We start from the raw sequence: 57,671 nt of genomic DNA, 5'->3' as shown, positions 1-57,671 counted from the left end.
AAAAAGTTTTCTTTGGTTTTCATACTAGTATCTGCATAATAAATAGCAGATGAAATAACAATAATTGCACTCAATGAAAATGATAACCCTACCCCCATGAAACCACTTTGATAGAGTGCAAAGGCAGGAATTAAAACATAAGTCACGTAATCAATAATATTATCTAACAGCTCTCCAGACCATGTTGGAAGAACGTATTTAACATCAAGTTTACGTGCAATTGGTCCATCTATACCATCAACGAGAAGTGCAAGCCCAAGCCAACAGAACATAGCTGTCCATTCTTTTTGAGAGGCTGATATAAGAGAAAGAAACGCTAAGAATGATCCCGAAGCTGTTAGTAAATGAACAGAAAAAGCCTTTGCTTGTGGCATTGTTACTTTTTTATGGCGTAATAAGTTTGCATTTGTTTTGATTTTCTTTGTTAGTTTACGTTTCAAGGTTTTCTTATCCTCGTTTTTTAAGTCTTCAACCATCTATCAATACGCCATTTCTTACCGATGATATAACTCAGCATTTAAAAAAATCATAAAAAGGTTACTTTTTTATATCGTGTTATTTATTACATACTATAATAGGAGAGGTTCATATAATAAAAAGAGAGTGATTATTTGGAAATATTAAAATATTTTTTCAATGGAGAAAGGTTCAAATCGTTGTGATATTTGAAAAGAAAGAACATAAAGATATTGCTGTTATTGGTGCAGGTCCTGTCGGAATGCTAGCCGCACTGAGTCTTGCACATGAGGGGCTTTCTGTTTTTCTTGTTGGTCCCCCTGCTCATACAGATGAGTTGCGGACAACTGCTCTTATGATGCCTGCAATACGCATGCTTCAAAAACTCAATATTTGGAATAATATTCAAAAACATGCTGCTGCTTTATCATCCATGAGAATTATAGATATAACTTCTAGAATTGTGCATGCTCCTACGGTGCATTTTTCTTCTGCTGAAATTGGTGAAAAAGCTTTTGGCTACAATATACCTAATGTAAAATTGAACAGTGCTTTAGTCGATGCTGTTACACATACCCCTAATATTACAAGATTTTTTTCTGCAGCCAAATCGTTTCATCACACAAAAAATCATGTATGTATTACTCTTGCTGATCGTAGTGTCATTCAAGCACCACTTGTTGTTGCAGCTGATGGGCGTCACTCTCTTACACGTGCAGCAGCAGGGATAAGTGTCAAACAGTGGAATTATCCACAAAAAGCACTTGTTCTCAACTTTTCTCATGAGTTTTCTCATCAAAATACATCAACCGAATTTCATACAGAACATGGTCCATTTACACAGGTTCCTCTACCAGGGCGAAGATCTAGTCTTGTATGGGTTGTTCATCCTTCTCGTGCTGAGGAATTGTTGCATATAGAACAAAATGCAATTGCAAAAATGATCGAAAACAAAATGCAATCAATGCTTGGAAAGCTACGCTTAGAAACATCAATTCAAGCATGGCCGCTTTCAGGACTTCTTTCTCATCATTTTGCTGCTAATCGAACAATTTTAATGGGTGAAGCCGCTCATGTTTTCCCCCCTATTGGGGCACAGGGATTGAATTTAGGATTCCGTGATGTCCAAACTTTGATTGATATTTTACCTAACAAAATATCCAATTCTAACTCTGAAATGATTGTTGCGCATTATAACAAATGCCGCAAACCAGATACATTAATCCGAAGTGGAGCTGTTCATACACTTAACTCTGCTCTACTTTCTCACATGTTGCCTGTTCATATCATACGAAGCGTTGGGCTTGGTTTGTTACATAGTTTCTCACCATTACGTAATTTATTTATGCGCGAAGGAATGTATCCCGGTTACGGATTCAAGGAAATTATGCAAATATTTCCAACAAAATCATCTAAACAGCTCTACTGAGCAATAATAAGCGATATAATCGCTCTATGGTTTAATATTGCATTTTGAATAATATCTATTACTGATGTAAAAAATATTATATATATTTAGCATACTGATATGGAATAGAGAAAATTAATTATAGACTACGGCTAAAATTGTAAAGATATCTTGCTAAATCATATCTGTTAAATTTTGCAATATAAAGCAAATAAAAAATAACACCGTTTTGAGATAGTTATTTTATAACATTAATTTTAACAAGAAAATAAATAATAAAAAACATTTTTATTTAATCAATAGATTTTCAAAAATTTTTATCGTTAAGTATAATATTAAAAATAAAATCATCTTGGGAACTTGTTAGTAACACAGAGGTTAATAAAGTGTTGTTTCAACAAATGGTGACCAGATGAAAATAAATAATTTTTTGAAATTAAGTATTTTTTTTATAATGATTTTATGTTTCTCGTTGACAGTCACTACTTCAATCAGTGAAGTTTTTCATCTTCCTTATTGTCAAACCTTTACCTATACCTCTACTCAAAATGTCACTAAAATAGGTCAGAACTCATTTACTGCTTCACAAGTTAAAAATTGTCTTATGCAAAACGGTTTTGAGAATATTAAACGATTACGTCTAGATGACAAAGGCATCTGGCGTGCTTTAGTAAAATTTAAAAAGTCCCATTTTTTGGTATCCGTTGACTACTCAGGAACAGTTAGCATTCAAAATGAAAGAAAAAAATATGATTGATTTTAAAACTTACAGCAACGTTTCTTTTCATAACTGTAAGAAAAGAAAATTAAAAAAGTACTGCCATTCTATGAAAGAATTTGCTTTCATTGGCGGTTTAAATGGTAGCGTATCTGGAGCTATCGCAGCAACTCTTGCAGCTTATGGTTATATTGCTCTTCCAGGATTTGGTCCAGTTATCGCAATGGGTATAGGAGTAGCACTTTCTGCTGGAATGATAATAGGAGCACTGATAGGATCAGGAATGGGAGGGAGTGTTGGTATATGCTGTATTTTATGGGAAATTTATATGAATCATAATAATTCTTTCTCTTATAAATTTCATAATGAATAGAAATTTTAATCATTTTTTCTATGAAAAACAATTAAATCATCAACAAATTATATGTTCTGTTTTTTGATAAAATAGTTATCTATTATAAATGAAATAATATCTAACTTATTAAAATTGCTTTATTACACCCCAAAAAGTAGATTTTTTAAAGCATCTCTTGAAGAAATGTAAGCGAGATATAATTATCAATCTATGAAAGCTACATTTTTTATAGATCAAAAAATGAGAGTTATGTTCAGAGCACATATATATAATTTAATTTATTTGCTCTTTCTAAGAACTAATATTTCTATGTAAATTATTTTACTTAAATTTCAATTTAAGAAACTTATAAATATTTTTATAGATAAAATTTATTTAAAGATAAGTATAAATGTATTTTATGAAAAAAATATTATTATCATTATTGGTTTTTATGGCATTTTTAATTCATAAAAATTCTGCATTAGCATTATCAACACAAGTAAATATTTATAAACTAGAAGATAATAATTCAAAAAAGGCTATTGGTAGCATTAAAATTGAAGAAACCACATACGGTTTGATTTTCATCCCTAATTTATCTACTTTATCAGAAGGGATGCATGGTTTTCATGTGCATGTAAATCCTTCATGTGATACAAAAGATGGCATCATTGGTGGAAGCGCAGGTGGACATTATGATCCAGAACATACCGGAAAACATTTAGGACCTTATAATGTCAATGGTCATCTTGGTGATTTACCAGCACTTTATGTTGATAAGCAAGGATATGCCACGATGAGCGTTCTTGCTCCACGATTAAAAAAAATCTCTGAAATTAAAGGGCGCTCTTTAGTCATTCATTTAGGGGCAGATAATCAATCAGATAAACCATTACCGCTTGGCGGAGGTGGTGCGCGTTTGGCGTGCGGTATTATTGATAAATAAAGAGAGTATTATGGCAAACTGTGACAGTACACACTCCCTTTACCATAAGATGTGAGAGAAATTTATTTTTTTAAATCTATTGCAAGAAATTGAGTAAACTGTGTGGGTGTTTTATAAAATCAATGTTTTTTTGAATGTCCACTTCGGATAACAAAAAACTTAATAATAATCAAAGCGAACAGCAATGAAAATTAAAAAAATAGTATTATAAATTCTCCATAAAGAAGACTTCAATATGAGGAAGTAATATTTTCAATGCTTGATGTAAAAAAAGAAAAAAAGTTGAATTTCACTCTCTACAATAGAAAATTTGTAATAAATTATAATCATTAAAACTAGTATCTAATGGAATCACGCCCCACGCACAAAATAGAACGGGTCTAAAACAGAATTTTTACTCTTCCCCTACTCAACCCTACTCATGAGATGCACGCAAACAATTTTGATTGATACAATATCAATATAAGATCGTTTGAAAGGATTGAATGCTAGAATATTCCCTCCCTCATTTAAGTTTAAAAAAGACTAATTATCATTACAAATCAATATGTTATATCAATATAATAAGTCAAATAAAATAGTTAGAGTAATTTTTTATCACTCTGAAAAAAGGGCTTTTAAACAATAGAGTCTTTTTAAAACATCCCCTCATGGATACATATGATCCCAATCTAGTGGACGCATCTCGCCAGTTTGATAAAATTGACGAATGAGTTTAATATAATCAAGAAAATCTTTGTTTTCCTCAACTAATCTATTAGCAGTATCCCAGTCAATATCACTACGTTCTTTGGCTGGAATTAAGATCTCACTCTCGGAAGAGTTTTCCTTATTGAGTCTTATAAATCCAATTCCATGCAAACTTGAAAGCATTCGAAGCTCTTTTAATGTGTCAACCCCTTCAATTTCACTAGCAACTAAATAACTCAAATTAGCCCATGAAGAATTACTAACTGTTTGAAAAAATGCTTTTCGTAAATTTGAACGATTGATGAGAATTTTTACTTCAAAAGACCAAAGCTTCGTTTTTTTATCAAAATCTTGCAAAACACAATCTTTGATTTCACGATTCCATTCACTGCTTAAATCTTGCATTCCTACGAGATCTGGATAAAGCCATTTATTTCCGCCTGCACCATGTTTATTACGAGAACATTTCTCATTAATGCGCTTGCTGTAAACTGCAAGCTCTGACCATAAAAATTTAGATAATAACGGATAAAGATCATGCTCTTTAATAGAACCATCTTCTGTTCTACTCTTTGCATTGTCCTCTACTGCATCAATTTCAGCACTATCTGTTTGTTTAGTAAAATAATATTGCCGTGGTCGTCCTTCAGTGGTTTTAATTTCTGAATAACGCTTTTGTAACTGAGGGCGTCTTGCTCCTATTTCAGCAACAATTTGCTGAATAAGGGCTGCATCACTCTTAAGAGGAGTAATTATTGCCGTTGAATGCTTTTGTTTTTGACGGCATTTATCTGGGTAATTTTCAAATACCCATTGAGCAATTTCTCGAGCTGTAAATTTTGTTGTCGGGTTTTTCTTTAAAAAATTAAAAACAGTGTTTATTAAATTCAAAGTCATATGAAAAATTCTCCCCTCTCACCCTCTGGATATTTCATTATATTCAGGCTTTTTAAATGAAAGAACAATAAACTATTTAAGTTTTTTAAAGAAAGCATATTTATAAAATTACCCAATAAAATTAAAATATTTTTTGAATTTGTGACTATAAATTCAAAGATCTTTTCACATAAGGAAAGTAAGATTGTACTTTTATCAAAAATTGTAAATGTGCTAAAAATTCCCATAAAAAATCATAATCTTGTGTAACTTTTCTATACATTTTTCCTTTTATTTTAATGTTGTTAGAAAAAAATATTAATTTTTTGATTTAAAAAATCCCTAATATTTTTAAGTTAATGATGCGATAGTGCAAAAAATTAAAAATAATTATCCAAACATTTGATTGCACCTCACATCCGTCAATTAAAAAACTTATGTGTTTTATTTTTGAAAAAAATAAATTATGAGCTCTCAAGTATAGATTCTGAAATGGTAAACTCTGCACATAAACCTTCAAAACTATTATTTGCTTTAATAGCATCATGGGGAATAAGAACATAATACCATTTTTTACCGACATAAGTAGCTGCGTAGCGCGTTGCATGACAACACCATTGAACTGCAGCTTCTCTTTTTTTTAAAATAATAGGATTTTGCATTTCAGAGGCTTTTTTAGGCTCACAAAGATACTTGGCATCCTCCGTTTCTACAACAAAGTCCGGTTCATAAGTTGATCCTTTATCATATTCTATTCTGAAAAACCCCCGAGCAGGTTTCATCCATTTCAATACTTGTGCATCATCCTCTAATATCTGAGCAAATCGTAACTCCCCTTCTACTGAATCAAACTTTTGTAAAGGATAACAGCATTTTCTAAAGCCGCTGAATACAAGTTTCTTAATATCGCTTTTAATGGCAGGAATATTACGAAAATCAAGATGAGACGTCCCCTGCGGTAATACATAATGGATAGGCGATAAAGTTGTAAAACCCCGTGTCACTTTAACCTCATAATCTTTTTGCGTTTCCCACTGATGTTCTCTTAATTGCGCAACAATAAAACTAATAAGCTTATGCTGATAGTGAATTAATACGTTCTCAACGGCTGCATCATTGGGTAAATAAGATCGGAAATGTTCTACTATCTGACTAGCTAATTTTCGTAATAAGAGCGTATGGTTATCATAATCGACAAAGTCATTATCAATCAAACCACGAATGATGTAATTTTCGAGATAAGGCTCTTTGACATATTCATTCTTAGAAGTGAGAAAAATGCTTTTATGGGTACGCAATTCTCGAATTAAAAGTTCTTTACTAACAGGTTGCAAATTTAAGTTTTCTAAATTTTCCAAATCAAAATCAGAAAAACCATAAGTAACCTCACGCGAAGGAATGAGTACAATATTGGGAATATCTATCATCAATTCTGCTAATTTTTTTGTCAAAATTGTAACCACTTTTGATACAAGAGACTTTTGTGATGAAGGCTTAATATTCATAACTTTATTAGCAATTTTTTCTTGTATCGGTGCAGAATAAAGCATTTGAGAACTTGGCAATTTATCATTCTCTTTGATAAGATCCCACGCGATCGCTGCAATATCTCGCTCTTCAGGCGTTAATGTAGGGGAATCTGGATTACGTAATATGATACCTTGTAAATCAGATGCTTCATTTATATCGGAATTACGTGTTACCATCGTTTGCATCAATAAAGCTTCTACTTGACATGGAACCGTCACAATATCTGACTTTTCAGAGGGTACATCCCCCTCTCTTCCAATCTCAATATGCTTTTTTATAATTGAGTTTGGATCGTTTGCACGATCAATAATATCTTGAAAACGATCATGCGCAATAATTGTTAAACGATCAATAGCTTCCACGCCTGTTCTATACCCATAAGGCAAACGCAATCCACGCCCAATTGTTTGCTCTGTTAAAATTTCTGAAGCCGATGCACGCAACGGTACAATAGTATAGAGATTCGTAACATCCCACCCCTCCTTTAATTTATTAACGTGAATAACAATTTCTGTTGGGTCATGAGAATCTTCAATTGCAATAAGCTTTTGAATATTTTGATCTTCTTCTATATTCGACTGTTTTGTATGAATCTCTATAACTTTTCCCTTATAAGCCCCTGCGAAAAATTCATCTGATTCCAATAAATTCCGTAGTTTTTGTGCATGATTTGTATCTTGAGCAACAACTAAAATAAAAGGCTTAACGAACTTTTTGTTATAATCTTTTGCATAGACAATTAAATCTGCTTTCACATTTTCATGGGCATGAATTGCATCTTGTAATTTGATATGTTCTAATTGCTCAGATGTATAATTTTGAAGTTGAAAATCTTTACGTGTAGCAACAGCAGGTTCTTTTACAAAACCATCCCTCATAGCCTCTGCAAGTGAATAACTATAGACAACATTTTTAAAATCTACGGGTTTTGCACCTATTGTTTTTGGTGTCGCTGTAAGCTCTATTCCTAAAACAGGTTTTAACTCATTAATTGCCGCTGCACCAGCAGAAGCACGATAACGATGAGCTTCATCCATTAACAAAACTAAATCAGGAAGATTTGCGAGATAATCAAAATAACTTTCGCCAATTGTCTCTTGTAAGCGTTTAATCCTCGGCATACTAGATTTTAGTGCGCCTTTTTTATTATCTGTTGTATTAATTTTAGAAATATTAAAAATATTGATAAAGGCCGTGTCTCTATTCTCAAACAAACGCTTTTGTCCTTGAAAATAGTGTTCATCAGTGCGAATACCTTTACCACTTTCATAATCTTCACCTGTAATAATAACAGGTCTATTTGCAATGAATTCACTTATTCCACTAAAGACATACTTTGGGCTTTGGGGACTAAAATCCTGTTTTAACTTTTCATAAATAGTCAAATTTGGCGCTAAAACAAAAAAATGGCGACTGCGACCTGTTAAATAAAGATAGCTAATAAAAGCCCCCATAAGTCGCGTTTTCCCAACACCTGTTGCTAAGGCAAAACAAAAAGAGGGAAAGTTTCGTTCAAAATCTTGCACAGAAGGATAAAGATTTTTTATCACTTCTAACTCTGCAACCAAATCAGCATTTTTAGAAAGCTCTATATTTTCTAAGATTTTTACCAAAATATTTAAAGATTCACGTTGAGGATCACGTAACGATAAGCGAGCAGAAATCCTTTTTTCAACAGTGTTCATGAAAAACTCCGCTTTTTATATATTATTCAAATAGATCTAATTCTGCTTGCGCAATATCTTTATTTTTGTTGTTTTCTTTTACTACAATCACTGGTTCAAGATTGGCTACATTTAAACTGTAATCGTCCCTTCCCCATTCGCATTTTTCTAATATTGCACGGGGGATTTTAGTGAGTGTCAGATTTTCAAAGGATGCTGATTTTGTATCAAAGGCTGTGCCACAAATCAGCAACGTGCGATGAGAGCCTACCTCTTCACTCATTATACGGAGTTGTTCATGGGTCATAGCGCTTGTTGTGACATAAATATAATCTGTTTCGGTTGAATACCCTTGCATCCAATAATGATTTTCATCAGGTGCGTAGGTAAATCCCATATGTTTGCACATTGCTTCTGAAAGCATCGCAGCATTATATTCGCGACTAATAATCCATTGTCCCCATGGATCTTTTTGTAACAGAGAAGGTGCAAGGCGATAATAGCGAAATCCACCGCCACCTTGCCAATTAACACTTTTGGAAATTCCCCCTTGATCAGTTCCATCAATGACTTGTTTTAAACGAGGGATAATGTGGGTATGACAATGTTCACCAAGCTCAACCATAATCCACTTTCTTCCCATTTTATGGGCAACAGCACCGGTTGTGCCAGAACCAGCAAAAGAATCCAGTACAAGATCACCGGGATTAGTGGCAAGTTGAATAATGCGTTCCATTAAACGCTCAGGTTTGGGAGTTGTAAAGACACTATCAGAATTAAAAACTTTGACTTCTCTTTTGGCATCTTGGTTGTGTCCCACTTCTGTGTAGGGCCAAATCGTCATACTGGTTATGCCCTGCTTAACCTCAGAAACAAAACGTTTAATCCTTGGCACTCCACCGTTATCTGTTCCAAACCAAATGCGATTATCTTTTAATAATTCAGAGAATTTGTGTTTGCTAACCCGCCAACTCGTTCCAGCAGGAGGCATCACCTTGCGTCCAGAAGGTGTGATGATTTCGTAAATATCCTTAGGTGTTACTCTTTTTACGGATAAGTCTCCAGATTGCCAAGGACCGCGAGGATCATTATCAGGGTTTTTATAGCGCGCATCCATATCGCTTGAACGAGGAAGCAATTGAGGGCGCCAAACAGTTTTATCTTTAGCATAAACCATTACAAAATCATGGTTGTCTGAAAGCCACTTTGCATCATTTTGTGGAGCATATTTTTTTTGCCAAATGATATTGTTTATAAAATTTTTTCGACCAAAAATTTCATCCATTAACACTTTAAGATAAGCTTGCTCGTCATCATCAATTGATATCCAGATACTTCCATCATCTGCCAGTAAATGATGTAACAATTCTAGCCTGTCTCTCATAAGGCTTAGCCATATAGAATGCTCTAAACCATCTTCATAATGTTCAAAGGCATTGCCTGTATTATAAGGCGGATCGATATAGATACATTTTACCTTCCCCATACATTCTTGTTCAAGTGCTTTGAGTGCGAGCAAATTGTCACCAAAAATAAGTTTATTATCAAAAATGTCCTGAGATGATATTTGATGCGAAGCGTGATAAGATTTTTCAAGATCTTCTAATAAGATACGAGGCTCTAGTTTTGGGCGTTTTTCTTTTCCAATCCAGTTAAGTTCTAATTTTTGTTTATTATAACTCATGCGATCGTCTTTAAATTCAAATGCTTGTGAAAAGTAAACAGCTTATTCATGAATGGCTAAATTAGAGTCTCTTAACAATACTTTTAGTACCATCCGACAGCAATTTGAGCTTCTTCTGACATACAATCAGGTGTCCATGGTGGATCAAAAGTCATAGTGACTTCAACATACGAAACCCCTTCAACTGCACTGACTGCATTTTCTACCCACCCCGGCATTTCACCAGCAACAGGGCATCCCGGTGCTGTAAGAGTCATTTCAATTTTTACTGAACGATCATCTTCAATATCAATACGATAAATCAGTCCAAGCTCATAAATATCAGCAGGAATCTCTGGGTCATAAACTGTTTTGAGAGCAGCAATAATATCATTCGTCATACGATCAATTTCATCTGCTGGAATTGCTGATATATAAGATTTTTTATTTTCGCTTACAGTTTCAACAGATTCTGTAGAATGACGCTCTTCAATTGATTCAGCCATTAAAAAATGTCCTTGTTTCTTTCAATGCTTCTACTAATTGATCTACATCTTCTTGAGTGTTATACATGGCTAATGATGCCCGACAAATAGATGTTAGACCAAAGCGCTGTAATAAAGGCTGTGCACAATGGGTTCCCGCGCGTATTGCAACTCCTTTTCTATCAATAAACATAGCGATATCATGGGCGTGAATCCCTTCAATTGTAAATGATATAATAGCTCCTTTATTGGGAGAATGACCATAAATACGCAATGACTCAACCATTTTAAGTTTTTCCTGCGCATAAGCTAAAAGGGATCTCTCATGGGCATGAATCGTGCTACGACCTTTCTCTTGTATATAATCAATAGCCGCAGTTAATCCAATAGCTTCAACGATAGGAGGAGTGCCTGCTTCAAAACGGTAAGGAGGAGCATTATAGAAAACCTTATCGGTTGTTACCTCCTCGATCATTTCCCCTCCCCCTTGAAAAGGACGCATTTCTTCTAATCTATCTTTCTTACCATACAGAACACCAATACCGGTGGGACCATAAAGCTTATGACCTGTAAAGACATACCAATCACAATCGAGATCTTGCACATCAACGGTTAAATGTACTGCTCCTTGAGAACCATCAACAAGAACCGGAATAGAATCTTGATGAGCTAGTTTAATAATCTCTTTAACAGGAGGCACAGTTCCTAATATATTGGACATATGCGTTATAGCAACAAGCCGCGTTTTTTCGCTTAAAGCCTTTTGGAAATCTTCAATGTGCAGAACACCATTTTCATCGACAGGAACAAAAATAAGTTTAACACCTTTTTGTTCACGGAGAAAATGCCAAGGAATAATATTTGAATGATGTTCCATGATCGTTAGAACAATCTCATCACCTTCTTTGAGTTTGGGCATCGCCCAACCATAAGCAACAGTATTAATAGCTTCTGTTGCATTTTTCGTAAAAACAATTTCTTCAGCTTTTTGAGCATTTAGAAAAACACGAACGGTTTCACGAGAATTTTCATAGGATTGTGTTGCTATATTGGCTAAAAAATACATTCCCCTATGCACATTAGCATAACTATAGTGATAATAATTATTCATTGCATTGAGTACTGACATTGGTTTTTGGGCAGAAGCACTACTATCAAGATATGCTAATCGCTTTCCATAAACTTGATGGTGCAAAATAGGAAAATCACGCCGAATTTCTTCGACATTATAAGTAAATGTTTGTACGTTATTTTCCATTTTTTCTACCTTAAACATTTTTTTCAAGCCATTTACTAATGATATTCTCCAAAACGATTTGAATCTTATCCTGCTTGATGTCATCAATGAGCTCAGAGATAAATCCTTTAATCAAAAGTGCACGAGCCGTTTTAAATGGGATACCACGCGCCATAAGATAAAAAAGATAATCATGATTAATATTAGCAACTGTTGCACCATGACCGCATGCAACATCATCCGCAAAAATCTCAAGTTCAGGCTTTGCATTAAATTCTGCATCATCTGAAAGAATAAGGCTATTACAAGCCATGCGTGCATCTGTTTTTTGCGCTTTTTGAGAAACACGTATTATTCCTTGGAAAACACCAACAGCCTTATCTGTAACTACATTGCGTATAATTTCGGTTGATGTTGACTTTTCTTCCACATGACGAACAGTCATTGTAAGATCACTATGTGTTTGTCCTGATAATAAATTTATGACACGTAATTGAAAATTAGATTCTTCTCCCTGTAATTCAATATCGATTTCTTGGCGATTTAATTGGCTCCCTATATTAATGACATAAAGTGATAACTTCGCTCTTTGAGCAAGAACAGCACAAAATCGACCAAATTGTGTAGAATTAAAATCACGATTGCGAATGAGAATCCACGTAACATCACTATCAGCAGCAATATTTAATGAAAATATTGAACTGACAAAGGTATCTTTATCATTGCCAACCTGATGTTCAATAAATATAACTTGACTATTTTTATCAACTTTTATATCCGAAAAAATATGAGATTGTCCCCCCATTTGTATATTTTGTAATTCAATGGGAATATTTAACTTTGTATTTTCAGGGATGTGAAAAAGCCAACCATCTGTAACAAAAGCTGTATTCAACTGTCCAATAAAATCCTCATCAGAAATGTTTTGATTTACCTGTACAGAATTATCTTTTAATGCGTCTGAAAGGCGTTTTACTGTAATGTTATCTACCTTTGACTCTATTGATGTTTTTCCATTGTTTATAGAAAAAACAGCACTTTCTGAAAGCAAAGCATCAATCAATTGATTGTTTTGAACTTTTGAAAAATTGCTAATAGACTTCAGTAAGGTACGCAGATTGGTATAATGCCAGCTTTCGATTTTACGGGAAGGAAGCTGTGTCGTTTGAAACTGCTCAATAGCTTTCTTGCGAATTTCCCGTATAGCTTTATCACCAGGTAAGTCGTTTACATACTGATTGAAATTACTGAGTATATTTTCTTCAATTGCTAACAAGTTTTGCTGTGTATTCATATTCAATAACCTCAAACTGCTTCCCTGATAAGATCAGCATACCCATTTTGCTCTAAATAAATCGCTAAGGATTTATCTCCGCTTTTGATAATTTGTCCTTTATAAAGAACATGTACAGTATCAGGAATGATATAATTAAGCAGCCGTTGATAATGGGTAATCACCAAAAATGAACGTTTTGAATCCCGAAGTTTATTAACACCATCTGCAACAATTTTTAGTGCATCAATGTCTAAACCAGAATCCGTTTCATCTAAAATGCAAAGTTTAGGTTCAAGAAGTGCCATTTGTAAAATTTCAGCGCGTTTTTTTTCTCCACCTGAAAAACCCACATTTAATGGACGCTTTAGCATATCCATATCTATTTCAAGTTTGGCTGAAACTTCCTTAACACATTTTATAAATTCAGGAATTTTAAGCTCTCTGTCACCGCGTGCTTTGCGTTGAGAATTCATCGCAACTTTTAAAAATTCCATCGTTGCTACCCCTGGTATTTCCATTGGATATTGAAATGCAAGAAAAACACCATATGCAGCACGTTCTGCTGGATCCATTTCTAAAAGTGATTGTCCATTATAGAGAATATCTCCTTCTGTTATTTCATAATCATCACGACCAGCAAGCAAATAAGACAAAGTTGATTTTCCGGCTCCATTTTGTCCCATGATAGCGGCAACTTCTCCATCTTGAACTGTCAAGTTTAAACCACGAATAACTTCTGTATCGGTTCCAGCAATACGGGCGTGCAAATTTTTTATCTCTAACATAATTTAATCCTGTTTTGGCTGTTTTTCAGATACCAATGCATATTATTTTGCCTTAGCATCCATCTACTTTTGTAATTACCATAGAGGTCATTTTTAGCATGATTTGCTACTGTTACAGCCTTTTTACATCAAGTCTTCTATTTATCTAATTCAATAAATTATCCAACACTACCTTCAAGGCTGATACCAATAAGCTTTTGTGCTTCGACAGCAAATTCCATGGGAAGTTTTTGAATGACCTCTTTTACAAAACCATTTACAATTAATGCGATAGCTTCTTCTTCGGGAATTCCTCTCTGCATAACATAAAAAAGTTGGTCATCAGAAATTTTTGATGTTGTGGCTTCATGTTCAAACTGAGCTGTTGCATTTTTTGCTTCAATATAAGGAACTGTATGCGCACCACAATCATTCCCGATTAACAAACTATCACATTGCGTAAAATTACGCGCATTTTGTGCTTTTCGATGTGCTGTAACTTGTCCTCGATAAGTGTTATTTGAAAAACCTGCGGAAATGCCTTTGGAAATAATACGACTGGATGTATTTTTTCCCAAATGAATCATTTTTGTACCGGAATCAATTTGTTGATGACCATTTGCAACAGCAATAGAATAAAATTCTCCACGCGCATTATCACCACGGAGTAAGCAGGATGGATATTTCCAAGTAATCGCAGAACCAGTCTCAACTTGTGTCCATGAAATTTTAGAGTTATCACCTCGACAATCTCCACGCTTCGTCACAAAATTATAAATACCGCCCTTTCCATCTTTATCGCCAGGATACCAGTTTTGTACTGTAGAATATTTAATCTCTGCATTTTTAAGGGCAATAAGCTCAACAACAGCAGCATGAAGTTGGTTTTCATCACGTTGGGGTGCTGTACATCCTTCAAGATAAGAAACATAGGAATCTTCAGCGGCGATAATCAATGTTCGTTCAAATTGGCCAGTGTTGCGTTCATTAATCCTAAAATAAGTTGAAAGCTCCATAGGACAACGAACCCCTTTGGGAATATAAACAAATGAACCATCTGTAAAGACAGCTGCATTTAAGGCTGCATAATAATTATCACTTATAGGTACAACTGTTCCTAAATATTCCTTAATAAGCTCAGAATGTTCAATAATCGCCTCTGAAATAGAACAAAAAATCACACCAGCACGTGCCAGCTCTTTTTTGAATGTTGTTACAACAGAAACAGAATCAAAGACTGCATCAACAGCCACCTGCCCCGATACAGACATACTGTCATCAAAAGTAGAGGGATCAGACTGTTTTCTTACTCCTGCCAAAATCTCTTGTTCTTTAAGGGGAATGCCAAGTTTTTCGTACATTGCTAATAACTCAGGATCCACTTCATCCAAAGATTTTGGTCCTGTATGATTTTTTGGAGCAGCATAATAATAAAGCTCCTGAAAATCAATTTTAGGATATTCAAGACGCGCCCAATGAGGCTCTTGCATTGTCAGCCAACGGCGGTAAGCTTTTAAGCGCCATGTTAGCATCCATTCAGGCTCATGTTTTTTAGCAGAAATGAATTTGATAATATCTTCATTTAAGCCTTTTGGAGCTTTATCTGTTTCAATATTGGTTTCAAAACCATATTTATATTGGTCAACATCTATTTCACGTACTTGGCGTATTGTTTCTTGTACTGCCGGCATAAATTTTCTCCATTTTTTGGCGTCAAAAACCGGTAACTAAAAGTCTTGTTTTTTCCAAGATTAAAGTAAGCAAGTTATTTCCTAGGCTATAGGTAAAGTGCAAAAATTTCAATCAAACTTATCTTATTTTTAAAATAATTCTAATTTTTATAACTTTCTGATGATAAATTTTACCCTTTTTTCTTGCTTGTAATTTGAGAAAAAAACGATAGAAAATCATCAATATCCTCAGAAGTTGTGTCCCGCCCTAGCGAAATGCGAATGGCACCATTTGGAACATGATACCCCATTGCCTCCAACACTTTGCTCTGTTTTACTTTTCCCGAAGAACACGCAGAGCCAGATGATATAGAAAACCCTTCTAAATCAAAAGCTATTTGCATCGTTTCAGCTTTTATATTTTTCACGGTAAAGTAAGTTGTATTTGGCAAACGTTGAACTCTTTTGCCAAAAATTTCAACATTTTTACTTATTTTTTGTAGTCCATCTTCTAATTTATTGCGTAAATATATTAACTGTTTTATTTCCTCCTGTGTGAAACAATCAGCCATTGCTGCCCCAAAAGCAGCAATAAGAGGCAATGCTTCTGTTCCTCCACGGAGACCTTTTTCTTGTCCTCCTCCAATAATAAGAGGGTGTGGCATAAGAAGATTGCCACATGAAACAAAAGCACCGATTCCTTTAGGACCGCCAATTTTATGTGCAGACAGTATAAAAAAATCTCCTCCTAACTGATTAATATCCACGAAATTCTTATCGACATATTGTGTCAAATCAACAATAAGAGTGCCTCCTAAATCCCGAACAATAGCGGCGATTTCTGTTAACGGTTGAATAACACCCGTTTCACTATTTGCAGCTTGAATAGCAACAAGAGGTAAACCTTTTGTTTTATCGTGAACCGTTAAGAGTGCTATTAATTTATCTTGTTGTATGAGCCCATCTTGATTAACAGCAATGACGCTTATCAATTCTTTAGAAAAACGCCCTCCCTCTGCCACAGAGGGATGTTCAGTTGCTCCAAGGTAAAGACGAGAAAATTGAACTTTTGCATTCCCCATATTGTAAAAGGGCGTTAGCAAAGTCATTGCTGCTTCACTCGCACCAGAGGTAAATACCACGTGATCTGGATCTGTTTTAAGATTTTCAGCGATTTGCCGACGAGCCTTTTGCAACAAGGTTTTAGCCGCACGCCCTTCCTTATGAACCGATGATGGATTACCAAATATCTCTAAAGATTCCAGTAACGCCATCCGTGCCACTTTTTTGAGCGGTGTTGTTGCGTTATGATCAAAATATCGGCGTTTTATAACCATTTTACATCGCAATCATTAATCTTATGAATTGATTAAAAAAATAGCGCAATTTTCTTGAAAAGTGCACTAAAAAAAGAATATCTAATGATTATTTAAGAGATTCTATGGTAAAAGTCGACCAAGGTCAATGAGAGCCTTTTATTGCATTTAAGGAGCATTTTATGCCAGAAATTATTTTTAACGGTCCCGCGGGTCGGCTCGAAGGGCGTTATCAACCTTCACAACAAAAAAATGCACCCATTGCGATCATTTTGCATCCTCATCCCCAATTTGGTGGAACTATGAATCATAAAATTGTCTATGACCTCTTTTATATGTTCCAACAACGTGGCTTTACAACTTTACGTTTTAACTTTCGTGGTATTGGTCGTAGTCAGGGTGAATTTGATTATGGAATAGGAGAACTTTCAGATGCTGCTGCTGCTCTCGATTGGGTGCAAACACAACATCCAGACTCTAAAAATTGTTGGGTAGCAGGATATTCATTTGGAGCATGGATTGGTATGCAGCTTTTAATGCGCCGACCGGAAATTGAGGGATTTATCTCTGTTGCCCCTCAGCCTAATGTTTATGACTTTTCATTTCTTGCGCCTTGTCCCTCCTCTGGACTTATCATTCATGGCGGTATCGATAAAGTTGCCCCCCCAAAAGATGTTCAAATACTTGTCGATAAATTGAAAACACAAAAAGGAATCATCATCACACAAGAAATATTGGAAGAGGCTAATCACTTTTTCAGTGGATGTCATGAAGAACTTATTGAACGATGTGCCCACTATTTGGATAACCATATCACCAATGAATTTCTCGCTCCTCCTCCTGAAATACTTTCACTAACTTAGGAAAACACGATAGATTTATAAAAATCAGCAAAAGTCGTCTCCGATCATAAGAAAGTAATTTTTTTAGTCCGTACTTAAAACTTTTCTAAATTTTATTTCAGGATAGAAATGAGAATAACAAAATGCCTTTTTTCTCTCACTGAGAGGTCTCTCTTTTTAGCGTAAAAAGGAAATAATACCTGTATTGTTATCTTTATATTATCAATATGTCTCTTTTTCTTGTGATGTGTGCATCAGTTATGATAGATAACGCTCCGTTATATAATCACTTATTATATGAAATGAATGCACTCTTAAATTAGGAAATTGAATCTGTGTTTGCCTTTAAATCTGATTTTTTACACATTATGAGCGAACGTGGTTTTATCCACCAAATTTCAGATGAAAAAGGCTTAGATGATCTTTTTTCAAAAGAAACCGTAAGCGCTTATACTGGATTTGATCCAACAGCATCGAGTTTACATGCTGGAAGTCTTCTTCAGATTATGATGCTTTATTGGTTACAAAAAACTGGTCATCGCCCCATTGCTTTAATGGGCGGAGGAACCGGATTGATCGGTGATCCTTCCTTCAAAGATGAAGCGCGACGTCTTCTGACACAAGATGATATTGCTGCAAATATTGATGGTATTAAAAAGGTATTTGCTAACTATTTGACATTCGGTGACCGAGAAACTGATGCTTGTATTGTGAATAATGCTGAATGGTTATGCAATTTAAACTACTTAGAATTTTTGCGTGATGTAGGAAAACATTTTTCTGTCAACCGTATGTTATCATTTGATTCTGTCAGACTGAGACTTGAGCGTGAGCACTCTTTGTCATTCTTAGAGTTTAATTATATGATTCTGCAAGCTTATGACTTTGTTGAACTTTATAAACGTTATGGGTTGCGTATGCAAATGGGGGGCTCTGATCAATGGGGTAACATTATTAACGGAATCGAATTAGGGCATCGTTTAGGAACACCACAATTATATGCGTTAACATCACCATTACTGACAACCTCTTCCGGTGCCAAAATGGGTAAATCATTGAATGGAGCTGTATGGCTGAATGCGGATATGCTTTCACCTTATCAATTTTGGCAATATTGGCGCAATACAGAAGATGCTGATGTAATACGATTTCTAAAGCTCTATACCCCATTGCCAATGGATGAGATTCTTAAACTTTCTGTATTACAAGGGACAGAAATTAACGAAGCAAAAAAAATTCTTGCAACAGAAGTTACAGCAATGTTGCATGGACGTGCTCTCGCCAATGCTGCAGCAGAAACTGCTCGCAAAACGTTTGAAGAAAAAACTTTGGGAGAAAATCTTCCAACTGTTGAAATTAATGCCTCAGAATTAAAAAAAGGTGTTGGATTGCTCACCCTTTTAGTACAAGCAGGACTCGCTAAATCTAATAGTGAGGCACGCCGACACGTTCAAGGTGGAGGTGTCCGTGTAAATGATCAAATTATTGAGGATGAAACACATCTTATTATTGAAGGGGATGTCAGTGCAGAAGGAATCATTAAGCTTTCTTTCGGTAAGAAAAAACATGTTGTGATAAAACCAGTATAATCTTTTGTTGTTTTGTTTATGTTGTTCACGCCGATCTTGTTCTTTCAATCCAATCGTTGTGATAGAGCGAGTTTTGTTAAGAAAATAAAGGTCTCTTCAAAATAATAATATTCTAGAGAGTTGAATAGTTCTTTTCTTCTGTGTACTTTGATATCTTATACTTATTACACAAGAAAGATGAAAACAATGACAAGATCAATGAAAGGTGCTCTTGCTCCTGATTTTAATTTGCCTCGCGATGGAGGAGAGACAGTATGTCTTTCTGACTTTAAAGGAAAACCTGTTGTTTTATATTTTTATCCAAAAGATGACACCAGCGGTTGCACAAACGAAGCACTTGATTTCACAAAATTAAAGATGAAATTTGATGAAATCGGTGTTGCTGTTATTGGAATCTCTCCAGATAATGTAAAAAAACATGATAAATTTAAAGTAAAATATGAACTTGATGTCATCTTGGTTTCTGATGAAGAAAAAACAACCCTCGAAGCTTATGGTGTTTGGGTTGAGAAAAGCATGTATGGACGCAAATATATGGGCGTTGAACGGAGCACTTTTTTAATTGATGCAAATGGAATAATAGCAGAAGAATGGCGCAAAGTAAGCGTATCTGGGCATGCTGAAAATGTTTTAGCTACTGCAACACTTTTACATCATAACGGTAACTTATAAATTGAGTGTTTGATTTACCTTAAAAAGCAAAAGTCATCCCCCGAATTGATTTTAGTTTTTCAACGGATTCAATTTTTACAATATATTGATTTATAAGGATAATGAATTGTTTTATATTTATATTAGTCCTCCGAATATCGCAAATTTTTCTTATTTCAGCTTTCTATCACTTGCAATATCATAAGCAGGATTGGTGTGTGAGAAAAAATTGAAGAAAGGAACAAGAAAATCCCTCTTTGAACCTTTAAAGTATCAAGAATATCGTAATATCACAACATCAATAAAACAAACAACTTAAGAAAAAAATCTACATAGCTTGAAGGAAGGATATATAATTAACGAATATCCTCAATTTCTTTGTCTTGTCCATAAATGCGCCGTGCGAGTGCTGCCTCTATAAATGCATCTAAATTACCATTCAGTACGGATTGTGGATCCGTATTTTCAATCCCTGTACGCAAATCTTTGACAAGCTGATAGGGTTGAAGAACATAAGATCTAATTTGATGTCCCCATCCGATTTCTGTTTTAGAAGATTCAGCAGCATTGGTTTCTTCTTCTCTTTTTTTAAGCTCTTCTTCATAAAGCCGTGCACGCAACATCGACCAAGCCGTAGCGCGATTTTTATGTTGAGAACGCTCTGTTTGACATTGAACAACAATACCCGTTTTTATATGTGTGATGCGAACAGCGGAATCTGTCGTGTTAACATGTTGTCCTCCTGCTCCTGATGCACGATATGTATCAATACGCACATCTGCCTCTGAAACATCAACTTCAATATTGTCATCAATAACTGGATAAACCCAAATACTTGCAAAAGAGGTATGGCGCTTTGCATTCGAATCAAATGGAGAAATCCGAACCAAGCGATGAACGCCTGATTCTGTTTTTAACATTCCATAAGCATTATGCCCTTTTACAAGAATAGTTGCTGACTTTATTCCTGCTTCTTCTCCATCATGAATTTCTAAAATTTCAACCTTCATGTCATGCTGCTCAGCCCAGCGCATATACATACGTAAGAGCATAGAAGCCCAATCTTGGCTTTCTGTTCCCCCTGCTCCAGCATGAACTTCTAAATAGGTATCATTCGGATCCGCCTCTCCTGAAAGAAGTACATCAATTTGCCTTTTATCTATCTCATTTTTAAGATTACGTATTGAATTTTCTGCGTCAGCGATAATTTCAACATCACTTTCTTCTTCGCCCATCGCGATAAGCTCAATGCATTCTTCAAGTGTTTTTGTAAATGATAAAAGACCATTGATTGAATCATCAAGACGTTGACGCTCACGCATCATATCCTGTGCTTGTTGTGCATCATCCCATAATGACGGATCTTCCGCTTTTTGATTAAGATATTCGAGACGCTTTAGTGATTGATCCCAGTCAAAGATGCCCCCTTAGCAATTGAATTGCTTTCTGGATTTCATCAACTAATGTTTCTATTTCTGCTCGCATAATTTAACACCGTATTTTTTAACACTCTTTCTGGTTATGTCTCTAGAATTTTATACAAATCTGATAGCTGCTGTGAGGAAATAGCACGGACTTATCATTCTATTTACAGGACCGACACTGTAAAAAAATAAAAACTATAGACTCATGGCGAAAGGAGATTTTGTTGATTAATACAGCCCACCTGTCCCACTTTCAAGGGCTTTATTGACTTGTGGAGAAGTAGTTACTGCAGGAACACCTTCTTGAAAAGAATTTGTACTCCCAATAACTTGATATATATCAGCAGGACCAGTCCCTGGTTTAAATGCTTCTATAATAACATCTTGATCTCCTCTTTCGGCAAGCATTCCTGTTTTCCGATTAATTGGCATTAAAATCATGCCCTTTGGCATCTTAAAGGGAACATCTGGCTTTCCTTTAAGAGCATCTGCCATAAAATCACCAAAAATAGGTGCAGCTAATGAACTTCCTGTTCCATTATATCCTAACGGAGCTGGTTGATCATAACCGACAAAAATACCAACGACAATGTCAGGAGTAAATCCCATAAACCAGACATCCTTAGAGTCATTGGTTGTTCCTGTTTTAGCCGCAATATGTCGATTAAGATAACGTAAACGTGCTGCAGTACCACGCTGAACAACCCCTTCCATCATCGAGGTAATTTGATAAGCCGTCATAGGGTCAAGAACTTGATCTCTTTCATCAATCAATGTGGGTTCACGTTGATTATTCCATGAAGGCGTATTACAATTTTCACAAATACGATCATCATGACGATAAATTGTCTTTCCATAACGATCTTGAATTCTGTCTATCAGAGAAGGCTTAATAGAGCGCCCCCCATTGGCAATAACTGAATAAGCTGTAACCATTCGTAATACTGTTGTTTCACCAGCCCCTAAAGCCATGGGAAGATAAGGCTGCAATTTGTCCACTATGCCAAAGCGTTCTGCATATTCAGCGACAAGAGGCATTCCCATATCATTGGCAAGCCGTATTGTCATAAGATTACGAGAACGCTCAATACCATAACGCAACGTTGAAGGTCCTGCAAAGGTACCACCATAATTTTTGGGTTGCCAAACTTCACCATTATATTGACGAACTTCAATGGGGCCATCTAAAACAACAGATGCTGGTGTATACCCGTTATCAAGGGCTGCTGCATAAACAAAAGGCTTAAAAGCAGACCCCGGTTGGCGATAAGCTTGGGTTGCACGATTGAATTCAGATGCAGCAAAAGAAAATCCTCCCACCATAGCAAGAACGCGCCCTGTATGAGGTTCCATAGCAACAATCGCACCTTCAACCTTTGGAATTTGTTGTAAACGATAAGTGTTGTTTGCATTGGATAGTTTTTCAACAAAAATCACATCTCCAACTTGCAGAACATGAGATAAGTTCTGAACAGTTTTTCGATAACCGTTTTCTTTTACAACATGGAGGGCCCATTTTGAATCAGATTCAGATAAAACAGCAATTTCCCGTTTTTTTGATAATATACCCGAAGCTTCACGCTGTGGCTGTAAACCAATCTCTACTTTATTGGGATTAGTAGAAAGAACAACAGCTAAACGCCATTCAGGAACATCACTGAGCCCCGTGATATTTGCAAGTTCTATCCCCCAATCACCTTTTTCATCGATATGCGCATAAGCTCCACGCCATCCTTGCAAATGATCAAATTTAATTAATCCAGCGTGCAAAGCACGTCGCGCAATAAGTTGTAAATGCGGATCAAGCGTTGTACGAATGGAAAGCCCACCTTCATAAAGTGTCTTAGCCCCATAGCGATGTATTAAACGACGTCGCACTTCTTCAGTAAAATAATCAGCTGCAAAAACATAGCTATCACTCCCACGTATTGTCGCTCCTAAAGGTTTAGCTTTCGCTTTTTCACCTTGTTCACGCGTTACATATCCATTTGCAATCATCCGATCTATAACCCAATTGCGCCGATCAATAGCACGTTGTGTATTCTTAAATGGATCATAATTTGCTGGCCCTTTTGGAAGAGCAGCCAAATAAGCACATTGTTCTAGCGTCAGATCATTGACGGATTTATTGAAATAGGTCAAAGAAGCAGCTGCTATACCATAAGTACCACGACCCAGATAAATTTCATTGAGATAAAGTTCGAGAATATGATCCTTTGAATAAGTTTTCTCAATACGCATTGCTAAAATAGCTTCCTTAAATTTACGCTCTAACGTTGTTTCTGAACTTAAAAGAAAGTTTTTAGCGACTTGTTGCGTTATAGTTGATGCACCCTCTGGACGTCTTCCAGAACCAATATTACGAATATTATTGATCAAAGCTCGAGAAAGTCCTTCGGGATCTAAACCAAAATGATGATAAAAGTTTTTGTCTTCAGCCGAAATAAAAGCATTTATAACAAGCTTTGGTATTGATTGAATCGGTAAATAGAGGCGATGTTTTGTTGCAAACTCTGCCATAAGACGGCCATCAGAAGCATGAACGCGGGTCATTACCGGCGGTTCATAAAGTGAAAGAACTTCATAATCAGGGAGTGCATTTGCTTGACCACTGGTCACAACACCCCACGTTATTGCTCCACAAAGTCCAATAGCAACAAAAAAACGAAGAAGATATCTTAAAAAAATCATCATAAAAACGGCTATCGCTTTCTTAAGAATTAATCAAAGAAAAAATACGTTACCTCAAACACACCAAGCGGATATCACCACAAGATTGAGATCAAGAGAAATTGTTTTCTATCTTTTATTTATACTAGGGTATACTAGAACCCCATATTGATACTCTATTTTCTCACAAATTTAAAGAGGCTGTATCATTTTCTGCCTATAATGAGCAAATTGACGAATAGAATGAGCAATAGAGGCTGCCATTTGTTTTCTCCAATGAGGATCATTTAATAACTTTTCGTCCTCTTTATTGGATAAATAACCTATCTCTATCAAGACGGAGGGTATATCTGAAGCTCTTAAAACTTGAAAATTAGCATACCGATGTGGATTATTAATCAAGTTAATATGATTCTTTGATAAACTTGAAATAACACTATTTGCAAAATTAACCGAAAATGTATGTGTTTCACGTCGTGTAAGATCCATCAATATATCTGTAACTTCAAGCGTTTCATCTGCAGGTAAACCATCCAGCAAATCAACTTTATTTTCATTTTCAGCTAAAGATTTTGCAATGGCATCAGAGGCTTTGTCTGATATGGTGTACACTGTGGCACCGCGAAGAGAATGTAGATCAATCGTATCTGCGTGAATAGATATAAAAAGATCAGCATCGAACTCTTGCGCTTTTTTAACTCTTTCACTTAGTCTTAAAAAAATATTGGAATCTCGTGTTAAAGCAACAGTAATATGAGAATCCTTTTGTAATTCGTCTCGCAATGCACGCGCAAAGTCTAAAGTCACATCTTTTTCTAAAATTCCAGTAACACCCCGTGCACCGCCATCAATACCACCATGACCAGGATCAAGAACAACACGGAAATTATATGCTGGCATTAACTGCGTTTTTGTATCAAAATTGGTTTTTTGCTGTTTTTTTAATATTTCATCAAATTTTTCTAGTGTAGTTTTACGAATATCAATCAGCAACTGCCATAAACCATTATTTAATTTTTTTACGACACTTTTTTCAATTACAAAGGCCGTTTTACTTGTCAAAATAATGCGTGAAGTCTGCATGTCAGAAAAAGCATAACGCACATCTGAAAGCATAACGGATAATGTATTCTGTTTCTTTAAAGGCGTATTTTGCATCGAAAAGTCAATTGTAGGTAAATTGATCACCAACCGTGCTGGCCTGTCCAAAATCTGTAAACGAACATTTGGTTTTGAATTGAAAACCGCAATAATACGCGTATGAACACTATCACCAATGGTTCGAAAATTAATAAGTTTCAGAGGATCTGCGGCTTGAACACTGGTTTGGAATAGCAAAAATAATAATAAAAAGTATGTGACAAGCACAATAACATTCCCATAAGCTATTTTCAGCTTTTTGGTAAAGAAAACTCTTATCATAAGCAAAATACTCTACATTACATTTGAATAACTTATCTTGGTTATATAAAAACGATACACCAATTTATTCTCTATTTTTCAATAAAAGCTAAATAAACACCCAAAAACGAAATTAAGGTCATTAAAGACATTATCATTATACATGATTTACATTGTTACTTGCCAAACGCATGATATCAACATAAAAGAATATTTATGCTTCCTAGCTGATAATAGTCATCTAAATTATCTGTAACTCATATTAAGTTGTCTTTAGAGGTTTTTTGCCTATTATGCATTGAGACTTTGTTTATGGATGAAAAAATTCTATGTTATAACATTAGGATTGCATTACTTAAGATTCGTTGGTTCGGATATCCGAACTGTTTTAAAGATTATTTTACCGGAGACTTTTAAGAAATATGAGTCATAAAAAACAGATGGAGATAATGATGAGAAATGGTGTAAATGCAGTCATGCCTTTGCACGTGGTGTTCCGTCCTGTTTTTCTGGTATCTCCCTTTTATGGCAGACAGCCTTTTATATTTACGAATAGTTATAGCGTTCGTTTGAATAAAATTGTGCATGTCGCCTTCAGGATATTAGCTTATGTCAAACAAAATGCTTATAGATGCCTCCCATCCGGAGGAAACACGTGTTGTTGTTGTTCACGGCAACAAAATTGAAGAACTTGATTTTGAATCAGAACATAGAAAACAGCTCAAGGGGAATATTTATCTCGCACGTATTACGCGTGTAGAACCGTCTCTCCAAGCAGCTTTTGTTGAATATGGTGGAAACCGACATGGTTTTTTAACATTTTCTGAAATTCATCCTGATTATTATCAAATTCCTATTGCTGATCGCCTTGCTCTTCTTGAAGAAGAGGAAAAAGCAGCTGTAGGAGAAAATTCTGTAGATTCCTTTACGGAAGAAGCAACTAAAAATAAAAAACGCTCCAGAAGAACAAAAAAAAATGGAAAAAACAATGTCATAGCAGCCGATATTGAAAATGATATCACATCTGAATCAACAATAATTGATAATACAGAAGAAGCATTAAATACCGATATCTCTTATGATGAGATCGAAATGGTTGGTGCTGAGGACATCCGTGAAGAGCTCCCAATTTATCAAAGAAAACAAGGGCGCCAGTATAAAATTCAAGAAGTCATTAAACGACGTCAAATTTTGTTGGTACAAGTCATCAAAGAAGAGCGTGGTAATAAAGGTGCTGCCCTTACAACATATCTGTCTTTAGCAGGTCGTTATTCTGTTCTAATGCCCAACACAGCACGTGGTGGTGGTATTTCACGAAAAATTACGAACGTACAAGACCGTAAGCGTCTTAAAGAAATCGTAAAAGAATTAGCCGTTCCAAAAGGTATGGGCGTTATCTTACGAACAGCTGGTGCCAATAGAACAAAAGCTGAAATTAAACGTGATTATGAATATCTTATGCGGTTATGGGATACTATTCGCACTTTGACACTCGAGTCAACGGCGCCATGCCTTGTCCATGAAGAAAGTAATCTCATCAAGCGTTCTATACGAGATCTTTACAATAAGAACATTAGTGAAATTCTTGTCTCTGGAGAGCAAGGATATCGTGAAGCGAAAGACTTTATGCGTATGCTCATGCCAAGTCATGCAAAAGTTGTGCAACCTTACCGTGATCCTACACCCATTTTTGCAAGAAATAATATTGAAATTCAACTTGATAAAATGTTGCAACCACAGGTTTCTTTAAAATCTGGTGGTTATCTTGTTATTAATCAAACAGAAGCACTCGTTGCTATTGACGTGAATTCTGGCCGCTCTACGAAAGAATTCTCTGTCGAAAAGACAGCTTTACAAACTAACCTTGAAGCTGCTGAAGAAGTAGCGCGTCAATTACGCTTGCGTGACCTTGCTGGTTTAATTGTGATTGATTTTATTGATATGCTTGAAGAACGCAATGTAAAGCTGATCGAAAAAAAATTAAAAGATTGTTTAAAAAATGATCGTGCTCGTATTCAAGTAGGTCATATTTCACACTTCGGCCTTTTAGAAATGAGTCGTCAACGTATTCGCATATCGGTTTTAGAAAGTACAACACAGCCCTGCCCGCATTGCGCAGGAACAGGAAATATACGTTCTGAATCATCAATTGCATTACATGTCATGCGCTCAATTGAAGAATATCTTCTTCATAATTCGCAATATAATATTATCGTACGCACACCTGTAGCAACAGCGCTTTATGTATTAAATCATAAACGCAACATTCTTGTTAATTTAGAAACTCGCTTTAAGCTTAATATTAGTATTGAAGCAGATGATAGTATTGGAACGCAACATCTTGTTATTTCTAAAGGCTCAATAGCAGAGAGAATTTCTCGATCTTCATTGGAAGATGTTAATAAGCAAGAAATTGAAGATTCTGTTTTCATAGAAAGTGAATCTATTGAAAATCCTTCTCCCATTGAAACAAACCAAAAGCGTCGGCGCAAAAATCGTCACGATGAAATTACTGATCATTCTCTTTCCAACGTTCATAAAAAAGAAGATACCTTGAGTGATGATTCTTATCGTCGAGGACGTCGTCGAGGACGTCGTGGTGGTCGACGCAATCAAGATAATAATTTTCATCAGATTCGCATTCCTTACGCAGAACCAGTGGGAGATTTTGCTAAGCAGGCTTTAGCAGAAATTAAAGCAGCACACCGCAAACATCGTGTTTCACCTGCTAAATCTTTTGAACTTGAAGAAACAAAAAATAATACGCAAGCTCTAGATATACAACAACAGGGTGAATCTAAAAAAATTGATACAAGTATTAAACCTAAAAAACGTTCTTCAAAAGTAGTAGAAAATCAACTTTCTTTAGAGAATGATCAAAATGTCGTAGAACAAAAATCTCTTGAAGAAAAACCTAAAACTAGTTCAGTACGTAAAGCTAAAACAAAAAAAGCAGACAAATCTATTCATAAAGTAGAAGATAAAACTCTTGAAAATAGTAAAAAGTCAACACGTGGAACACGTAAAAAATCATCTTCTAAAGAGACAACGCAAATACAAAAAATATTAGAGAAAGAAACTATAATCGAGATGGAGGAAGTTGTCCAAACTTCTCCTTCCAAAATTGAAGAAACAATTAATCAACCCGTTGTTGTTTCATCAACGCCTAACAATTCTTCCAAAACTGAACGTATTGGTTGGTGGAAACGTAGAATTCTTTCGAAAAATTAAAGATTTAAAAAAAACCGCCACAGAAAACTGTGGCGGTTTAAATAAAAAATTATAGAAAACGTTTCAACCAATTCTATGGTGTGGGTTTATCAATTTTGCTTTGCTTTTTCTTGCTCAGCCCGCATACGATCTTCAATTTCTTTTTGCTTTGATTGAATGGCTTGCTGCATCTTTATTTGTTCTTGTTGGAAATCTTTTTCCTCCATACCAGGACCGGTATAGGCTGCTGTAAACCCATTAAGAGAAAATTCAATAGGATTAGCTGAACCACGGAAATTAACTGTGGTTACAACCATTTTTGTACCACTTTTCATAGCTGCTATAAGCTTATCATCTAAGACATCATTGGCAATACAACTTGGTCCATTACAAATAATATAAGGAATTTTTTTAGAGAAGTCGTCACCAATTTTAATGTGAACACCTTCTGGCAAAAAACGACCTGTAGGTACTTGAATACCTATACGTTTTTCATTTTGCTTCCCTTTTATTTCAACAAGATTAAAAGCCGTCAAAGGTTGTCCCGTATTCGATAATACAGTATTCATTGTATTGCAAATATCAACATCATGCTGCTTACTGCAAACTTTGTACCAACCTTGTGATAAAGTTTGCGCATTTGCAGAAATACCAGCTATAAGAAAAAGGGCAGCGGCTCCAACTAATACTGAAACAGCAGAATAAACATTTTTATGCGACATGATTAAGTTAATCCTTTCAACGCGCTCTTAAGTAACTTCAAAAAAATATTAAATATAATTCCAACTTAAATTTATTAAATTATAATGAAATAACACTTAATTTTACTATTTTTACTTCAATATAAAAAAAAAAGTCAAATTTAGAGAAAAAATACGACGAGCTATTCTAATTTTTATACACCCATATAATTCCCCTCTTTATCATATTGGTGTTTGATGCAATCTATCCATAAAACACCTCTGTGCATTTAAGCTAAGATTACACAAACGAATCAATATTGCAATATTAATTAGAATAAACTCCTATGCTACTCTAAAAATCTTACTAATTAAACTTTTTACATTTGTTACTCTTCATGTTAAGTTCGTGGAGCCTTAGCAACAGCTGTTGTAATGCATGAAGCTCCGAAATATCAGATAAATTTTACTTTTTTCCTTATGTGATTCGTATGATACGAAAAAATAAAATCATTTACTGTATTATTGAAACATTTCATAAATTAAAACCACTGATTGTCTAAAATTTCTGCATAATTGTAAGAGAACTTTTTCCTAATGGACAATTTTCTGCCCTTGTTTACAAAACAATGGCGATACATTTTTGTAATAAAAGTTTTATATTTTACAGCTCCTAACCAAAAAGTTTAATTTAAAAATACGCTACTAAAGAAGTGCTTTTTTCTTAATTAAAAAACATATTTTCTTAGAGAGAAAATTTATAACTGTTGAAAATATTTTATTTATAATAAACTTCCTTAAAATATAACAACATATTAATTTATAATAATAATTTATCTTTTACATCATCAAATGTTTGTTTTTCATAGCTATTAAGAGCCTTCTGTTAGCAATTCTTTTATATTGCTAGAAACTGGGGCTTATCGAATTAATTGCGTCTTTTACTCAATAAAAATCTTTATCTTTCCAATCAAAATCTTTGCGTAAAATAGCACCTATATCACTCTGCAATATATCCACTAAAACTTTGCAACTAATAATAAATATGAGGATAATTTTCCATTTATTAAATAATTCAGCTTTTCTTCGTATTCTCCTACTTCGTACTCTCTCGCTATATCTACCCTAGAGATAAATTTTTATTTTTTCAAATAGATCCTGTAATTTTGAACCAAGATTATAATATTTATTCTTCAGATTTTTCAGTTCTTTTAAAAACTTATTTCGTTCCTGCAAACGCTTATAGTATTCTGCTTTAGAAAATTTTTTCCCAAAATATCTAAATGATAAATACTTATCTTCAATAAATTATATGCTATCTTTAGTATTCTTTCTTTTGTTTTTTAATGTTGGTATTGTTCCTTAGAAGATAAATCAGCGTGAGCGTTTTTATGCCATATATTACAGGGAGTAAAAACTATCGTTAGTAACTTTTGTAATGAAGAAAGCATGTTATCTTGGCTTAAGTTTTTGCTTTTTAGAGAAGATACTTATATGCACGTTCTATTTATTGCGGTTACACCGTCTAAGCTATTTTCTTCATTATATCAATATGTCTTATGATGAAGAACGCAAAATGAATATGTAAGAAGTTCTTTTATTATAAACTTAAATTTTATTCTTATAAAAAATTAATAACTATTTGTTTTTATATAATAATTTTATAAAAACGAGTAACAATTCTGAAACAACAAAGAAGTTTTTAACCAGAATGTTGTTCTGCCATTTCGACAAGCTGTGTCATAATATTCGCTGCTCCAACAAGCCTTTCATCCGCTGTGGACCAATCACGAATAAGAGCGATACTTTGATCTGGTCGAATTTTTGCCATCGAACCTTGTTTTCCAACCCACTGAACAAGAGCAACACTATTTGCAAAATAATTATTGCGAAACTGTATAACAATCCCCTTTGGTCCAGTATCCAATTTTTCTACATGCGCTTTTCGACACAATGTTTTGATATAAAAGACTTTAAGAAGGTGTTGAACTTCAAGCGGTAAAGGACCAAAGCGATCAATTAACTCCGCTGCAAATTCATCAATTTGTTCTAAATCATCAAGTTCTGTTAAACGACGATAAAGCCCCATACGTAATGGCAAGTCAGGCACGAAACTTTCTGGTATCATCACTGTTGTACCAAGTGAAATTTGAGGAGACCATTGCTTATCTTCATTTAGCTCTCCATCTTTTAATTCAGCAACAGCTTCTTCAAGCATTTTTTGATAGAGTTCAAATCCAACTTCTTTAATATGCCCCGATTGCTCTTCACCTAAAAAATTGCCTGAACCACGGATATCCATGTCATGGCTTGCCAATTGAAAACCAGCCCCCAAGGTGTCAAGAGATTGTAAAACTTTAAGACGACGATCAGCAGCAGCTGTTAAAACTTTACCAGCAGGAAATGTAAAGAGTGCATAAGCACGTTGTTTTGAGCGCCCTACCCTCCCTCGTAACTGATAGAGTGCAGAAAGACCAAACATCTCAGCGCGATGCACAATTAGGGTATTGGCTGTTGGAATATCAAGACCAGATTCAATAATGGTTGTTGATAGCAAAACATCATATTGCCCATCATAAAATGCATTCATGATATCATCAAGTTGTCCAGCCGGCATTTGTCCATGAGCCACAACGAATTTCAGTTCTGGCACATGTGTTTTGAGATATTCTTCTACAAAAGTCAGATCAGAAATACGAGGACAAATATAGAAACTTTGTCCGCCACGATAATATTCTCGAAGCAGGGTCTCTCGTATAACAAGTGCATCAAAGGGTGAAATAAAAGTACGAACGGCCATTCTATCAATGGGGGGCGTTGTTATCAATGAAAGTTCACGTACACCCGATAATGCTAACCCTAAAGTGCGTGGTATGGGAGTTGCTGAAAGTGTGAGAACATGAATATCACTTTTAAGCTCTTTTAAACGCTCTTTGTGTTTGACACCAAAATGCTGCTCCTCATCAATGATGAGAAGGCCTAATCGTAAAAAATTAACTGCACCACTTAACAATGCATGGGTTCCAATGACAATATCGATTGTACCATCTGAAACACCTTTTTTTACTTGTGCAAGTTCTTTTGCTTTTACAAGCCTTGAAGCATGTCCAATTTTAACCGGTAATCCTTGAAACCGCGAAATAAATGTCTTGTAATGTTGACGTGAAAGCAAAGTTGTCGGTACAACAACAGCAACCTGATATCCATTTAATGCTGCGACAAAAGCACTTCGAATGGCTACTTCGGTTTTTCCAAAACCAACATCACCGCATATCAAGCGATCCATAGGCTTTCCTGAGGCTAAATCGTCTAAAACAGCATCAATTGCATTCATTTGATCTTCCGTTTCTTCATAGGGAAAGCAAGCAACAAACTCATCAAATGGTCCAACTGGTGGAAGTAAAGCAGGCGCAGCACGAGTTATACGTTCTGCAGCTATACGAATTAATTGCCCTGCCATTTCCAATAAATGTTTTTTAAGCCGAGCTTTACGTGCTTGCCAAGCAACACCCCCTAATTTATCTAAAGTTACCTCTGTTCCTTCTGAGCCATAACGTGAGAGAAGCTCAATATTTTCAACAGGTAAAAAGAGTAAATCACCTCCAGCATATCTAATTTCAAGGCAATCTCGTAAAATTCCAGTGGTTTTGATGGTTTTAAGACCAACAAATTGGCCAATACCGTGGTCGATATGCACAATAATATCACCAGAATTTAAAGCAGAAATTTCAGAAATAAAATTTGTATTATTTTTACGCCGCTTTGGCGATCTTATAAAACGATCGCCAAGGATATCTTGCTCTGCTATAACAGCCAAATCTTCAGCCTCAAAACCATGTTCTATCATGATAACAGCTGCTAATATGCGATCTCGTGGTGTTGCTTTGACAGTTTGCAAGGATTTTGCAACATCTATTTTTTTCAATCCATGCTCATCGAGAACTTGTAACAAACGATTGAGAGATCCTTCACTCCAACACGCTAAAAGCACTTTTTTACCAGCAGTGCGTAAAGATGCGATATGATCAATAACACTTGAAAAAACATTTTTTTCCTGCGCATTACGCTCTTTTACAAAATCATATCCCTGTTTAACATTGGTGTGAATAACAGTTTTTTCCGAACTTTGTGGAATATTAAAAGGCGAAAAATCAATACGCTGTGAAGATTGTTGCACACTTTCCAAAACACGCTCTGGCGTTAAATAAAAAAGACTAGGATCTATTGGATGATAAGAAGTAGAATTTTTTTCATCATTTTCGCGCTCTTTGCGCGCGTTATAATAGTCCTCAATAAGACGATAGCGTTCAATGAAGGCTTCTTCTATGAGATGCTCAAAAACTATCGGTAAGTTGCCACAATGGTCAAAAAAACTATCAAGGTTTTCATAAAAAAATGGAAGCCAATGTTCCATACCGGCAAAACGCCGACCTTGAGCAATTGCTTCATAAAGCATGTTATTTTTTTGTGATAAACCAAATGTACGGGTATAATTGCTCTTAAAACGGCTTATGCGTTCTGGTGTGAGAACAACCTCACTCATTGCCTGTAATAAAAGTTCAGTTTTTTGGCCTGTTGTCCTTTGACTTTCTGGATCAAATATGCGGATACTTTCTAGGGTATCTCCAAAAAAATCAAGACGTAAAGGTTCAACATCCATGGGAGAAAAGATATCAAGTATTCCTCCTCTTACAGCAAACTCACCAACATCACGGACAACCGTAACGCGTTCAAAACCATTGGTTTCTAAAAACTGAATAAGATTTCCCATGTTATTGCGCTGGCCAACACGTGCGTGAATAAGCTGAGCTTCTATCATTTCACGAGGAGGTAACTTTTGCATAATCGCATTTGCTGTTGTTAATATAATTGCAGGATGCGGATCTTTACGTAAATTTGCTATGTGTGCCAATGCTGATAATCGACGTGCCATAACAGAAATTCCTGGTGACACACGATCATAAGGCAAACAATCCCATGCAGGAAATTGAAGTATGGGTAAATTGGGCTCAATAAAATTTAAAACTTGTTGTAAATGAACAATTTTTGTTCCGTCGCGGACAACATAGATGAACGGTTTACCTTGTGCAATTTCTGAACTTAATTTCGCAAGCGCAAAGGCTTCAAATCCATCAGGAACTCCATCAAAAATCATACGAACAGAATTATTTTTTGGAATAACAATTTTTTTAAATATAGGCATCGGGATTAATAACTTAAGCAAGTACGATAATTGGCAATATCACGAAAAAGTGGACTATCAACTTCAGAGGGTGGCGAAACTTCTCCAGTAATCCATGTGAGTAAATCACGATCATCAAAAGACATAATATATTCAAGTTCAGAGAGCGTTTTATCATTCATTTCAGTAATATGAGTATCGACATAATGTCCAAAAATGAGATCCATTTCACGAATACCGCGATGCCATGCACGAAAAATCAATCGACGACGACGCACATCTAATTGATTTTTGTCAACGACAAAAACTGTCATAAAAAATCTCCTTGAATAAAGTAATATAAACTATTCAATTAGTCGTATAAAATTTGTACCTTGCTTTTAAGGAAGTTCTATAATCTTTTGTTCTTTAAGTGTAATTCGACGATGCATTTGCTTAGCCAAAGCGTAATTATGTGTTGCAATAAGAGCAGAAAGACCCGACTGGCGAACAAGGATAGATAAAGCTTGAAAAACATAAGCTGAAGTTACGGGATCAAGATTTCCTGTAGGTTCATCAGCCAAAAGAACCGAAGGGCCATTTGCTACTGCACGTGCAATAGCAACACGTTGTTGTTCTCCTCCCGATAACTCTAAGGGACGATGGTTAGCACGATGAGAAACACGCAGATACGTCAATAATTTGCGCGCACGATCTTCTGCTATGGATTTTTTTAATCCTGCTATCATTTGCGGTATCATAACATTTTCTAACGCCGTAAACTCTGGAAGTAAATGATGAAATTGATAAACAAAACCAATATCATTTCGTCTTATAGCTGTTCGCTCACTATCAGAGCGCTTTGCACAAGAAATACCCCGTAACATCACATCACCAGCTGTTGGTTTTTCTAATAATCCAGCAATATGAAGAAGTGTTGATTTTCCAGCACCAGATGGTGCAACAAGTGCAACAAGCTCTCCACGATTAAGAATAAAATTCGCTTTATCTAAAACAATAAGCGGCTTATGACTCTCGAAAAAGTGTCTTTCAATCTCTACAAGCTCTAAAATAGCTGTCATTATTCATACCTCAAAGCTTGTACGGGATCTAGCTTAGCAGCACGCCATGCCGGAATGAGAGCAGCAAGAAACGACAAAAATAAAGCCATCATAGCAACCAAGATGGTCTGTTTCCACTCAATTTGTGCAGGCAATTTTGTTAAAAAATAAAGTTGAGGATTAAAAACGTCGACATTAAATAACCAAGATATAAAGTCTTGGATATGATTAATATTAGCGGTCGCGATAACACCTAAAACTAAACCCAATATAGTTCCAATAAAACCAATCATCATTCCTGTAATGATAAATATACGCAAAATCGCACTCTGTTGAGCCCCCATCGTGCGTAAAATCGCAATATCATGACTTTTATCTTTTACAAGCATAATCAGCCCTGAAATAATATTTAAAGCAGCAACAAGAACGATCAGAGAAAGAATGAAAAACATAACATTTCGTTCAATCTGTAAGGCTGAAAAAAAAGCCTGATTGCGTGTACGCCAATCAATTAAATAGACCTGTTGATCAACTGTTTTTTCTAAAATAGGTTTTATTTGATCAACAGCATCAGGATCATTTAGAAATAATTCTAAAGACTGAACCTTATCTCCCAAATTAAAAAATATTTGTGCTTCATGGAGAGGCATAAAGATAAATATTGAATCATATTCAGACATACCAACTTCAAAAATAGCAACGACTTTATAAGCTTTCACACGTGGGGTAACGCCAAAAGGAGTCTCATCACCATCTGGAGTAATAATACGAATATCTCTTCCAACTGTCAGTCCCAATTTTTCTGCTAAGCCACTTCCAATTGCAACACCTTCTTCTTCATCAAACCGAGAAATCGATCCTAATTTAATGTTTTGAGAGACTGTTTTAAGCTTTTCTAGATCTTGTTTGCGCATACCACGAACTAATGCGCCAGAGCCACCTTGAACTTCACCTTGAACAAGCGCTTGACCTTCAATAACAGGCAAAGCAAACTTCACACCATTTGTAGATTCTAAAGAAGAAATAAGAGTCTTATAATCAGAAAAACCAGAATCAACAGTTTGAACAATAAGATGCCCATTCATACCAAGAATACGATTGAGAAGTTCTGTACGAAAGCCATTCATCACCGCCATAACAACAACCAGAGCAAATACGCCCAACATAATCCCAATAAGAGAAATAATTGAAATAACAGATGCAACGACATGTTTTTTATTGGGAATCATATAACGAAAAGCGATCATCCACTCATAAGATGAAAACCATTTGTCTTTCAGCCTCTTCATAACATTTCCTATTAATTTATAGAAAGTTGGCTGAGTACATCTTCAACCTTTAGAGATTTTTTTACACCTGTTTTTCGATCTTTAATTTCAACTTCATTTTGTGCAATGCTGTTAGGACCAACAATGATTTGCGTTGGCAAACCAATCAAATCCATTGTTGCAAATTTTGATCCAGGACGTTCATTTCTATCATCTAATAATGGATCAAAACCAGCCTCCTTTAATCCCTGATAGAGAAACTCACAGGTCTTTGTGCATTTTTCATCATCGGATTTCATATTGATAATTCCAAAATCAAACGGTGCCATCGACTTTGGCCAAATAATACCATTTTCATCATGAGAAGCCTCTATAGCGGCCGCAACAAGACGCGAAGGTCCAATACCATAAGATCCCATAGAGACTACATGCTCTTTTCCATCTTGTCCCATAACTTTTGCTCCCATTGGAGCAGAATATTTCGTGCCAAAGTGGAAAATATGCCCGACTTCAATACCACGCGCTGAAAGACGATTATGATCAGAAATTTTAGCCCACTCCTCTTCATTATGCATTTCTTCCGTCGCTGCATAAAAAGATGTCCATTGTTTAACAATATCATCCAAAACAGCTTTATCACTAAAATCGATTGAACTATCAGGAACAGTAAGTTCAAGAAATTGTTTATCACAGAAGATAGCGCTCTCTCCCGTTTCAGCCAAAATGATAAATTCATGACTGAGTTCCCCCCCTATTGGACCTGTATCTGCACGCATAGGAATTGCTTTTAAACCAAGACGAGAAAAAGTGCGTAAATAAGCAACAAACATACGATTATAAGATGTTTTAGAACCTTCATAATCAAGATCAAAAGAATAAGCATCTTTCATTAAAAATTCTCGTGCCCGCATCACACCAAAACGTGGGCGAATTTCATCACGAAATTTCCATTGAATATGATATAAATTAAGTGGAAGATCTTTATAAGAACGAACATATGAGCGAAAAATATCTGTTACCATCTCTTCATTGGTTGGACCATAAAGTAAATCACGCTTTTGGCGATCTTTAATGCGAAGCATTTCCAAACCATAATCATCATAACGACCGCTTTCACGCCAAAGATCAGCAGATTGAATTGTAGGCATCAATATTTCTATTGCACCCGCACGTTCTTGCTCTTCACGAATAATTTTACAAACTTTATCAAGCACTTTTTTTCCTAAGGGAAGCCAAGAATAAATTCCTGATGTTTGTTGGCGAATCATACCGGCACGCAACATGAGCCGATGAGAAACAATCTCTGCTTCCTTAGGATTCTCTTTTAAAAGTGGAAGGAAATATTGAGTAAGACGCATTAAATAACTAACTCCTAATCACACCTATCATATCGGAACAATTTATCACACCCTCTATTCATCTATAGCCGCATTCTGAATACTTGCAAATATAACGATCTTACTATTTAAAAATTTACCAGGCTTTATTCTTTATTTTTCTTATTTAGCAATAAAATAAAAATGCTCTTCTCTTTTTAAATAACGTAATATGAAAGCTCTTTTATTTTGACCGATGTAAAAAAACTGTACAGATAGGTTTTTTTTGCCAAATTTCATGAACAGCCGCCCTCACAGCACGTCGTGTTGCCTCTCGAATAAGTTCATTATTTTTCTGTTTCATGCGTGGGATATTATAAACTGTATTTTCTATAATATCTAAAAGAATATCTTTTAAACTTTCTCCCTTTCCATTACTTTCAGGTAACCCGAATGTTGTTAGACCTATATCCCCTAATAATTCATGCTTACTATTTATATGGAGAGAAATAGTAACATGACCAGCATAACTTAGTTTGCGACGTTCACGAATCCCTAGTTCATTTTCATCTCCAATTAGGCAACCATCCTTATAGATGCGGCCAACAGGAACTTGATCAACAACTTCTACAGGCTCCGGTGCAAAACGTAACATATGTCCATTTCTGATATCTGTAACAATTTTAATACCCGCTTGACGCGCTAAAGTTGCCTGAGCCTTAAGATGCATTGCTTCCCCATGTACAGGAACAAGTATCTGTGGCTTTACCCAATCATACATCTGTAAAAGTTCTGAACGACGGGGATGACCGGAAACATGAACAAGTGCATCTTCATTCGTGATAATTTCAATACCCAAATCAATGAAACGATTTTGTACCTCAATAATCGCTTTTTCGTTTCCTGGAATACTTCGTGATGAATAAATAACGGTATCACCAGCAGAAAGTGTAATATTTCTCATTCCATCACGTGACAGTTTAGCCAAAGCAGCACATGGCTCACCTTGGCTCCCTGTGACAATTAAAACAAGATCTTTTCGCGAAATGTAACCATAATCATCTTCCGTTACAAATGGTGCTAAACCATTCATATAACCAAGCTCTTGTGCAACCATAATACTTCGCTTAAGGGAACGCCCAATGACAAGCACCTTACGTCCAGCAGCTTCAGCTGCAAGAGCAATAGAACGTATCCGACCAATATTAGAAGAAAAAGTTGCTATTGCAACGCGCCCTTCAGCTTTGGAAATAATCTCAGAAAGACTGGCTTGAACCTGCTGCTCTGATGGAGATATACCATCCCGACACGCATTTGTAGAATCACAAAGTAATGCTAAAACACCTTTTTTTCCTAACGCACGAAATCTTTTTTCATCCGTCACAGCCCCAAGTGAAGGAGTATGATCAATTTTCCAATCACCAGTATGAATCACAGTCCCCAAAGAGGTTGTAATTGCTAAAGATACAGATTCTGGTATTGAATGGTTAACAGCTATAGCCTCTACAGTAAAGGAACCTACCTGAAAACAATCACCAGCTTGAAAAATATTGAGTAAATTTTTTTGAGATTCAAAATCTAATTGTTTTTTAGTTTCCAATAATCCTGCTGTAAAAGGCGTACAGTAAATTGGAACTTGTAGCTTTGGCCATAAATCAAGAACGGCCCCATAATGATCTTCATGTGCATGTGTTAAAACAAGACCCCGTATATTATGTTTTTCACTTTTTAGAAAACGAATATCAGGAAAAACAAGGTCGACTCCTGGTAATTCAGAACCAGCAAAACTAATTCCCATATCAACCAGCAGCCATTCACGAAGATGTTGGGGACCAAATCCGTAAGCAGCTAAATTCATCCCTATTTCACCTACCCCCCCCAGAGGTAAAAAAACAAACTCATTCTTATTAGCTGCAACCATAAACATCTCCCAAAATCATTAAGGTATCTGATGGTAAAATAATTTTTTAATAACAACCTGCATTAATAGAAGCAGCCGAACCAAAATGAATATCTCCAGCTGTTATAATGGCTGTCTGACCATTTTTTTGCTTTATGATGCAGTTAAAATCACTATCAAGACCATCAAAAACACCCTCAATGACTTTTTCATCATTCACCACTTTGACATGTTTCCCAAGGTGAGCAGAATATAAAAGCCATTTTTTTCGGATTATTTCACATCCTTTTGGTTGTTTCCAAAGAAGGTAATTTCTAGAAAAACACTCCGTCAAAACCGTAAATAATTGTTCTGCTTCAATATGCAAACCGATATTCTTTAAGCTTGAAGTGGGATAAGGTGCATCTTCATAATTATATTTCACATTTATTCCAATACCAATAACCAATGCATATTGTTGTGATGACAACTTTAAAATCTCAAGCAAAACTCCTGAGCTTTTAGCTCCTTGTAACAAAATATCATTTGGCCATTTTAAACTCACAATATTGTTTGTCTGATTTTCATCTTTTATCAATTGTTTTATTGCCTCTACCACACTTATTCCAGCAACAAAACCAAGTTGAGCTGCAGTTTGATGAACAATATCATCAATTAATAAAAGACTAGAATAAAGGTTCCCTTTGGGACTAGACCAAGTCCTCCCTCTTCTTGCTCTTCCCTGTGATTGTTCTTGTGCAACAATCCAAAGATTACCTTGATGACCAGTTTGCGCTTTTCGTTGCGCAGTGAGATTTGTTGAGTCAACACTATCGTACGCTTCAATAGTGTATCCTTGTTCTTGAGCAAAATCTGATAAAATATAAACCATATTCATTAAAACAATGCAGCTGCTGCTTTTTCTGCTAATTCAGCAAACCAAACTCCAAAAAGTGTATAAAATAAAATAAACAATGCAGAAAGACCAAGACAAAATTGAAGCTCATTCGATAAAACAACAAAATGCGCTTTTGCGTCATCAAACCACATAATTTTAATGACTCGTAAATAGTAAAAAGCTCCAACGACAGACGCTATCATCCCAACGACTGCAAGTGGCGTCAGACCAGCATGGACAGCAGCAGAAAATGTATACCACTTCCCAAAAAAACCAGCCATAGGTGGTACACTGGCTAACGAGAAAAGCTGTATTGTCATAACAATAGCCATAAACGGATTTGTCTTTGCTAACCCTGAAAGATCATAAATATTTTCAACATTGCCATTCTGAGAGCGCATTCCAAGAATAAAAGCAAATGAGCCAATCGTCATTCCAAGATAAATCGTCATATAAAGAATAACACTTTTTATTCCTAGCATATCTCCAGCAGATAAACCAACAAGTGCATAGCCCATATGACTGATCGACGAATAAGCCATTAAGCGCTTAATGTTATTTTGACCAATTGCAGCAAATGCACCAAGTATCATTGATGCAATCGCCATGAAGACCAAAATTTGTTGCCATGCAGGCATCACATTATCAACACGCCCTAGGGGAATAAAGGTCATCACAATAATACGGATGATTAAAGCCATTGCAGCAACTTTAGGGGCACCAGCAAAAAATGCCGTAATCGGTGTTGGCGCTCCTTCATAAACATCAGGTGTCCACATATGAAATGGAACAGCAGAAATTTTGAAAGCCAAACCAGCTAAAATAAAAACAATTCCAAAAATGACCCCCAATTGTAAATTTTTACCTTTTAAAGCAAGAGCAATTTCGTGAAAACCAATTTGACCGGTAAAACCATAAAGTAAAGAAATACCATAAAGCAGCAATCCTGAAGATAATGCTCCTAAAACAAAGTATTTTATACCAGCTTCAGAAGATTTTACATTATTACGATTAATCGCTGCTAAAACATATAAAGCTAAAGATTGCAGTTCTAACCCCATATAAAGCGACAGCATATTACCAGCTGAAATCATAAACATCATTCCAAGGGTTGCTAAAAGAACAAGCACTGGAAATTCAAATATATTAAACTTTTGTGCATTGGCAAAACCAACAGACATGATAAGAGAAAAGAGTGCACCAATAAGCATTAAAATTTTCATATAACGACTAAAGGAATCGATAACGAGCGCATTGGTTTGAAATGAACCATTTTTCGGAAAAACTATAAGAATAATAATAGTTGCCACAAGAAGTGCCATGGCTAAACCTGTCACTGTTAAAGAAGCACGTGTATTGGAATAAACACCAAACATAAGCAACACGACAGCTCCTAATGCGATTAAAAGCTCCGGAAGAATTAAGACTAATTGCGCTATTATTTCAGTTTGCATGTGCATTCTTCCCTTATCTAGTGCAGTTTATTGATGAGGGTTTCTACGGAAAACGCCGTTGCTTTAAGAATAGGCGTTGGATAGATACCAAAGAATATTGTAAGAACAACCATTGGATAAAGGATGAATTTTTCTCTTAAAGAAAGATCTATTAATACTTTTAAATTCTCTTTATCCAAGGAACCAAAAACCACACGCCTATAAAGATAAAGGGCATAGGCTGCCGATAAGATAACACCTGTTGTTGCTAAAACAACAACCAATTTATTTACTTGAAAAACACCTATTAAGGTTAAAAATTCACCCAAAAATCCTGAGCTTCCAGGCAAACCAACATTTGCCATAGTAAAAATTAAGAAAACAACAGCATATTTAGGCATATTATTCACTAAACCACCAAACGCTGAAATTTCACGTGTATGCAAGCGATCATAGATAACCCCAACACAAAGAAACAACGCTGCTGAAACAATTCCATGGGATAGCATCTGATAAATAGCCCCTTGTATCCCTTGTTCATTCGCAGAAAAAATGCCCATTGTCACATACCCCATATGAGCTATTGAAGAATAAGCAATAAGCTTTTTGATGTCATTTTGAACAAGTGCAACCAACGACGTATAAATAATAGCGATAAGTGATAATGTGAAAATCAAAGGTGCAAAATCTGCTGAAGCGATAGGAAACATAGGCAAAGAAAAACGAAGAAAACCATACCCACCTAATTTGAGTAAGACACCAGCTAAAATAACGGAACCCGCTGTCGGTGCTTCCACGTGAGCATCAGGAAGCCATGTATGAACCGGCCACATTGGCATTTTAACTGCGAAAGAAGCAAAAAATGCAAGCCATAACCATATTTGCATATGAGCAGGAAACTGGTAATTGAGTAAAGTTGGTATATCAAGTGTCCCAGCCTCCCAATACATAGCCATAAGAGCAACCAGCATAAGCACTGAACCAAGTAAAGTATATAAGAAAAACTTTATACTTGCATAAACACGACGTGCTCCACCCCATACACCTATGATGATAAACATTGGAATAAGGCTACCTTCAAAAAAAACATAGAATAGCATTGCATCAAGAGCACAAAAAACGCCAATAATCGCAACTTCTAGAAGAAGAAATGCAATCATATAAGCCTTTAATCTCTCTTTAACATTTTCCCAACTTGCTAAAATACAAAAAGGCAAAAGAAAAGCCGAGAGAACAACAAAAAGAATAGAAATACCATCAACCCCCATATGATAGCTAATGCCCCCCCCTAACCAACTGGACTTTTCAACCATTTGAAAATTTGGGTTGCTAGAATCAAATCCTATCCAAATAATTAAAGAAATAATAAAAACAAATAGAGTCGTAAAAAATGCGACATTACGTATATTATGGCGTGCTACTTCACTATCATCTTTGATAAACAAAATCAGAAGCACACCAATAAGTGGCAAAAATGTAACCGTAGAAAGAATAGGCCAATCGGTCATTAGTTTACGCCCCCGATCATCATCCATGTAATGAGTAATGCAACGCCGATAAGCATTGCAAATGCATAGTGGTAAAGATAGCCTGTTTGCAATCGAACAATTCTATTTGTAATATCAACAACACGCGCTGCGATACCATTAGGACCTAAACCATCAATAATTTTACCGTCTCCCACTTTCCAAAGAAAAGAACCAATTCTAAAGGTAGGACGAACAAATAAAAAGTTATATAATTGATCGAAATACCATTTTTGGTAAAGAAAATTATATGCTCTTGGCATAATACGAACCATTTTCTTAGGAAGAGATGGAATAGAAACATAAAATAAATAAGCTAAAATAAACCCAAGAACCATCGCTATAAATGGCAACCATTTTACCCAATTAAAAACATGGTGGGAATCATGAAGAATGTGATTGTGGCTGCTTGTAAATAATGCTCCCTTCCAAAAAGCATTATACAAGTCACCAAAAAAGTAAGGTTGGAAAACGACACCAGAAAATATTGCTCCAATAGATAAAAGAAAGAGTGGAATCAACATAACTGGAGGCGATTCATGAACATGATGCATAACATCAACTGTTGCCCGTGGTTTACCATGGAATGTCATAAAGATAAGCCGCCATGAATAGAAACTTGTTAAAAAGGCAGCAAAAACAAGAAGATAAAAAGCATATCCTGAAGCAATATTATGGGATGCAAAAGCAGACTCTATAATCGCATCTTTCGAGAAAAAACCTGCAGTCCCGAAAAGTGTTCCTGGAATCCCAACACCGGTCAATGCAATGGTCCCGACCATCATCATCCAATAGGTGACCTTTATATGTTTGCGTAACCCACCCATTTTTCGCATATCTTGTTCATCAGATACAGCATGAATCACAGAACCTGCACCAAGAAACAATAAGGCTTTAAAAAAAGCATGCGTAAAAAGATGAAAGACAGCAGCGCCATAAGCTCCAACACCTAATGCCACAAACATATAACCAAGTTGAGAGCATGTAGAATAAGCAATAACACGCTTAATATCATTCTGCACCAACCCCACAGTTGCTGCAAAAAACGCTGTTGTTGCACCAACAATAATAATCACGGTCAAAGCAGTCGAAGAAAGTTCAAAAATTGGCGACATACGCGCAACCATAAAAACACCAGCCGTTACCATTGTAGCGGCATGAATAAGCGCTGATACAGGGGTTGGCCCTTCCATTGCATCAGGCAGCCAAGTATGTAAAAGAAATTGTGCTGATTTTCCCATCGCACCAATAAATAATAAAAGACATGTAATGGTAATTGCCGTCTGCCCATCAAATTGCCAACCTAAAAATGTCATATTTTGTATAAAGCTATTGTTTGCAGCTTTTGCAAAAATAGAGGCAAAATCAACCGATTGGAATAAAACAAAAATACTAAAGATTCCTAAGAGAAAACCAAAGTCTCCAACACGATTGACCACAAAAGCTTTCATTGCAGCCTTATTAGCAGAATCGCGCTGAAACCAAAAACCAATGAGTAAATAAGAAGCAAGTCCTACACCTTCCCATCCAAAAAACATCTGAATCAAATTATTGGAGGTCACCAACATAAGCATCATAAATGTAAACAAAGAAAGATAAGAAAAAAAACGAGACCTTGAAGGATCATGGTGCATATAACCAATTGAATAAATATGCACCAATGCCGAAACACTGTTCACAACAATAAGCATGACAGCTGTTAATGCATCAACATGTAAAGCCCAGTTAAAGCTTAAGTCAGCAACAGTCATCCAATGTAATACCAATACGTCAATCTTTGGAATATGACCAAGTGCAATACTGAAAAATGCTATCCACGATAATATGGCAACAACAACCATAAAGCTACATGTTATCAATTCACTCGCACGATCTCCTATCGTTTTTCCACCCAGTGCAGCAATTAAAAAACCCAAAAGCGGAAGAAAGACAATCGTATAATACATCACTGGTTAGCCTTTCATTACATTAACATCTTCAACCGCAATGGAACCACGATTACGGAAAAAAACGACCAGAATTGCTAAACCAATGGCAGCTTCAGCAGCTGCTACGGTTAAGACAAATAAAGCGAATATCTGACCAACGAGATCATGAAGAAATGCTGAAAACGCAACAAAATTGAGATTAACTGAAAGCAATATAAGCTCAATGGACATCAAGATAATAATCACGTTTTTTCTGTTGAGAAAAATTCCAGCAATACCAATTGTAAACATCAAAGCAGAAACAGTGAGATAATGTGTAATATCAATATACATCTACATAGCCCCCCTTACATACCTTTACCTGATTCAACTTGTTTGATTTCAATGGCACTTTCTACCGTTCTAGAAACTTGCTCCGCAATAGATTGCCGCTTTACTCCTAATTTATGACGAAGTGTTAAAACAATAGCCCCAATCATTGCAACCAATAAAATCATTCCAGCAATTTGAAAATAGAAAACATAATCCGTATAGAGAATATCTCCTAATGCTTGTGTATTTGTTCGCTGCGCTAAATCTGGCATTGGTTGCGTAACATGTGTTCTCAAAACTGGAGAAAAATAGCTACTCACAAAAACAACAATCAATTCTACAGCGATAATAACACCAATAAGAGCTCCAATAGGAGCATACCGAAGAGTTCCACTCTTTAACTCAGCAAAATCAACGTCAAGCATCATAACGACAAACAAAAATAAAACAGCGACAGCTCCTACATACACAACAAGCAGAATAAGCCCTAAAAATTCTGCTCCTGCAAGCAAAAATAAAGCTGCTGCATTAAAAAATGCGAGAATTAAAAACAAAACAGAATGCACTGGATTGCGTGCTGTAATAACAATAACTGCACTTGTTAGCATAATAAAAGCAAACAAATAGAAAAATGCCGCCGCTAGATCTGTTAGCATAGGCTTCTCCTTAATTATTCAAACAATTGGTATAAACTTCATACCAGATTACAATTTATCGGAAAATATCCGACACCTCATTTAACGATACACTTAGCGATAAGGCGCATCCATCAATATATTGCGAGCAATTTCTCGCTCCCAGCGATCTCCATTTAATAAAAGCTTTTCTTTATCATAATAAAGTTCTTCACGTGTTTCCGTCGCAAACTCAAAATTTGGACCTTCGACAATAGCTTCAACCGGACAAGCCTCTTGACAAAAACCGCAGTAGATACATTTAACCATATCGATATCATAACGAACAGTTCTACGCGTACCATCATTGCGCCGTGGTCCAGCTTCAATTGTAATCGCTTGAGCAGGACAAATTGCTTCACATAATTTACAAGCAATACACCTTTCTTCACCATTTGGATAGCGACGCAATGCATGCTCACCGCGAAAACGCTGAGATACAAAGCCTTTTTCATAAGGATAATTAATCGTGGGCTTTGGTGAAAAAAATTGACGCATGGCTAAGAAAAAAGCACTCACAAATTCCAATAGAAGAAGTGACTTTGCCGCCTGAATAAAACCTGACATCGTAAAATCTCCTCTTAAACGAAATCCGTAAACTTTAAAAAAGCAGCAGTTATCACAACCATTGCTAGTGAGAGAGGAAGAAAAACCTTCCAACCAAGCCGCATGAGCTGATCATAGCGATAACGTGGAACAAATGCTTTAACCATAGCAAACCAAAAAAATACAAAACAGACTTTTAAAATAAACCAAATGATACCAGGAACCCAATTAAGCCACCAAACATCTAAAGGTGGCAGCCAACCGCCTAAAAATAGAATAGTTGTTAATGCGCACATTAAAACAATCGCAACATATTCACCAAGAAAGAAAAGCATGTAAGGCGTTGAAGAATATTCTACCATATGACCAGCTACAAGTTCAGATTCTGCTTCCACCAAATCGAATGGAGGACGGTTTGTCTCTGCAAGCGCAGAAATAAAAAATATAATAAACATTGGAAAAAGGACCAACCAATTCCAATCGAGAAAGCTGTTAAAAGGAAGACCAAGAGTTGTACCAATTCCAGAACTTTGTTTATGAACAATTGTTGTGAGATCCAACGAACCACTTATTAAAATGACAGTCACAAGCACAAAACCAATGGAAACTTCATAAGAAACCATTTGTGCCGCCGAACGAAGGGCTCCTAAGAAAGGATATTTTGAATTCGATGCCCATCCCCCCATAATGACACCATAAACCTCAAGAGATGAAATGGCTAAGATATAAAGCAAGCCAACATTAATCTTCGCAACCTCCCAGCCCTCATTGACAGGAATAACAGCCCAAGTTGATAAAGCAAGTGTCGCTGAAACAAAAGGAGCCAAAAGAAAAACACCCTTATTTGCACCTGCAGGGATAATAGGCTCCTTAACAACAAATTTAATTAAATCTGCAAAAGACTGTAACAAACCCCATGGACCAACAACATTTGGTCCACGACGCAATTGCACCGCTGCCCAAATCTTTCTATCTGCGTAAAGAAGATAAGCAACTAAGATCAAAAGAACGACCAAAAGAAGAAGTGTTTTTCCAACTATAATGAGTAATGGCAACAGCCAAGTCATAAAGAAATCATACATCATTATTCCTTTTCCTTTGCCTTACTTTATAGTTTGCGTAGCACGGTTTTTTGCAAGAGATGAACATTCAGCCATAACAGCAGAAGCACGTGCTATCGGATTTGTTAAATAAAAGTCTTTAACCATAGAAGTAAAGGTGTGACTCTCTAGAGAAACCATTTTTGAACCAAGCGCCTTAAGACCACTTATATCAGAAGGTACTATATCATCAACAGCACAAAGGTGTGGATAATCATTAAACAAGCATTGTCTTAATTGAGAAAGAGAATCAAAAGGGAGCCTTTGTCCTAAAATATCCGATAAAGCACGCAAAATAGCCCAATCTTCTTTTGCTTCACCTGGAGCAAAACCAGCCCGATTTGTCATTTGGACACGTCCTTCTGTATTCACATAAAGCCCTGATTTTTCAGTGTAAGCAGATGCAGGCAAAATAACATCAGCAGCATGTGCACCATTATCACCATGGCTACCAATATAAACTGTAAAAGCTTTTGTATTGGCTAATTCTACTTCATCAGCACCAAGTAAAAATAAAACTTCACAGGTTTTAAGAATATTTGCAACCCCAAGCTTAGAAGTAAAGCCTATGTCCAATCCTCCAACAATCGATGCTGCATTATGAAGAATCCCAAACCCATTCCATTCTTCACTAAGAGCACCAATATTGTCAGCTAATTTAGCAAGACTTTTTAAAACAGATAAACCTTCATTTCCTGAAACAGCTCCCTCTCCGATAAGAATAAGGGGCCTCTTCGCTTCTTTTAAGACATTTAAAAAAACATCCTCTCCACGAATAAGTGTCGTTAATGTATCACTCCCAGATCCAAGATAAGAATAAGGATAACGTAAATCGACTTTCTCTCCAATTAATGCAATAGGAAAATTTCCCATCCGTTGGCGCTTTAAAATACGCGCATTTAAAACAGCCGCTTCATGACGTGGATTAGATCCCACAATAAGCAGTGCATCAGCCTGTTCAATACCTGCAATTGTAGGATTAAAAATATAACTCGAACGCCCAAACTCAGGCGATAAAGCCCCCCCTCTTTGGCGACAATCAAAAAGCGTTGAGCCCAAAGAACTCAATAATGCTTTAAGGGCATACATTTCCTCAACAGACGCAAGATCTCCAGCAATCGCTCCAATTTTTTCTGGCAAGGTTTTAGAAACCACCATTTTAATTTTTGCAAAAGCTTCTGTCCAACTGACAGGCTGAAGCTTTCCATCTTTGCGTACATATGGCCTATCAAGCCGCTGAGTGCGCAATCCATCCCAAATAAAACGCGTTTTATCAGAGATCCATTCCTCATTTACATCTTCATTCGTACGCGGCATAATCCGCATAACCTCACGGCCACGGCTATCAATACGGATCGCACTACCAAGCGCATCCATCACATCAATTGATTCCGTTTTTACCAATTCCCACGGACGAGCATGAAACGCATAAGGTTTTGAAGTTAAAGCTCCCACCGGACAAAGATCAATAACGTTTCCCTGTAATTCAGATGTCATAGCTTTTTCAAGATATGTCGTAATTTCAGCATCTTCGCCGCGACCGATCAAACCAAGCTCAGAAATACCTGCGACTTCTGTTGTAAATCGAACACAGCGTGTGCAATGGATACACCGTGTCATAACTGTCTTCACAAGTGGCCCAATATATTTATCTTCTACAGCACGCTTATTTTCACTATAACGAGAACAATCACGCCCATAAAGCATTGCTTGATCTTGAAGATCGCATTCTCCCCCTTGATCACACACAGGACAATCCAAAGGATGATTAATGAGAAGAAATTCCATAACACCTTCACGTGCTTTTTTTACCATCGCCGTATTGGTAAAAATCTCAGGTGCTTCACCGTTAGGCCCCAATCGTAAATCACGAACCCCCATAGCACAAGAAGCCTGAGGTTTCGGAGGACCACCCTTAACCTCAACCAAACACATACGACAATTTCCAGCAATTGACAAAGATTCATGAAAACAAAAACGTGGAATTTCTGCCCCAGCCGCCTCAGCAGCCTGAAGCAACGTGTAGTAATCAGGAACTTCAATCTCTTTGCCATCAACTTTGATATTTATCATCACCCATCCAACCTGCGGATAACCCACTTAAAATTTGCATTCGGCTGCTCTTTAAAAAATCTTCTATCCTACAGCTTCTAAAGCAATATTTTTGCTTTGGACTACATTTCGCGTGTATTCATCAATTCTACGCTCGATTTCCGGACGAAAATTACGTATCAACCCCTGTACAGGCCATGCGGCAGCATCACCAAGCGCACAAATAGTGTGTCCTTCAACCTGTTTCGACACTTCAAACAAAAGATCAATCTCGCGTTTTTGCGCTCTTCCCTCAACCATACGCCCTAAAAGACGCATCATCCACCCCGTCCCCTCACGACACGGTGTACACTGACCACAACTCTCGTGCTTGAAAAAAGCAGCTATACGCCAAATTGCCTTGATAATATCGGTTGATTTATCCATAACAATCATTCCCCCCGTGCCAAAAGAAGACCCAACATCTCGCATCCCATCAAAATCCATGATTGCATCGATCATATCCTCACCACGGACAACTGGACAAGAAGCTCCCCCTGGAATAACTGCTAAAAGATTATTCCATCCACCACGAACACCACCCGTATGTTTTTCAATTAATTCACGGAATGAAACACCAAGAGCGTCTTCAAATGTACAAGGTGCATTAACATGCCCTGAAACCATAAATAATTTCGTTCCAACATTATTTGCTCGTCCGATTGATGAAAACCACGAAGCACCCCGCCGCAAAATCGTTGGAACTACAGCAATGGACTCTACATTATTTACTGTTGTTGGACAGCCATAAATCCCCATATTGGCAGGAAATGGTGGTTTAAGCCGAGGTTGTCCCTTTTTCCCCTCAAGACTTTCAAGAAGAGCTGTTTCTTCACCACAAATATAAGCACCAGCTCCATGATGAATAACAATATCACAAGCATGCCCATATTTCGTTTTTTTGCCAAGTAAACCTGCATCATAGCATTCATCAACGGCAGCTTGAAGCGCTTCACGTTCACGGATATATTCACCACGAATATAAATAAAAGCAACATTGGCTCCCATAGCAAAAGTAGCAATTGCACATCCTTCAATCAAAGTATGGGGGTCATGACGTAAAATATCACGGTCTTTACAAGTTCCAGGTTCAGATTCATCGGCATTGACAACCAAATAATGAGGACGCCCATCATTCTGCTTTGGCATAAAGGACCACTTCATTCCGGTAGGAAAACCAGCACCACCACGACCGCGTAAACCCGATGCCTTCACCTCATCAATGATCCAATCACGACCTTTGTCAATCATCTCTTTCAGACCATTCCAATGCCCACGCAACATCGCAGCCTTTAATGATTTGTCTTTTAAACCATAAATATTGGTGAAGATACGATCTTTATCAGCTAGCATACCCCACCTTTTTTTCTATTACCCATAGCATTTTCCGCTTTTCCTCAAATGCAATTTTTAAATATCTTTTCAAAACTTCTTACTTTTCATTAAATGTTGCCATCATGGGTAGAATAATAAAATATTTTCTCAAGAAAAATACTTAATTATGTTCCCACTCTTTCCTTATCCTTTTTGGGTGAAGACTTAAGAGATCTTTTTTTCCTTCTCATCATCAATAAGAGAAGTTAAACCACTAATCGGTTCCGACGACTTACGGCTACTTTGCGGACCAACCGTTATCTCAGAACCTTTCCCAGCTTCAAATGCATCAATAATTTCTTCAAGACGCTCAGCTGTAAGATCTTCATAAGTATCTTTAAAAATCATAACCATCGGAGCATTCACACAAGCACCAAGACATTCTACCTCTTCCCATGATAAGGTTCCATCCTGATTGGTAACAAAAGGTTCATGATGAATTTTTTTCTGACAAACTTTAATCAATTCACCAGATCCACGTAACATACAAGGGGTTGTACCACAAACTTGAATATGCGCTTTTGTTCCAACAGGCTTAAGCTGAAACTGAGTGTAAAAAGTTGCAACTTCCAGAACACGAATATAAGCCATAGAAAGAATCTGAGCAATATGCTCAATCGCGGCACGTGTCACCCAACCATCTTGCTCTTGAGCACGCATTAATAACGGAATTACAGCAGACTGCTCACGCCCTACAGGATATTTCTCTATAGTATTTTTTACCCATATCTGATTTTCTTTTGTAAAAGAAAACTCAGCGGGCTGATAAAATTCATCTGCAAGACGGCGTACGGACATTAGCGATCAACCTCCCCAAAAACAATATCAATCGAACCCAAAATAGCTGTAGCATCCGCCAGCATATGACCTCTGGTTAAAAAATCCATAGCTTGGAGATGCGCAAACCCAGGAGCACGCAACTTGACACGATAAGGCTTATTGGTTCCATCAGAAACAAGATAAACACCAAACTCACCCTTCGGAGCTTCCACAGCAACATATACTTCTCCAGGAGGCGTATGAAAACCTTCCGTATAAAGCTTGAAATGATGAATTAGTGCTTCCATCGAACTTTTCATTTCACTCCGTTTCGGTGGTACAACTTTGCGATCCAAGCTCGAAACCGGTCCATTTTTTTCAGTACTCAGCAAACGCTCCACACATTGGCGCATAATTTTTGCTGATTGACGCATTTCTTCCATACGAATAAGATAGCGATCATAACAATCGCTATTCTTACCTACAGGAATATCAAATTCCATTTCATCGTAACATTCATAAGGCTGACTTTTACGTAAATCCCATGGAACACCAGCTCCACGAATCATAACCCCAGAAAAACCACGTACCCAAGCTTCATCAATACTTACAACGCCAATATCCACATTACGCTGCTTAAAAATCCGATTCGGGGTTACAAGCGCATCAAGTTTTCCGAGAGAAACAAGAAATGGATCAATAAAATCACCAATATCTTCAACTAAAGATTCTGGTAAATCTTGATGCACGCCACCGGGACGAAAATAATTTGCATGAAGACGAGCGCCACAGGCACGCTCATAAAAAATCATCAATCTTTCACGCTGTTCAAATCCCCAAAGCGGTGGCGTTAAAGCACCAACATCCATTGCCTGTGTCGTTACATTAAGCAAATGATTAAGAATACGCCCAATTTCAGAAAACAAAACACGTATTAATTGCCCTCTTTTAGGAACTTTAATATCCAATAACTTTTCAATAGCAAGAACAAAAGCATGTTCCTGATTCATAGGAGCAACATAATCCAAACGATCTAGATAAGGAGCCGCTTGAAGATAAGTTTTTGTTTCCATTAATTTTTCGGTACCGCGATGCAATAGCCCAATATGTGGATCCACACGCTCAACAACTTCGCCGTCCAACTCCAAAACCATGCGCAAAACCCCATGCGCGGCAGGATGCTGCGGACCAAAATTGATATTAAAGTTTCGAACATTGACCTCAGCCACAATCAACCCCTTGCCTTTTAAAAAACTTCATATCAAATATCAAAAAAATCTATCATACTAAAAAATATTTAATTATTTAAGAAACACAGTACTCTAATATAATGCCTTATCAAAACCAATATTATTTTTTTTCATCCGCTTTTCCATCACATGGCAAAGTATACTGGCCCCCTTCCCAAGGAGAAAGAAAATCAAAATTACGCATCTCTTGACGCAAAACAACAGGCTCATAAATTACCCTCTTTGCTTCATTATCATAACGACATTCAACAAATCCTGTCACAGGAAAGTCTTTGCGTAAAGGATATCCTTCAAACCCATAATCTGTTAAAATTCGTCTCAAATCCGGATGTCCTGAAAATAAAATCCCATACATATCATACGTTTCACGTTCATACCACTCTGCGCCAGGATAAACCGTACAAGCTGAAGCAACAGGAGTATTTTCATCCGTACGAACTTTTACACGTAAGCGTAAATTCTCACGAGGAGATAACAATTGGTAAGAAACATCAAAGCGCTTATCGCGAGAAGGATAATCCACACCACTAATGTCTGTGAGATTAATAAATTGACAGCGCGAATCATCACGAACAAACATTAAGACATCGATAATTGCATCAAGACGTGCCACAATGGTCAATTCACCAAAAGCAATAACAGTCTCTTCAAGCTTATTTTTTAACTTGTTTTCCAAATAAGCAGCAAGTTCAACCAAAGTTTCATCCATCATGACAAGAAAACTCTCTATCGCTCTATAGATCCGGTACGACGGATTTTTTTCTGTAGCAACAATATGCCGTATAATAATGCCTCTGCTGTAGGTGGGCACCCTGGAACATATATATCGACAGGCACGATACGATCACATCCACGCACTACTGAATAGGAATAATGATAATATCCCCCACCGTTTGCACATGATCCCATAGAAATCACATAACGTGGCTCTGGCATCTGATCGTACACTTTTCTTAAAGCAGGAGCCATCTTATTTGTTAGAGTACCTGCCACCACCATCACATCTGACTGACGGGGTGAAGCTCGTGGCGCATAGCCAAAACGCTCATTATCATAATGAGGCATTGAGCATTGCATCATTTCGATAGCACAACAAGCCAAACCAAAACTCATCCACATTAAAGAACCGGTGCGAGCCCAAGTAATCAAAGCATCTGCCGAGGTAACTAAAAAACCCTTATCTGATAATTCAGCATTAATATCACGAAAAAACTTATCATCAGATCCTATCAGCCCACCAGTATTTGGATCAATGATTCCTTTTGGTTTTGGAGCTGCAATCGTTGAATTATTAGATCTTAATTCCATTCCAGGGCTCCTTTTTTCCATTCATATATAAATCCAATAGTCAAAATCGCTAAAAACACAATCATCGACCAAAAGCCAAACATACCTATCGATTCGAATGAAACAGCCCAAGGAAAAAGAAAAGCAACTTCAAGATCAAAAATAATAAATAAAATTGATACCAAATAGAAACGAATATCAAACTTCATGCGTGCATCACTAAATGAATTAAACCCACATTCATAAGCCGATAACTTTTCAGGATCGGGGGAACGATATGCTACAATGTAAGGTGTAATCAACAAAACTCCAGCAATAACCGCTGACACAATAATGAAAATCAAGACTGGCAAATAAGAGCTCAATAAATAAGCCATAACCCTCTTCCATCGTAACGAAACATCTGAGTTTAACACAATGATTCAATATTGCGAAACCAAACAGACAAATTTAACAATCGCTCTATTAACTCTATTCATACTGCTTCAAAGGCATACAGAGCGATACTTTTCTTATCGGCATAGGTAACGCAGAGCAAAGAAAGACGCAAGCCCTATTCTTATAAACCATATAAAAAGGAAGAAAAAACACATTTATCCCCCAATCGAATACTCCACCACCTCACTCATAGCATATGGACATTTTAAAAAGAAAATTTCATAAGGAATCATGAAATGGCGCGAGTGACGGGGCTCGAACCCGCGACCTCCGGCGTGACAGGCCAGCACTCTAACCAACTGAGCTACACCCGCGCATTTTTTTTCGAACCAATTTAATTTGGTACAAGCGGTCGTGTAAGGGGTTCATGCGTTTATGTCAAGAAGGATTATGCATTTTTAAAAAAAATTATCAAATACCATCTTTATTCTTGCGTTTAGAAAAATTTTTCCTTAAAGAGTCTCCATTCAATTGCTGGTCATTGCATTGGGCGATTAGCTCAGCTGGTAGAGCGCCTCGTTTACACCGAGGATGTCGGGAGTTCGAGTCTCTCATCGCCCACCATTTTATTTTGTAAATAAATTTTTGTTCTAAACATACTTATGAATGAATCGGCTTTAAAAACCTTGTCTATTAAAGTTTATGCTTTCTGCCTCTGCATAATTTAACGTTTTTAAGTTCTATTCTTGAAAAACTATGCAATACCTTAACAAGCTATCTATTGATCTAAGCGTATTGTTCAATAATATTTTCTTCCGTTCCAACTAACTTTTTGCTTATCCCACAAAAAAAAGTATTATAAATACACCTAATTTCCAGTCATATCTGGAAGAGATTTTAAACTGTCGATGCAAATCTTACATAAAACTTTTCCAAATAGTGCAAACCAGCCATTCCCTCCAAGATACCCTTTAGACGCACTAGATATCTGAATAGAATAAATATCTGGAAAGATAAAATAATTCAAAAATACACGCCCGCAAAGAATTTAATATAATTTATCAAATATTTTCAACTGAACCTTTCTTATTATTACGAATATCGGTCGTTAAAACTTAAAAAAATATTGCTTTGTGAAAAATTTTTAAACAGAAAAAACGATCATGTTTAAAAATGAAACCGTTAGATAACACACTCAAAGAATTGACTTATGAAGAATTATTTTAATTGAAATTTAAATAGTTTTACAAAGAACGCTTTAAAATGCCCATTAAAATGATTGACCTTTTACAAGAAATTTGTCAAAAAGCATATCCAGTTTGGAGGGGTGGCCGAGCGGTTTAAGGCACCGGTCTTGAAAACCGGCGTGCAGGAGACTGTACCGTGGGTTCGAATCCCACCCCCTCCGCCACAGCACTTTTATGGTGCTTGTAGCTTGCCAGCGGGTTTTGTATATTTTGCCACTGTAGCTTGCCAGCGGGTTTTGTATATTTTGCCACTAGGTTTTGTACCAATTTATTTTTTTTCAAAGAGTTTTAAAGTGGTTCTCAAAGGATCTTCAAAGACCTTTCAAAGATCATTTAAAGCCTCTTTTTCTTTTCTGCTCAAAATCGCAATTTGAGATGATCAATGTAGCTTGCCAGCGGGTTTTGTATATTTTGCCACTAGGTTTTGTACCAATTTATTTTTTTTCAAAGAGTTTTAAAGTGGTTCTCAAAGGATCTTCAAAGACCTTTCAAAGATCATTTAAAGCCTCTTTTTCTTTTCTGCTCAAAATCGCAATTTGAGATGATCAATCAAATTGACTGATAATTTTTCTGTATCCTAAGCACATTATTCAGAACATTATCAAAAAGAGAAGCGTTTAAGGAATTCGGTCAACTTGACCAAATTGCTCTTCAGTCTGCAATTGTGCAATGTTTGCACC

General features: G+C 36.3%; 42 protein-coding genes, 3 tRNA genes and 1 pseudogene (1 of these 46 running past the window's edge). 10 read left to right on the top strand and 36 right to left on the bottom strand.

Annotated features, from left to right (window positions below):
- Positions 1–476, bottom strand: partial view of a phosphatidylcholine synthase gene (gene pcsA / locus ACFIJR_RS04520; RefSeq protein WP_375653718.1) — the 5' portion only. It extends 343 nt beyond the left edge of the window; the window shows 476 of its 819 coding nt (coding positions 1–476); it begins with the start codon at positions 474–476; the stop codon falls past the left edge of the window.
- A 182-nt stretch (positions 477–658) separates the two neighbouring features.
- On the opposite strand from pcsA, the gene ACFIJR_RS04515 reads away from it, so the two are divergent.
- The 4 genes from ACFIJR_RS04515 to sodC all read left to right on the top strand — a co-directional run bounded on the left by ACFIJR_RS04515 (position 659) and on the right by sodC (position 3,865).
- The gene (locus ACFIJR_RS04515; RefSeq protein ID WP_375653717.1) at positions 659–1,885 is read left to right on the top strand and encodes a UbiH/UbiF family hydroxylase; all 1,227 of its coding nucleotides are present in this window, start codon (positions 659–661) and stop codon (positions 1,883–1,885) included.
- Positions 1,886–2,276: 391 nt separating this feature from the next.
- A complete protein-coding gene (locus ACFIJR_RS04510) occupies positions 2,277–2,621 on the top strand; it encodes a hypothetical protein (RefSeq protein WP_375653716.1) in 345 nt (114 codons plus the stop codon).
- Positions 2,599–2,955, top strand: a complete 357-nt coding sequence (locus ACFIJR_RS04505; protein ID WP_375653715.1) for a hypothetical protein — start codon at positions 2,599–2,601, stop codon at positions 2,953–2,955. Before ACFIJR_RS04510 ends, ACFIJR_RS04505 begins: the two co-directional genes overlap by 23 nt.
- A 415-nt stretch (positions 2,956–3,370) precedes the next feature.
- Positions 3,371–3,865: a superoxide dismutase [Cu-Zn] SodC gene (gene sodC / locus ACFIJR_RS04500; protein ID WP_375653713.1), complete on the top strand. Its 495-nt coding sequence runs from the start codon at positions 3,371–3,373 to the stop codon at positions 3,863–3,865.
- Between the two features lie 648 nt (positions 3,866–4,513).
- Here the strand turns inward: sodC and ACFIJR_RS04495 are convergent.
- The 9 genes from ACFIJR_RS04495 to ACFIJR_RS04455 all read right to left on the bottom strand — a co-directional run bounded on the left by ACFIJR_RS04495 (position 4,514) and on the right by ACFIJR_RS04455 (position 17,057).
- Complete coding sequence (locus ACFIJR_RS04495) at positions 4,514–5,452, bottom strand: COG2958 family protein (protein ID WP_375627288.1); 939 nt, start codon at positions 5,450–5,452, stop codon at positions 4,514–4,516.
- Between the two features lie 443 nt (positions 5,453–5,895).
- The gene (locus tag ACFIJR_RS04490; protein WP_375653712.1) at positions 5,896–8,646 is read right to left on the bottom strand and encodes a DEAD/DEAH box helicase; all 2,751 of its coding nucleotides are present in this window, start codon (positions 8,644–8,646) and stop codon (positions 5,896–5,898) included.
- A 22-nt stretch (positions 8,647–8,668) separates the two neighbouring features.
- Positions 8,669–10,309, bottom strand: a complete 1,641-nt coding sequence (locus ACFIJR_RS04485) for a site-specific DNA-methyltransferase (protein ID WP_375653711.1) — start codon at positions 10,307–10,309, stop codon at positions 8,669–8,671.
- A gap of 83 nt (positions 10,310–10,392) precedes the next feature.
- Positions 10,393–10,794 carry an SUF system Fe-S cluster assembly protein gene (locus tag ACFIJR_RS04480; protein ID WP_273787976.1) on the bottom strand — a complete coding sequence of 134 codons (402 nt, stop codon included), beginning with the start codon at positions 10,792–10,794 and terminating at the stop codon, positions 10,393–10,395.
- Entirely contained in the window at positions 10,787–12,031 is a 1,245-nt protein-coding gene (locus ACFIJR_RS04475) for a cysteine desulfurase (RefSeq protein ID WP_375625868.1), read from the bottom strand. Before ACFIJR_RS04475 ends, ACFIJR_RS04480 begins: the two co-directional genes overlap by 8 nt.
- A 10-nt stretch (positions 12,032–12,041) precedes the next feature.
- Positions 12,042–13,304 carry a Fe-S cluster assembly protein SufD gene (gene sufD / locus ACFIJR_RS04470; protein WP_375625870.1) on the bottom strand — a complete coding sequence of 421 codons (1,263 nt, stop codon included), beginning with the start codon at positions 13,302–13,304 and terminating at the stop codon, positions 12,042–12,044.
- A gap of 11 nt (positions 13,305–13,315) precedes the next feature.
- Positions 13,316–14,071, bottom strand: a complete 756-nt coding sequence (gene sufC / locus ACFIJR_RS04465; RefSeq protein WP_375627291.1) for a Fe-S cluster assembly ATPase SufC — start codon at positions 14,069–14,071, stop codon at positions 13,316–13,318.
- Positions 14,072–14,229: 158 nt separating this feature from the next.
- On the bottom strand, positions 14,230–15,741 hold the full coding sequence (sufB, locus tag ACFIJR_RS04460; RefSeq protein ID WP_375625872.1) for a Fe-S cluster assembly protein SufB: 1,512 nt from the start codon (positions 15,739–15,741) through the stop codon (positions 14,230–14,232).
- Between the two features lie 170 nt (positions 15,742–15,911).
- Complete coding sequence (locus tag ACFIJR_RS04455; RefSeq protein WP_375625874.1) at positions 15,912–17,057, bottom strand: cysteine desulfurase family protein; 1,146 nt, start codon at positions 17,055–17,057, stop codon at positions 15,912–15,914.
- A gap of 161 nt (positions 17,058–17,218) precedes the next feature.
- Between ACFIJR_RS04455 and ACFIJR_RS04450 the strand changes: the two genes are divergently transcribed.
- The 3 genes from ACFIJR_RS04450 to ACFIJR_RS04440 all read left to right on the top strand — a co-directional run bounded on the left by ACFIJR_RS04450 (position 17,219) and on the right by ACFIJR_RS04440 (position 20,139).
- Positions 17,219–17,899, top strand: coding sequence for an alpha/beta hydrolase (locus tag ACFIJR_RS04450; protein ID WP_375625875.1), 681 nt, complete (start codon positions 17,219–17,221; stop codon positions 17,897–17,899).
- Positions 17,900–18,213: 314 nt separating this feature from the next.
- Complete coding sequence (tyrS, locus tag ACFIJR_RS04445) at positions 18,214–19,467, top strand: tyrosine--tRNA ligase (protein WP_375627293.1); 1,254 nt, start codon at positions 18,214–18,216, stop codon at positions 19,465–19,467.
- Positions 19,468–19,653: 186 nt separating this feature from the next.
- Positions 19,654–20,139, top strand: a complete 486-nt coding sequence (locus tag ACFIJR_RS04440) for a peroxiredoxin (RefSeq protein WP_375625879.1) — start codon at positions 19,654–19,656, stop codon at positions 20,137–20,139.
- A 335-nt stretch (positions 20,140–20,474) separates the two neighbouring features.
- Here the strand turns inward: ACFIJR_RS04440 and prfB are convergent.
- The 3 genes from prfB to ACFIJR_RS04425 all read right to left on the bottom strand — a co-directional run bounded on the left by prfB (position 20,475) and on the right by ACFIJR_RS04425 (position 25,634).
- A protein-coding gene (gene prfB / locus ACFIJR_RS04435; protein ID WP_375627294.1) for a peptide chain release factor 2 occupies positions 20,475–21,603 on the bottom strand; the annotation gives its coding sequence in 2 pieces (ribosomal slippage) (positions 20,475–21,533 and positions 21,535–21,603; 1,128 coding nt in all).
- Between the two features lie 167 nt (positions 21,604–21,770).
- Positions 21,771–24,236 carry a penicillin-binding protein 1A gene (locus ACFIJR_RS04430; RefSeq protein WP_375627295.1) on the bottom strand — a complete coding sequence of 822 codons (2,466 nt, stop codon included), beginning with the start codon at positions 24,234–24,236 and terminating at the stop codon, positions 21,771–21,773.
- 168 nt (positions 24,237–24,404) lie between these two features.
- Entirely contained in the window at positions 24,405–25,634 is a 1,230-nt protein-coding gene (locus tag ACFIJR_RS04425; protein ID WP_375627296.1) for an N-acetylmuramoyl-L-alanine amidase, read from the bottom strand.
- Positions 25,635–26,222: 588 nt separating this feature from the next.
- Between ACFIJR_RS04425 and ACFIJR_RS04420 the strand changes: the two genes are divergently transcribed.
- Entirely contained in the window at positions 26,223–28,844 is a 2,622-nt protein-coding gene (locus ACFIJR_RS04420; RefSeq protein WP_375653709.1) for a ribonuclease E/G, read from the top strand.
- A gap of 89 nt (positions 28,845–28,933) precedes the next feature.
- Here ACFIJR_RS04420 and ACFIJR_RS04415 read toward each other — a convergent pair whose 3' ends face one another.
- The 23 genes and pseudogenes from ACFIJR_RS04415 to ACFIJR_RS04305 form a co-directional block, all read right to left on the bottom strand.
- Positions 28,934–29,545 (bottom strand): invasion associated locus B family protein, encoded by a 612-nt coding sequence (locus tag ACFIJR_RS04415; RefSeq protein WP_375627298.1) that lies wholly within the window; start codon positions 29,543–29,545, stop codon positions 28,934–28,936.
- A 1,660-nt stretch (positions 29,546–31,205) separates the two neighbouring features.
- Positions 31,206–34,706, bottom strand: coding sequence for a transcription-repair coupling factor (gene mfd / locus ACFIJR_RS04410; protein WP_375653708.1), 3,501 nt, complete (start codon positions 34,704–34,706; stop codon positions 31,206–31,208).
- Between the two features lie 5 nt (positions 34,707–34,711).
- On the bottom strand, positions 34,712–34,999 hold the full coding sequence (locus ACFIJR_RS04405; protein ID WP_375627300.1) for a succinate dehydrogenase assembly factor 2: 288 nt from the start codon (positions 34,997–34,999) through the stop codon (positions 34,712–34,714).
- 66 nt (positions 35,000–35,065) lie between these two features.
- Positions 35,066–35,746, bottom strand: a complete 681-nt coding sequence (locus tag ACFIJR_RS04400) for an ABC transporter ATP-binding protein (protein ID WP_375653707.1) — start codon at positions 35,744–35,746, stop codon at positions 35,066–35,068.
- Positions 35,746–37,014, bottom strand: coding sequence for a lipoprotein-releasing ABC transporter permease subunit (locus tag ACFIJR_RS04395; protein WP_375653706.1), 1,269 nt, complete (start codon positions 37,012–37,014; stop codon positions 35,746–35,748). Before ACFIJR_RS04395 ends, ACFIJR_RS04400 begins: the two co-directional genes overlap by 1 nt.
- A gap of 11 nt (positions 37,015–37,025) precedes the next feature.
- Positions 37,026–38,351, bottom strand: coding sequence for a proline--tRNA ligase (gene proS, locus ACFIJR_RS04390; protein ID WP_375653704.1), 1,326 nt, complete (start codon positions 38,349–38,351; stop codon positions 37,026–37,028).
- 202 nt (positions 38,352–38,553) lie between these two features.
- Positions 38,554–40,230, bottom strand: a complete 1,677-nt coding sequence (locus tag ACFIJR_RS04385) for a ribonuclease J (RefSeq protein WP_375653702.1) — start codon at positions 40,228–40,230, stop codon at positions 38,554–38,556.
- Between the two features lie 46 nt (positions 40,231–40,276).
- Positions 40,277–41,086, bottom strand: a complete 810-nt coding sequence (locus ACFIJR_RS04380; protein ID WP_375627304.1) for a biotin--[acetyl-CoA-carboxylase] ligase — start codon at positions 41,084–41,086, stop codon at positions 40,277–40,279.
- Entirely contained in the window at positions 41,086–42,540 is a 1,455-nt protein-coding gene (gene nuoN, locus ACFIJR_RS04375) for an NADH-quinone oxidoreductase subunit NuoN (protein ID WP_375627305.1), read from the bottom strand. Before nuoN ends, ACFIJR_RS04380 begins: the two co-directional genes overlap by 1 nt.
- A 17-nt stretch (positions 42,541–42,557) precedes the next feature.
- Positions 42,558–44,027 (bottom strand): NADH-quinone oxidoreductase subunit M, encoded by a 1,470-nt coding sequence (locus ACFIJR_RS04370; RefSeq protein WP_375625906.1) that lies wholly within the window; start codon positions 44,025–44,027, stop codon positions 42,558–42,560.
- Positions 44,027–45,991, bottom strand: coding sequence for an NADH-quinone oxidoreductase subunit L (gene nuoL / locus ACFIJR_RS04365; protein WP_375653700.1), 1,965 nt, complete (start codon positions 45,989–45,991; stop codon positions 44,027–44,029). The genes ACFIJR_RS04370 and nuoL overlap by 1 nt, the downstream gene beginning before the upstream one ends.
- Before the next feature lie 6 nt (positions 45,992–45,997).
- Positions 45,998–46,306: an NADH-quinone oxidoreductase subunit NuoK gene (gene nuoK / locus ACFIJR_RS04360; protein WP_015856359.1), complete on the bottom strand. Its 309-nt coding sequence runs from the start codon at positions 46,304–46,306 to the stop codon at positions 45,998–46,000.
- Positions 46,307–46,320: 14 nt separating this feature from the next.
- Positions 46,321–46,941 carry an NADH-quinone oxidoreductase subunit J gene (locus ACFIJR_RS04355; RefSeq protein WP_273723185.1) on the bottom strand — a complete coding sequence of 207 codons (621 nt, stop codon included), beginning with the start codon at positions 46,939–46,941 and terminating at the stop codon, positions 46,321–46,323.
- A gap of 93 nt (positions 46,942–47,034) precedes the next feature.
- A complete protein-coding gene (nuoI, locus tag ACFIJR_RS04350; RefSeq protein ID WP_273723184.1) occupies positions 47,035–47,526 on the bottom strand; it encodes an NADH-quinone oxidoreductase subunit NuoI in 492 nt (163 codons plus the stop codon).
- Positions 47,527–47,540: 14 nt separating this feature from the next.
- Positions 47,541–48,587, bottom strand: coding sequence for an NADH-quinone oxidoreductase subunit NuoH (nuoH, locus tag ACFIJR_RS04345; RefSeq protein WP_375625919.1), 1,047 nt, complete (start codon positions 48,585–48,587; stop codon positions 47,541–47,543).
- 21 nt (positions 48,588–48,608) lie between these two features.
- Positions 48,609–50,678, bottom strand: coding sequence for an NADH-quinone oxidoreductase subunit NuoG (gene nuoG, locus ACFIJR_RS04340; protein ID WP_375651944.1), 2,070 nt, complete (start codon positions 50,676–50,678; stop codon positions 48,609–48,611).
- A gap of 63 nt (positions 50,679–50,741) precedes the next feature.
- Positions 50,742–52,049, bottom strand: coding sequence for an NADH-quinone oxidoreductase subunit NuoF (gene nuoF / locus ACFIJR_RS04335; protein WP_375627308.1), 1,308 nt, complete (start codon positions 52,047–52,049; stop codon positions 50,742–50,744).
- Positions 52,050–52,195: 146 nt separating this feature from the next.
- Positions 52,196–52,868 (bottom strand): annotated as a pseudogene (nuoE, locus tag ACFIJR_RS04330) (NADH-quinone oxidoreductase subunit NuoE).
- Positions 52,868–54,058, bottom strand: coding sequence for an NADH-quinone oxidoreductase subunit D (locus ACFIJR_RS04325; protein WP_375648394.1), 1,191 nt, complete (start codon positions 54,056–54,058; stop codon positions 52,868–52,870). The pseudogene nuoE and the gene ACFIJR_RS04325 overlap by 1 nt, the downstream one beginning before the upstream one ends.
- A 121-nt stretch (positions 54,059–54,179) precedes the next feature.
- Positions 54,180–54,791 (bottom strand): NADH-quinone oxidoreductase subunit C, encoded by a 612-nt coding sequence (locus ACFIJR_RS04320; protein ID WP_375627309.1) that lies wholly within the window; start codon positions 54,789–54,791, stop codon positions 54,180–54,182.
- Between the two features lie 14 nt (positions 54,792–54,805).
- Positions 54,806–55,387 (bottom strand): NADH-quinone oxidoreductase subunit B family protein, encoded by a 582-nt coding sequence (locus tag ACFIJR_RS04315; protein WP_273723174.1) that lies wholly within the window; start codon positions 55,385–55,387, stop codon positions 54,806–54,808.
- Entirely contained in the window at positions 55,378–55,743 is a 366-nt protein-coding gene (locus ACFIJR_RS04310) for an NADH-quinone oxidoreductase subunit A (RefSeq protein WP_005773599.1), read from the bottom strand. Before ACFIJR_RS04310 ends, ACFIJR_RS04315 begins: the two co-directional genes overlap by 10 nt.
- Positions 55,744–56,041: 298 nt before the next feature.
- Positions 56,042–56,118, bottom strand: a tRNA-Asp gene (locus ACFIJR_RS04305).
- A 174-nt stretch (positions 56,119–56,292) separates the two neighbouring features.
- On the opposite strand from ACFIJR_RS04305, the gene ACFIJR_RS04300 reads away from it, so the two are divergent.
- Together ACFIJR_RS04300 and ACFIJR_RS04295 are read left to right on the top strand one after the other, a co-directional pair.
- Positions 56,293–56,368 (top strand) — tRNA-Val (locus tag ACFIJR_RS04300).
- Positions 56,369–57,065: 697 nt separating this feature from the next.
- A tRNA-Ser gene (locus tag ACFIJR_RS04295) sits at positions 57,066–57,155 on the top strand.
- Positions 57,156–57,671: the final 516 nt, after the last annotated feature.

The sequence above is a fragment of the Bartonella sp. OD88NMGDW genome, from assembly GCF_042193775.1.
Lineage (GTDB): Bacteria > Pseudomonadota > Alphaproteobacteria > Rhizobiales > Rhizobiaceae > Bartonella > Bartonella grahamii.
This window is presented reverse-complemented; position numbering and strand designations above follow the sequence as displayed.

Bases quoted from the DNA above. Each gene is read 5' to 3' on its own strand.
- ACFIJR_RS04395 (WP_375653706.1), bottom strand. From the start codon at position 37,014: ATGAAGAGGCTGAAAGACAAATGGTTTTCATCTTATGAGTGGATGATC.
- ACFIJR_RS04320 (WP_375627309.1), bottom strand. From the start codon at position 54,791: ATGATGGATGAAACTTTGGTTGAACTTGCTGCTTATTTGGAAAACAAG.
- ACFIJR_RS04485 (WP_375653711.1), bottom strand. From the start codon at position 10,309: ATGAGTTATAATAAACAAAAATTAGAACTTAACTGGATTGGAAAAGAA.
- mfd (WP_375653708.1), bottom strand. From the start codon at position 34,706: ATGCCTATATTTAAAAAAATTGTTATTCCAAAAAATAATTCTGTTCGT.
- ACFIJR_RS04425 (WP_375627296.1), bottom strand. From the start codon at position 25,634: ATGATAAGAGTTTTCTTTACCAAAAAGCTGAAAATAGCTTATGGGAAT.
- ACFIJR_RS04415 (WP_375627298.1), bottom strand. From the start codon at position 29,545: ATGTCGCATAAAAATGTTTATTCTGCTGTTTCAGTATTAGTTGGAGCC.
- sufB (WP_375625872.1), bottom strand. From the start codon at position 15,741: ATGCCGGCAGTACAAGAAACAATACGCCAAGTACGTGAAATAGATGTT.
- ACFIJR_RS04380 (WP_375627304.1), bottom strand. From the start codon at position 41,086: ATGAATATGGTTTATATTTTATCAGATTTTGCTCAAGAACAAGGATAC.
- ACFIJR_RS04450 (WP_375625875.1), top strand. From the start codon at position 17,219: ATGCCAGAAATTATTTTTAACGGTCCCGCGGGTCGGCTCGAAGGGCGT.
- ACFIJR_RS04385 (WP_375653702.1), bottom strand. From the start codon at position 40,230: ATGGTTGCAGCTAATAAGAATGAGTTTGTTTTTTTACCTCTGGGGGGG.
- ACFIJR_RS04370 (WP_375625906.1), bottom strand. From the start codon at position 44,027: ATGACCGATTGGCCTATTCTTTCTACGGTTACATTTTTGCCACTTATT.
- ACFIJR_RS04315 (WP_273723174.1), bottom strand. From the start codon at position 55,387: ATGGAATTAAGATCTAATAATTCAACGATTGCAGCTCCAAAACCAAAA.
- ACFIJR_RS04440 (WP_375625879.1), top strand. From the start codon at position 19,654: ATGACAAGATCAATGAAAGGTGCTCTTGCTCCTGATTTTAATTTGCCT.
- ACFIJR_RS04420 (WP_375653709.1), top strand. From the start codon at position 26,223: ATGTCAAACAAAATGCTTATAGATGCCTCCCATCCGGAGGAAACACGT.
- sufC (WP_375627291.1), bottom strand. From the start codon at position 14,071: ATGTTAGAGATAAAAAATTTGCACGCCCGTATTGCTGGAACCGATACA.
- nuoK (WP_015856359.1), bottom strand. From the start codon at position 46,306: ATGTATATTGATATTACACATTATCTCACTGTTTCTGCTTTGATGTTT.
- ACFIJR_RS04490 (WP_375653712.1), bottom strand. From the start codon at position 8,646: ATGAACACTGTTGAAAAAAGGATTTCTGCTCGCTTATCGTTACGTGAT.
- nuoN (WP_375627305.1), bottom strand. From the start codon at position 42,540: ATGCAAACTGAAATAATAGCGCAATTAGTCTTAATTCTTCCGGAGCTT.
- proS (WP_375653704.1), bottom strand. From the start codon at position 38,351: ATGCGTCTTACTCAATATTTCCTTCCACTTTTAAAAGAGAATCCTAAG.
- nuoF (WP_375627308.1), bottom strand. From the start codon at position 52,049: ATGCTAGCTGATAAAGATCGTATCTTCACCAATATTTATGGTTTAAAA.
- ACFIJR_RS04505 (WP_375653715.1), top strand. From the start codon at position 2,599: ATGAAAGAAAAAAATATGATTGATTTTAAAACTTACAGCAACGTTTCT.
- ACFIJR_RS04355 (WP_273723185.1), bottom strand. From the start codon at position 46,941: ATGCTAACAGATCTAGCGGCGGCATTTTTCTATTTGTTTGCTTTTATT.
- ACFIJR_RS04510 (WP_375653716.1), top strand. From the start codon at position 2,277: ATGAAAATAAATAATTTTTTGAAATTAAGTATTTTTTTTATAATGATT.
- ACFIJR_RS04495 (WP_375627288.1), bottom strand. From the start codon at position 5,452: ATGACTTTGAATTTAATAAACACTGTTTTTAATTTTTTAAAGAAAAAC.
- nuoH (WP_375625919.1), bottom strand. From the start codon at position 48,587: ATGTATGATTTCTTTATGACTTGGCTGTTGCCATTACTCATTATAGTT.
- nuoL (WP_375653700.1), bottom strand. From the start codon at position 45,991: ATGTATTATACGATTGTCTTTCTTCCGCTTTTGGGTTTTTTAATTGCT.
- sufD (WP_375625870.1), bottom strand. From the start codon at position 13,304: ATGAATACACAGCAAAACTTGTTAGCAATTGAAGAAAATATACTCAGT.
- ACFIJR_RS04430 (WP_375627295.1), bottom strand. From the start codon at position 24,236: ATGATGATTTTTTTAAGATATCTTCTTCGTTTTTTTGTTGCTATTGGA.
- ACFIJR_RS04480 (WP_273787976.1), bottom strand. From the start codon at position 10,794: ATGGCTGAATCAATTGAAGAGCGTCATTCTACAGAATCTGTTGAAACT.
- ACFIJR_RS04475 (WP_375625868.1), bottom strand. From the start codon at position 12,031: ATGGAAAATAACGTACAAACATTTACTTATAATGTCGAAGAAATTCGG.
- nuoI (WP_273723184.1), bottom strand. From the start codon at position 47,526: ATGTCAGGTTTTATTCAGGCGGCAAAGTCACTTCTTCTATTGGAATTT.
- ACFIJR_RS04455 (WP_375625874.1), bottom strand. From the start codon at position 17,057: ATGGTTATAAAACGCCGATATTTTGATCATAACGCAACAACACCGCTC.
- ACFIJR_RS04310 (WP_005773599.1), bottom strand. From the start codon at position 55,743: ATGGCTTATTTATTGAGCTCTTATTTGCCAGTCTTGATTTTCATTATT.
- ACFIJR_RS04405 (WP_375627300.1), bottom strand. From the start codon at position 34,999: ATGACAGTTTTTGTCGTTGACAAAAATCAATTAGATGTGCGTCGTCGT.
- sodC (WP_375653713.1), top strand. From the start codon at position 3,371: ATGGCATTTTTAATTCATAAAAATTCTGCATTAGCATTATCAACACAA.
- ACFIJR_RS04400 (WP_375653707.1), bottom strand. From the start codon at position 35,746: ATGACAGCTATTTTAGAGCTTGTAGAGATTGAAAGACACTTTTTCGAG.
- nuoG (WP_375651944.1), bottom strand. From the start codon at position 50,678: ATGATAAATATCAAAGTTGATGGCAAAGAGATTGAAGTTCCTGATTAC.